We start from the raw sequence: 46,255 nt of genomic DNA, 5'->3' as shown, positions 1-46,255 counted from the left end.
TTCACGTGGACGGCCTTGTCCGCACCCATCGACAGCGCCTTGCGCAGCGCGTCCTTCGCGTCGTCCGGACCCACCGTCAGCACCGTCACCTCGGCGCCGTCGTTCGCCTCGGCGATCCGCAGCGCCTGCTCGACGCCGTACTCGTCCAGCTCCGACAGGAGGCCGTCCACACCCTCCCGGTCGGTGGTGTGGTCGTCCGCGAAACGACGGTCACCCGTCGCGTCCGGCACGTACTTCACACAGACGACGATCCTCAAGCTCATGAGCGGTTTCTCCTGTCACGGGTGCACGGATGCACTGGATCCATGGCCTCGGGTCAGGCCGAGGGTACTGAGTGCCAAGTCCGGCCCGGCCGCGGTCGGCGCGCCGTGAGCGCCACCTGGACCGGCATGCCGTGTCGGCTCTCCCCGACTGGCGTCGGAGGCTCCACCGAGAGAATACGGCACTCAGTACCCCTGGTAAAGGCACTCAGTACCCTACCCGGTGTCCCGACCGCCTGGCGGCAGCCGGAAGCGGACACAAGGTTTCCGCAAGCCCCCGCCAGGTCCCGGCAATGAATCCGCCAGCCCGCCCGGGGAACATCGGCACCGGGCCTCGTCGAGGCCCCGACCTGCGGTCAAGGAGGGGGAAGGGAATGACCTTGGTGCACGGGGAACAGGACATCACGACCACCCACGGGACGCACGGCCACACCGACCGGACGAACGCGAGGGACGGCGCCGCCTGGAGCAACAACGGACCGTGGGAGACCCTGCGGGACCGCAAGCGGGTGCTGGTCGTCGCCCAGACCGTGGTGTACGCCCAGCGGCTGCACGACTTCTACTCGCTGCTCGCCTCCGACCTGCGGATCCACGTGCAGTTCACGGTGGCCCCGCACATGTTCAACCGCGGCGCCGCGGAGGGCCTGCTCGCCCTCGGCGCCACCGTACTGCCCTGGGAGCAGGCCGTCCGGCGCGAGTTCGACCTCGTCCTGGCGGCCGGCTCGCAGGGCATGGAGCAGCTGCGCGGGCCGGTCGTCCGGCTCCCGCACGGCGCCGGCAACATCAAGCTGTCCCGGCGCGGCGGGCCGGACGGCGAGCGGACGGCCATCGGGCTGCGCCCGGACTACCTGTACTGGGAGGGCAGACTCGTCCCGACCTCCTTCGCGCTGGCCCACGCGGAGGAGCTGGAGGAACTGGGCCGCAGCTGCCCGGAGGCGCTGCCGATCGCGGAGGTGGTCGGCGACCCCTGCTACGACCGGATCGCCGCCGCGCTGCCGCACCGGGAGCACTACCGGGCGGCGCTGGGGCTCGGGCCCGAGGAGAAGCTCGTCCTGGTCTCCTCCACCTGGGGGGCCGGCTCGCTGTTCACCCGGCTGGACGCCGTGCTGCCCCGGCTCACCTCGGAGCTGCCCCGGCAGGGCTACCGCGCCGCGCTGCTCGCCCACCCGAACATCGCGGCCGCGCACAGCCCCTGGCAGGTGCGGTCCTGGGCGACGGCCACCGCGCGCGGGGCCGTCTCGGTCGTCCCGCCGGAGGCGGACTGGCGGCCGCTGCTGGTCGCCGCCGACTACGTGATCGGGGACCACGGCTCGGTCACCCTGTACGCGGCGATGACCGGTGCCCCCGTACTCCTCGCGGAGTACCCGCACCACAACGTCAATCCGCGCTCGCCGTCCGCCCAGCTCGCCCGGACGGCACCCGCGCTCAGCCCCGGGCACCCGCTCACCGAGCAGCTCGCGTACGCCGCCGAGCAGTACCGCCCGGAGGAGTACGCCGCCATCGCCGCCCGGATCAGCTCCGAACCCGGCCGCTTCGACCGCAACGCCCGCCGGCTGCTCTACCGGGTGCTCGGGCTCGGCCAGCCCGCGCACGGCCCCGAGCCGACGCCGCTGCCGCTGCCCGGTCCGCTGGACGCGCCCCTGGCACCGGGCTCCCGGCGGGCCGGGTGAGCGCCGTGCTGCACACCGTGCGGCTCGTGCCGCTCGCCGGTCCGCCGTCCGAGGGGTACCCGGGCTCGCTGTTCGACGCCCGGGTGGAGTCCCCGACCGGCGCCCGCCACGGGCTGCTGACCGCGGCCCCGCCCACCGGGCCCGGTCGCGACCGGCCCGGCCCCGGCTTCGTGGACGAGCACCTGGTGCTCGACCTCACCGAACCGGCCGGCCCGCGCCGCCGCCGGCAGGCCGACGTGCTGCACCTCGGGCCGCTGCCGGCGGCGGACTCCGCGGCCCGGCTCGCCGGGGCGCTGTCCGCCCACCCCGGCTGCGCGGTCGCCACCGCCGAGCACCGCAGCGGAGCGGTGCTGCTGCTCGCCCGGACCGGGGCCCGGCTCCTCCTGCGGCCGGACCGCGGGGCGCGCCACCCCGGCGCTCCCGCACTGCCGCTCGCCCTCGGTTCGCTGGCGCACGCCTGGCTGGCCGCCGGGCGGGCGCTCAGCGAACTCGACCGCCTCGACTGCTCCGACCGATCCGACCGGTTCGGCCGATCCGACCGCTTCGACCACTACAACCGCTCCGACCGCTTCGGCGCGGCCGCCTGCCGGGTCAGCGCGGTGGCGGCCGGACGGCTCAGGCGTCCGGGCCGCCGGGTCGGGGGGTGACACCGGGACCGACCCCGTACGCGGCGAGGCGGCCGGCCAGTCTGGCCGCCTCGCCCGCGGCACCCACGTCCCGGTACCGGGCCAGCGACTGCTCGAACCGGGCACGCGCCCGCTCCGGACGGCCGCGCCGCTCCTCGACCTGCCCGGCGAACTCCAGCGTCCGCGCCTCCCAGTGCGCCGACAGCCCGGCCCGGAAGTCCGCGAGGGCCGCCTCCAGGCAGCCGTCGGCGAGTTCGTACGCGCCCAGCAGCCCGTGCGCCAGCCCCAGGAAGGCCGTCGCGCGGGCCGCCTCGTAGTGGTCCCCGATCGAGGACAGCTCCCGGCCCGCCCGCTCCACGGGCTCCACCGCCTCGGCCGCCCGGTCCGCCAGCAGCAGCACCTCGCCGTACGCCAGCCGGGCCAGCGCCGCACCGCGCAGGTAGTCCTGGGCCTCCCGCAGCTCCACCACCCGGTGCAGGCACTCGGCCGCCTCGGCCAGCCGGCCGGCCATCCGGTGGGTCTGGCTGAGCCCGTACAGCGCGTTCGCCTGGGCCAGCGGATGGCCCAGCTCCCGGGCGAGTTCCAGGGCCTCGGTGAACCAGCGGGCCGCCTCCTCCGCCTCGCCCGCGTTGCGCAGCCCGTTCCCGCCGGAGGTCAGCATCCGCAGCTCGCCGCTGCGGTCACCGGCCGTCCGGGCGGCCCGCAGACCGATCCGGTGGGCCTCGACCCACAGCCGCGCCGGGCGCAGCCGCAGGAACAACGGCCACATGGCGTCGGCCAGTTGCCAGGCGGCGGCGGGCCGGTCCAGCTCTTCGCACCAGCGCAGCACGTCGGCGAGGCGGTCACGCTCCTGGTCCAGCCACCTCAGCGCCCGGACCTCGTCCTCGAACTCCCGGGCCGGGTGGCGGGGCCGGGTGAGGTGGTCGCGGGCGAGGGTGCGGTGGCTCGGCGAGACGACCGCCTCGGCGGCCGTGGCCGAGGCCAGGTACCAGTCGACGATCCGGTCCAGCGCGGCCCGGCCGGCCTCGGTGCCCCGCAGCTCGCGGCCGTGCGTCCGGGCGTGCAGGCGCACCAGGTCGTGGAAGCGGAAGCGCTCCGGCCCGCGCTCCTCCAGCAGGTGCACGTCGATCAGACCGTCCAGCAGCCGGTCCGCCGCGGGCAGGTCCACGTCCATCAGGACGGCGGCGTTCTCCAGGGTGAACTCGCCGAAGGGCAGCAGGCCGAGCAGCCCGTAGAGCCGGGCGGCGCCGGGTTCCAGCACCCCGTACGAGGCGTCCAGCAGGTCCTGCACGGTCTCGCCCTCCGCGTTCAGCGCCGCCAGCCGGTCGGTTCCGCGCCCCAGCATCTCGGCGGTGGCCGCGAGCGGCTGGGCCGGCCGGGCGGCGATCCGCGCCGCCGCCAGGCAGATCGCCAACGGCAGTCCGGCGCAGGCGTCCACCACCACGGCCGCGGCGTCACTCTCCCGCGCCACCCGGCGCCCGCCGACCCGCGCGGCGAGGATCTCGGTCGACGCCTCCGCCGCGAGCGGCGCCAGCGGGCGGAACACCGCCCCGTCCATCCCCAGGCCGGTGAGCCTGCGGCGGCTGGTCACCACGACCACCGTGCCGTCCGAGCCCGGCAGCAGCGGCCGGACCTGCGCGGCCGTCGAGGCGTTGTCCAGGAGTACGGCGATCCGCCGCTCCGCCGCCAGGGAGCGCCACAGCGCCGCGCCCTCCGCCAGGCTGCGGGGCACCGGCGAGATCCCGAACGCCCGCAGGAACGCGCCGAGCGCCTCGGCCGGATCGGCGGGCCCGCCCGGGGCGTAGCCGCGCAGGTCCGCGTACAACTGGCCGTCCGGGAAGCGCCCGGACAGCCCGCGCAGCCACTGGGCGGCCAGCGCCGTCTTGCCGACCCCCGCCGGGCCGGTCACCACGACGGTCGCCTCCGCCGGGCCGGCCTCCCCGCTCAACGAACGGTCCAACGCGGCCAGGTCGGCCTCGCGTCCGATCAACCTCCGCGGGGAGGGAGGGAGTTGGCGCGGAACGGGGAGCGGCCGGGCGTGCAGGTGCAGCCCGCCGTTGATCGTTCCCGCCTGCACCACCGAACCACCGACGCCCCCGCCGCCGGTCAGCGAGTTGTGCACCACGCCGAAGGACGGGTCGGCGTCCGTCACCGGCGACCACCGCCCAGGGCCGATCCTGTCACTGGCTCCCCCTGCCGGTCGGCGAACTGCCGGTGTGCAGTTAGCAGATGACTTGTCGTCAAGTCGAGGACATTCCCAAAAGAGCCTCGCCCGAATCCCGTCGTGGTATAGCCGACCGCCCCGGACGCGTGCCATGCTCACCCGCGACACGGCAAGCTGGTAGCCAACCGGCGGGGGACGTCAATGAAGTTCCATCTCCTGGGTTCAGTCGAACTGTCGGTGAACGGAGAGCCATTGGCGCTCCACTCGGACAAACGGCGGCAGCTGCTGGCCGCGCTGGCCCTGGAGGTCGGAAGGCCGCTCTCCCACACGTCGCTCGCGTACCGACTGTGGGACGAGGAACCACCGCCCAGCGCACTGGCCAGCCTCTACAGCCATGTATCCCACCTCCGGGCCCTGCTGAGACGGGCCGCCCGTACCGGTGGGACGGAAAACCCGCGCGAAGTGCCCACGATCGACACCCGATCGCACACGTACACCCTGCGGGCCGACCCCCAACTCATCGACTGGTGGCGATATCTGGACCTGTCCCAACAAGCCGCCCTGCTCGCCGAGAACGGACTGGACCACCAGGCCAGGACCGTCCTCAGCCGCGCCGAGGAACTCTGGGGCGGCGAACCCCTGGCCGGCCTGCCCGGCAGCTGGGCCCGCGCCACCCGCGCCACCATGGCCGACCAGCGTTTCGCCACCACCCTGCAGCGCATCGAGATCGACCTGCGGATCGGCCGCCACCACGAACTCATTCCCGAACTCACCGCCCTGCGCGAGGACCGCCCCACCGACGAACGCCTCGCCGGCCACCTGATGACCGCGCTCCACGCGGCCGGCCGCCAGGCCGACGCCCTGGCCGTCTACCCGGCCGTCGTCCGGCTGCTCCGCGCCCAGCTCGCCACCGAACCCGGCGAAGCCCTCACCCGGCTGCACCGGCGGATGCTCAACGGAGAACCGCTGCCCGGCACGCCCGGACGGGTCGAACTCGCCCCGGCCGCCGGCCCCGAGTCGTCCGGCCCGCCGGAGCCGTCCGGCCCGCCCGGCCGGCATCGGCTGATCGGCCGGCGGGACGACCTCCGGCGTGTGCTGCCCGCCCCCGGGGGCGACCCCACCGGCGCCCGGGGAGGCGTCGTCACCGTCTCGGCGATCCTCGGCATGCCCGGAGTCGGCAAGACCACGCTCGCCCTGCACGCCGCCGACCTGATGCGCGAGCACTTCCCCGACGGCTACGTCTACCTCAACCTGCGCGCCCACGTCGGCAATCAGCCGCCGCTGACCCCGGAGGCCGCCGGCGCCCTGCTGCTGAGACGCCTCGGCGTGCCCGCCATGACCATCCCGCTCGACGCCGACGAGGTGTTCGCGCTGTGCGCCGAGGCCCTCTCCACCCGGCGTGCCGTCGTCGTCCTCGACGACGCCGCCGACGCCGCCCAGATCCGCCCGCTGCTGCCGCCCGCGCCGTCCGCCCTGATCATCGTCACCTCCCGCCAGCGGCTCGCCGAACTCCCGTGCGCCAGACCGGTGTTCCTCGACGTCCTGCCGGTGGACGACGCCGTCGCCCTGTTCAGCAACGTGGTCGGCCCCGACCGCTCGGCCGACCGGGAGCGCGTCGTCGAGATCGTCGACCGCTGCGGCCTCCTCCCGCTCGCCATCGAACTCGCTGCCAGCCGCCTCAAGGCCCGCCCCTCCTGGACCCTCGACCACCTCGCCCGACGCCTCTCCCGCAAGGGGCGGCTGGCCGAGATCCGCAGCGGCTCGTCCAGCATCGCCCGGGCCTTCGAGGTCTCCTACCAGTACCTCCCGTCCGGCCAGCGCTCGGCATTCCGGCTGCTCGGCCTCTACCCCGGCCCGGATTTCGGCGTGCATGCGGCAGCGGCCCTGCTGGGGCTGGCGATCGACGAAACGGACCAGGTGCTGGAGGCATTGCTGAACTGTCACCTGATCATCGAAATTTCGCCCGAAAGGTACCAACTGCACGATCTCCTGCGGGAGTTCGCAGTGGCAATGGGAGTGGAGGACGCACAGCGGGAGTCGGCGATCGAGCGGCTGCTCCGCTTCGCCCTGCACGCGGCCGACCGGGCGGACCGGCTGCTCTATCCGCGCAGGTCGCGGAGCGAAGTCCCGACCGATCATCAATTCGGCGGTGCGGATGATTTGTCGGGAGACATCGGAATCGACTCCCCCGCTTCGGCCAGGGCCTGGCTGGAGGGCGAGCACGCCGCCCTGATCGCCCTCACCACCCACTCGAACCACCCCGGGCTCGCCGAGGCGGGCGCCTGGCTCGCCCACGTCCTGGCCGGTCACCTGGACGCCGAGGCGTACTGGAGCGAAGCCCAGGCGATGCACCGGGCAGCGGCCTCGTACTGGCATTCGCAGGCGAACGACCGGCAGGAGGCGCGGTCGCTGATCGACCTGGGGGCGACACTGGCGAACGCCTCGCGCTACGACGCCGCCGCCGAGGCCCTCGAACGGGGCCTGAGCCTCGCCCGCACGGAGGGCGACCTCGACGCAGCGGCCAACGCCCTGAGCCTGCTCGGGCGGGTGCGGTGGAGCCAGAGCCGACTCGACGAGTCGCTGGCGATCCAGGAGGAGGCACTGGCCATTCGGCAGAAGATCGACGACCAGTGGAACGTCGCCCGATGCCTGGCGAACATCGGCATCGTCCACCGCTCGATGGGGAATTGCGAACTCGCGCTCCACACCTACAACCGAGCCCTGCCGATTTCCCGGAAATTCAATGACGGGGTTTTCGAGCTGCGGATCCTGAACAACATCGGCGACCTCCACCTGATATCGGGAAACACGTCCGAGGCACGCCGCACCTTCGAACAGATCCTGCGCATCGGACGCGACCGGATGTCCCAATTCGACCTCTCCGTCGTGCACGTGAACCTGGCCGCCACCCTGAGAATTCCGGAGGAGCTCGACTACGCCCTCCCGCTCTACCGATCGGCACTGGAGACCTTCCGGTCGATCGGCAGCGTCCGCTACGAGGCGGACGCCGCCAACGGCCTGGGCGCGGCCCTCCTGGCTGCCGGGCGGCACGAGGAAGCGCATGACCAGTACGCCATGGCGCTCGGCCTGGCGCGATCCGTCGGCACCACCCGGGAGGAAGCGGCCGCCCTCCGGGGCCTGGGCCAATGCGAGGCGGCGCTCGGACACGCCGACGAAGCCGTCGAACATTTGACAACAGCCGTCGGTCTCGCCGAATCGGTCGGGATCGCCGACGAGGCGTCCCAGGCCCGCGCGGCACTCGGCAAGCTTCGAGCGCACCCGGCCTGACTTATCGCATTTTGAGTAAAAACTGAAATAGCGCTAGCATCTCCGGGCACCGGCTCAATGAGCCGGTGCCTTCTTGCACCTGCAAGTTACCGTGGAGTACGCATGTCGATAGGTCACGGCCCCACCATCTGGGACATTCCCATCTGGTGTTAACCGTGTAGAGCGACGGCTGCCTCTCCCGTGTACACGCTGAATGTGAGCGACTCCTGTAGGTAAAGCTCTACCGTGTCCGCATCGTGGGAGAGGTAGCCCACCGAGACGTCCTGGCCCAGGCAGAGTTCGAAGTCCCCTCCCCGGGTGGACAACAGGAACGCCCCCTCGATCGCGGGGGCCCAGATGATGTCGCCGTCCAGCAGGCGGGCCAGGTGGTTGTGGACGGGGTAGCCGTGGTCGCTGGTCTCGTTGACGGCGGTGAAGGCCTCGGCTCCGAGCAGGAGTGAGTACGGCCCGCCGACGCCCGCCAGGCGCAGGGCGGTGAGTCCACGGCTCACGGCCTCCGGGTATTCCCTTACGTCCTCCGGGAGTTGGACCGGCGGGTTGGTGGAGCCGGCCCGGATGCCCTCGATCGCGGCGGCCCGGTAGCCCTCGAAGACGGCGCGGTCCTCGGCGCGGGCGAGGGTGCGGGCGGCGTCCTTGACCGGTTGCCAGTCGGAGTCCCGGGAGCCCCGTTCGACGTCGTCGACAGCGTCCCGGCCGACGGTGAAGGGCACCCGCAGTTCGACCACCGGGCGGCTGGCGCGGGCGCGGGCCCGGACGCCGTCGAGGGGCGGTTCGATGCCGGTGAGATGGCCCGTGCCGACGGCGGCGAGGGTGGTGCCCTCGGGGCCGGCGAGATCGACCACCCGGCGGCCGGCGATGTGGAGCTTGAAGGTCTGGCGGGCCTCCTCCTCGATCTCCTCCCAGGCGGCGGCGGAGACGGGGGCGAGTTCGCGGTGCAGGTTGTTCACGGTGCGGATCCTGTTCGGGGTCGGCTTCAGGCGGGCGGCTTCCAGGCGGGCGGCATTCAGGAGGTCGGCTTGAGGCTGCCGATGCCGAGCGAACCGTCCGGGCGCGTCCGAACAGCGGGACCGGCGGCGGGAACCTCAGCGGGAACGACGTCGGCAGCCCGGGCGGCCGGTGGCGGCGAGTCGAGGAAGTCGGCGGTCGGGACGTAGAACAGCGAGCCGGTGACGGCCGTGGAGAAGTCGAGCAACCGGTCGGTGGTGCCGGGCGGGTTGCCGATGAACATGTTGCGCAGCATCTCCTCGGTCACGCCGGGGTCGCGTGCGTAGCCGATGAAGTAGGTGCCGAACTCGCCGCCGCCGTCGAAGGATCCGAAGGCCATGTTGTAGCGGACGATCTTCTGTTCCTCGCCGTCCGGGCCGGTGATCACGGTGAGCGCGACGTGCGAGTCGGCGGGTTTGACGTCGTCGTCCAGTTCGATGTCGGTGAGCTTGGTTCGGCCGACCGCCCCTTCCTGCTGCTCGACGCTCAGCGCGTTCCACTTGTCCAGGTCGTGCAGGTACTTCTGGACGATGACGTAGCTGCCGCCCGCGAAGTCCGCGTCCTCCGCCCCGACCAGGGTGGCCTCGGCGGCGGCCCGGCCCTCGGGGTTCTCGGTGCCGTCGACGAAGCCGAGCAGGTCCCGGTCGTCGAAGTAGCGGAAGCCGTGCACGGCGTCGACCACCGTGGCCGCGCCGGCGAGGCGGGTGGTGAGCTGGCCGGCCAGTTCGAAGCAGAGGTCCATCCGCTCGGCCCGCAGATGCAGCAGCAGGTCGCCCGGGGTGGCCGGGGCGCGGTGGCGGGGGCCGGCCAGTTCCTGGAAGGGGTGGAGGCCGGCGGGCCGGGGGCCGTCGAAGAGGCGGTCCCAGAGCTCGGAGCCGATGCCGGTGACGCAGGTGAGGCCGCCGTCGGGGGCCCGGAAGCCGACGGACCGGCGCAGTCCGGCGAGGTCGGGCAGGAGGTCGCGGACGGTGTCCTCGCCACCGGCTTCGACGGTGAGGACCAGGAAGACCGCCGCGCCGGTCAGCGGCGAGAGGACGGCTTGCGGTTCGGGCTGCATGCCACCGATGACATCGCACAACGGACGCGTCGGCACGGTCGGCATGCCGCCGAACGGCCCCGACGACAGGGCCGGCGGCACATCGGGGATCGCTCCGAGGGGCCGTTCGGATGAGCGGGCCGCAGCGGCCGGACGTGCGCCGCGGGGCGGGTGCGCACCTTCGCGCACCCGCCCCGCGGCCGTCCGGCGTCGGACCCGCCGTCCGGCGTCAGACCCGCAGCGCCGCCAGCTGTTCGGCGAACGGGACCACCTGCTCGGGCACCGCCGCCCCCGCCGCCGGGCCGCGCCCGGCCAGCAGGCCCGCCAGCTCGCCCGCGGCGCGCTCGATCCGGCCCGGCAGGCCGTCGGTCAGCGCGTCCCCGGCCGTGCCCCAGTCGTCGGTGGCCGCGTACACGGCCGTCGGCAGCACGACCGCGCGCAGGTAGCTGAACAGCGGCCGTACGGCGTGCTCCAGGGCGAGCGAGTGCCGGGGCGTCCCGCCGGTGGCGGCGATCAGCACCGGCTTGCCGGTGAGCGCGTCGTGGTCGATCACGTCGAAGAAGGACTTGAACAGGCCGCTGTAGGAGGCGGTGAAGATCGGCGTCACCGCGATCACCGCGTCCGCCTCCGTCACCGCGCCGATCGCCCCGCGCAGCGCGGCGGCCGGGAAGCCGGTGACGAAGTTGTTGGCGATGTCCACCGCGAGGTCGCGCAGCTCGATCACCGTGACCTCGGCCTCCCGGTCCTGCTCGCCGAGCCGGCGCACGGTCGCCTCGGCGAGCCGGTCGGCCAGCAGGCGCGTCGAGGACGGCTTGCTCAGTCCGGCGCTCACCACCGCCAGCTTGAACGCGGTCACTTGGCGACCTCCTCCTTCTCGTGGGCCTCGCGGGCGTCGTGGGCCTCCTGGGCCCGGTGGCCGTCAGCGGCCTCGCGGGCCGCGACCAGCGCGGCGTGGGTCGGCCCCTCCGGCACCCCGGCCGGGCGGCCCTTGGCGAACTCCTCGCGCAGCACCGGCACGACCTCCTCGCCGAGCAGGTCCAGCTGCTCCAGCACGGTCTTCAGCGGCAGGCCGGCGTGGTCCATCAGGAACAGCTGGCGCTGGTAGTCGCCGAAGGTCTCGCGGAAGCCGAGCGTCTTCTCGATGACCTCCTGGGGGCTGCCCACGGTGAGCGGGGTCTGCTCGGTGAACTCCTCCAGCGAGGGCCCGTGCCCGTACACCGGCGCGTTGTCGAAGTACGGACGGAACTCGCGCACCGCGTCCTGGGAGTTCTTCCGCATGAACACCTGGCCGCCGAGGCCGACGATCGCCTGCTCGGGCGTGCCGTGGCCGTAGTGGGCGAAGCGCTCGCGGTAGAGCGCGATCAGCTTCTGGAAGTGCTCCTTGGGCCAGAAGATGTTGTTCGCGAAGAAGCCGTCGCCGTAGTACGCGGCCTGCTCGGCGATCTCCGGGCTGCGGATCGAGCCGTGCCAGACGAACGGCGGGACGTCGTCCAGCGGGCGCGGGGTGGAGGTGAAGGACTGCAGCGGGGTGCGGAAGCGGCCCTGCCAGTCCACGACCTCCTCGCGCCACAGCTGGTGCAGCAGCGCGTAGTTCTCGATCGCCAGCGGGATGCCCTGGCGGATGTCCTTGCCGAACCAGGGGTAGACCGGGCCGGTGTTGCCGCGGCCCATCATGAGGTCCACCCGCCCGTCGGCGAGGTGCTGGAGCATCGCGAAGTCCTCGGCGATCTTCACCGGGTCGTTGGTGGTGATCAGCGTGGTCGAGGTGGAGAGGATGAGCCGGTCGGTCTGCGCGGCTATGTAGCCGAGCATGGTCGTCGGCGAGGACGGGACGAACGGCGGGTTGTGGTGCTCGCCGGTCGCGAAGACGTCCAGGCCGACCTCCTCGGCCTTGCGGGCGATGGCCACCATCGCCTTGATCCGCTCGTGCTCGGTCGGGGTGCGGCCGGTGGTCGGGTCGGGGGTGACGTCGCCGACGCTGAAGATTCCGAACTGCATGCTGCTCACCACACTCCAGGAGGTCCCAGGTAGTCCAACTTTCAACCACCCTAGCAGTCTGCCGCGGATCGTTATTCCCCGGGTTCCCGCCGACAATGGAAGGCGGGCCCCGGCGGCCCCGTCAGCGGGCCCCGACAGCGGCCGGGCCCTCCGGAAGGACGGCGAACCGATGGCGCCGTACATCGCGGTGAGCGCACTGAGCCACGAGGGCCTGGTGCGGGAACACAACGAGGACAGCCTCACGGTCGGCCCCTGGACGCTCTGCGCCACGGTGACCACCAACCCGCAGACCCTGCTCTTCGCGCTCGGTCCGCCCTGCGTGGTCGCGGTGGCCGACGGCCTCGGCGGCCACCCCGGCGGCGAGGTGGCCAGCGCGCTGGTCGCCCGCCGGCTCGCCGCCGCCGGGGGCGGGCTGGACGACGAGGAGGCCGTCCGGGAGGAACTCCAGGAGTGCAACCGGGCGGTCTACGCCGCCACCGCCGGCGACCCCGAGCTGGCCGCGATGGGCACCACCGTCGCCGGACTGGTGCTGCTGCCCGAGCTGGCGATGGTCTTCAACATCGGGGACAGCCGGGTCTACCGGGTCACCGGGGACGGACTGGAGCGGGTGAGCGTGGACGACAGCCCGCCGCTGCCACCCGGCCGGCACACCACCTCGGTCGTCACCCAGACCCTGGGCGGCTCGCTCGGGCTCACCTTCGTCGAACCGCACGTGCGGACCTCGCCGCTGGCCGTCGGCGACCGCTACCTGGTGTGCAGCGACGGACTGACCGACCCGGTGCCCGAGGAGGAGCTGGCCGGACTGCTCACCCGGTCGTACGACACCTCCGAGCGGGCCGACGGGAAGGCCGCCTTCGAACTGTGGAAGGCGGCGATCGAGGCGGGCGGGCCGGACAACATCACCCTGGCCCTGGTGCGGATCGGCGAGTGACACGGCACCCGCCCGCCGCATCCCGGTGCACGCGGGGAACGCGGGGAACGCGGGGAACGCGGGGAACGCGGGGAACGCGGGGAACGCGGGGAACGCGGGGAACGCGCGGAGGCCGTGGCGGCGATCGGCCACCACGGCCTCCGGAACAGCGGGTCGAGCCCCCGCCGTCGGCTTCGGGCTACTTGCGCAGCAGCAGGATCACCCCGGCCGTCGCCAGGCCGACCAGTAGGGCGGCCACGCCGTACGCCAGGCGGTGCGCCTTCAGCACCGGCAGGAAGCGGTCCACCGCGTAGCGGCCGGGGCCGGTCAGCGCGAGGGCGGCGGCGCCCGCCGTCAGCAGCAGCTCGTACTCGTTGCCCTTGGGGGCGAAGAAGCCGCCACCCCAGGTGACGGCGATCGCGTTGACCATCGTGCCGACGACGGCGGCACCCGCCAGCGGGGTCAGCAGGCCGACGGCGAGGCCGAGTCCGCCCAGGACCTCGGTGAGGCCGGCGACCACGGCCATGGCGTTGCCCGCCGGGTAGCCGCTCATGGTGAAGAAGTGACCGGTGCCGTCGATCCCGCCGCCCCCGAACCAGCCGAACAGCTTCTGGCTGCCGTGCGCGGCCATGGTCAGGCCGAGCACCAGGCGCAGGAGCAGGAGTCCGGCGTCGTAGGCGTGCGAGGAGGTGGCCGTGGACCCGGAGCTGTTCCGGGCCGGGCCGGCGGGGCTGGTGGCGGCGGTCGTGCTCGGGCTGTTGCTCGGCATGCGCGTCTCCATCGATCGGGGTCGGTCGTAGGGGGTGTGGATGGTGGTGCGGCCGGGCGGGGTTGTGGCGCCCGCGCCTGTTGTTCAAAATTGAACCGGCCACTTCTTGACCGTACCGTGAAGTTCGAATTTGAACAACTGACGGTCCGTGAGCGACTCGCGCGCCCCGCCGGGACCGGCGCAGGGTGGAGACATGGCTCACAGCAGGCAACACCAGCGGTCCGACCGGCCCGACACGCCGTACTCCGAGGCCCTCGCCGCCTTCGACGAGCGGGTCCGCCTGATCACGCCCGACCGGTGGGACTCCCCCACCCCGTGCGCCGACTGGTCCGTCCGCGACCTGGTCAACCACCTCACCGCCGAGCAGCTCTGGGTGCCCGAACTGCTGATGGGCACCACCACCGGCGAGGTCGGGAGCCGGTTCGACGGCGACGTGCTCGGCGACGACCCGGTCGCCGCCTGGGCGGCCGCCGCCGAGGCCGCCCGGCAGGCCTGGGAGGTGCCCGGCGCCACCGAGCTCACCGTCCACCTCTCCTTCGGCGACGTCTCCGGGCAGGACTACCTGGACCAGCTCACCACCGACCTGGTCATCCACGCCTGGGACCTCGCCGAGGGCATCGGCAAGCGCACCCGGCTCCCGGGCGACCTGGTGGACTTCGCGCTCGGCGAGTTCGCGGGCTACGGCGACCTCTCCGGCAGCGGGATGTTCGACCCGCCGCTGCCCGTGCCCGAGGACGCGAGCCCGCAGACCCGGCTGCTGGCCCTCACCGGACGGCGGGACGGCTGAGGCGCGTCCGGCCGGGGCCGACCGGGGCGGGTCACGGGTTCGGGATTACCGGTTCGGGGTTACCGGTTCGGGGCTACCGGTTCGGTCCGGCTTCGGGATTCCGGGTTCCGTCCGGCGGCGCCGGATACTGGACGGTACGGGGGCAGTCCTGATCCCGGACGAGAGGCGGTCACGCCATGAGCCGCAGGCCGGACATCCTCGGCGAGTTCACCGCCGACCACAAGGCGGTCACCGAACTGCTCGACCGGGCCGAGACGGCACCGGCCGGCTCCACCGAGCGCGCCGAGCTGGTCGCCCGGCTCACCGACCTGCTGTTCACGCACTGCGCCGCCGAGGAGGAACACCTCTTCCCGGTCGTCCAGCACGACGTGCCCGAGGGCGGGGCACTGGTCTTCCGCAGCATCCACGACCACCTGGCGCTCGGGCAGTACCTCTCCGACCTGCAGGGACTCGACCCGGCCGACCCGGCCTTCGACACCCTGCTGCGCGGCCTCGCCGACACCCTCCGGCGGCACCTGGCCGGCGAGGAGGAGGTGCTCTTCCCGGCCGCCCGCAAGGCCCTGCCCGCGGCCGCCCGCGCCGCGCTCGGCGAACGGCTGCGGACGGAACGGGAGGCGCTCGGCGACCCGGAATGAGATCCCGGGCCGAGGCCGGCCCTTGCGGCGGCTCAGCCCTTGCGGCGGCTCAGCCCTTGGGGCTGATCACCGCGAACCGGGCGCCCTCGCGGTCCCGCAGCCGGGCCACCCGCCCGTAGGGGGTGTCGAAGGCCGGCCCGACCACCGAACCGCCCAGCTCCACGGCCAGGGCCAGCGCCCGGTCGGTGTCCTGGACGGCGAAGGAGATCTCCCAGTGCGGCGGCGTGCCCGCCGGGCCGCCCGCCTGCTCCTTGGCCAGCGCCGCGACGCTGTGCCCCTCCGCCCGCAGCACCACCCGGTCGTGCTCCCAGCGGACCTCGAAGCGTTCCGGGTCCCGGCCGTCCCAGCGGAACACCTCGCCGTAGAACAGCGCCGCCGCGAACGGGTCCGGGGTGCGCAGCTCGATCCAGACCGGCGCGCCCGGCAGGTCGAGTTTCCGGGCCCGGCCCAGCGGGCCCTCCCAGATGCCGAACACCGCGCCGGCCGGGTCCGCGGCGAAGGCGACCCGCCCGGCGTCGAAGGCCAGCGGGCCGACCGCCAGGGTGGCGCCGCGCTCGCGCACCGCGTCGGCGACGGCGTCGGCGCTCTCCGTCCCGAAGTAGCTGGTCCAGGCGAGCGGCACCGCCCCGGTCCCCGCGAGTCCCAGCCCGGCCACCGCCTCCCCGCCGGTCACGGCGTGCACGTACGGGCCGAAGCGCTCCGGCCCGGGCTCGAACTCCCAACCGAGCAGTGGGCCGTAGAAGTCCTTGGCACCCTCCAGGTCCTGGGCGATCAGGCTCACCCAGCACGGAACGGCCGCCACACAGCGCACCCTGGCGGTCGACTCCTCGCTGTCCATCGCGAACCTCCTCGCCCACCCGGCCGCCGGGCCCGTCCCGACTCCCACGACCCACCGGCCGCCCGGGACGCCCAGCCTAGGCCGACGGGGCTACCCGCCCCGGGAAGACATGGCCGGGCTCAGCGCACCCAGTTCTTCAGCGGCTCGGTGTCCAGGGAGATGCCGACGGGCTCGGGGATCCGGACGGTCTTGCCGAACGGGAGGGTCCGGACGGTCTCGTAGCGGACGCCGTCGGGCTGGCTGTGCAGGATGACCTCGGCGGAGTCCCGGTCGATCAGCAGGTAGACGGGAATTCCGGTCTCGGCGTAGGCCCGGGGCTTCTCGACTCGGTCGCGGCGGTCCGTGTCGGAGTCGAACGACGTGACCTCGGCGACCATGAGCACCTGGTCGGCAGCAGCCCAGTCACCCTGACCAACGAAGGCATCGGCGTCGGCCAGCGTGCCGTCCGGGCGGGCGAATCCTCCTCGGTAGCCCTGCACCTTGAGGCCTTGGTCATGCAAATACAGCTCCGGCCGAGCCTGGATGCAGATGCGGAGCAGCCACTGGATGATGCGGCCGTGGTCGCCGTCCGGCACGGGCTTGACCCCCAGCTTCCCGTTGATGAACTCCGGCCGCACGCCTTCGGCGGTCGTGGCCAGATGACGAGCGAATTCCTCGAACTGCTCGGGCAGCATCTGCGGGCGGTCGGAGATCGCGGTCATGGGCTTTGCTCCTTCGCCTGGGCACCCGCCGGAAGAACGAGCATGCGGGCGAGTGGTTACGGGGCGTCCGGCTCCTGACGATACCGACCACACCCGACACTCGCCTACATGTGACGCAGGCCACATCGCGGCCGGAAATTACGGGGACAGATTCCCCGTTTACGAGTACGTTGGCAGAAGCGGGGAGAACTTCCCCGGTATCCTGGAGGAGCAGTAGTCATGACCACCGTCGCCGCCGAGCCGGCCGGTTCCACGGGGAGTGTGCGTACGCCGAAGCTGCGTGCGGACGCGAGCCGGAACCGGGAGCGGATCGTGCTGGCGGCCCGGGACGCCTTCGTCGAGCACGGTGCGGACGCGCCGCTGGACGAGATCGCGAAGCGGGCGGGGGTCGGCAACGCCACGCTGTACCGGAACTTCCCGGACCGGGTGGCGTTGATCCGCGAGGTGGCGCTGCTCGTCAAGAGCCGCATCCTGGCGCTCGCCGAGACGGCGACGGCGGAGGCGGACGCACCTGACGGCGGCGGCCCGTTCGACGCCCTGCAGCGGTTCGTGCACGCGACCGTCGCGGAGAAGATCGGTGGCCTCTGCACCCTCTTCAGCAGCCACATCGACCCGCACGACCCAGACCTGACCGAGGTCCGGGAGCGCCTGCGGTCCGCCGTGGGCGGGCTGATGGAGCGCGCCCGGGCCGCGGGCGAACTCCGGCCGGACGTCGACCACGGTGACCTGTTCATCGCGATGAGCCAGCTGACCCGACCGCTGCCGAACACCGCCTGCCGACTGCTCGACGAGTTCGTGCACCGGCACCTGCAGATCTTCCTGGACGGTCTCCGCACGCCCGTCCACTCGGTCCTGCCCGGCCGCGCCGCGACCTTCGAGGACCTCCAGCCCAAGAACTGACCGACCACCAGCACCGACCCGACGCACCACCGACCGGCGCCGCGTCTCCCGACGCGTTCGCGCGCCCTCGCACCCGTACGGCAACCTGCCGTTCCCGTACGGCAGTTGACCGTTCTCGCACACCCACGCACCGTGAAATGGGTACCCCCATGTCTCAGACCGACGCCCGCCCGGCGACGCTCCCCGATCCCAGGCGCTGGAAGGCGCTGATCTTCATCGGCCTCGCCCAGCTGATGGTCGTCCTCGACGCCACCATCGTGAACATCGCCCTGCCGTCCGCCCAGCAGGACCTGGGCATATCCGACGGCAACCGCCAGTGGGTGATCACCGCCTACGCGCTGGCCTTCGGCGGCCTGCTGCTGTTCGGCGGCCGGATCGCGGACCTCTGGGGCCGCAAGCGGACCTTCATCGTCGGCCTGACCGGCTTCGCCCTGGCGTCCGCGCTCGGCGGTGCCGCGGCCAACACCGCGATGCTGCTCGGCTCCCGCGCCCTCCAGGGCGTGTTCGGCGCGCTGCTGGCGCCGGCCGCGCTGTCGCTGCTCGCGGTGACCTTCACCGAGGCCAAGGAGCGCGCCAAGGCCTTCGGCATCTACGGCGCGATCGCCGGTGGCGGTGGCGCCATCGGGCTGATCCTCGGCGGCTTCCTGACCGAGTACATGAACTGGCGCTGGACCTTCTTCGTCAACATCCCGTTCGCCGTGGTGGCCGCCACGGGCGCCGTCATGGTGATCCGCGAGCCGGCCGAGGGCCGCAACCGCAACAAGCTGGACGTCCCCGGCGTGCTGCTGGTGACCACCGGCCTGGTCTCCCTGGTGTACGGCTTCACCCGCGCCGAGTCCAACGGCTGGACGGCCGGCAGCACCCTGGGCCTGTTCGCCGCGGCCGTCGTGCTGCTGACCGCCTTCGCCGTGGTCGAGCGCACCGTCAAGGCCCCGCTGCTGCCGCTGCGCGTGGTCCTGGACCGCAACCGCGGCGGGGTGTACCTGTCGCTGGGCATGGCCGTGATCGGCATGTTCGGTCTGTTCCTCTTCCTGACCTACTACCTGCAGGTCGTGCGCGGCTACAGCCCGGTGCTGACCGGCGTCGCCTTCCTGCCGATGGTGGCGGGCATGATCACCGGCTCGACCCAGATCGGCGCCCGGCTGATGACCCGCGTCCCGGCGCGCTTCCTGATGGCGCCCGGCTTCCTGACCGCCTCGATCGGCATGTTCCTGCTGACCCACATCGGCCTGGACACCTCGTACCCGGCGCTGATCCTGCCCGGCCTGATCCTGATGGGCCTCGGCATGGGCACCGCGTTCATGCCGGCCATGAGCCTGGCCACCCACGGCGTCCAGCCGCGGGACGCGGGCGTGGCCTCGGCCATGGTCAACACCTCGCAGCAGGTCGGCGGCGCCATCGGCACCGCGCTGCTGAACACCATCGCGGCCAGCGCCACCACCACCTGGCTGACCTCGCACGCCCACGCCCTGGCCACCGCCGCCTCGCCCGAGGCCGCCAAGGCCCTGCAGTTCCAGGGCATGGTGCACGGCTTCACCACCGCGATCTGGGTCTCCTTCGGGATCCTGGTGGCGGCCGCCACGGTCGCCTTCACCTTCATCAACGCCGGCCGCCCCGGCGCCACGGGTGCGGGCGCCGGCTCGGACGCGGCGAAGGTCGACGAGGTGCCGGTGCTGGTGCACTGATCCCGCGCCGCCCCTCGGGGCGCCGCCCGTCCCGGTCACGTGGGTGCGTTCGCGGCCCGTCCGGTGTCCTTCCCGACACCGGGCGGGCCGCTCGGCGTTTCCGCCCCGGCCGTTCCGGCGAACGGACCCCGGCTAGAAGTGGGGAACGATCCCCGATTATTGTGGCCCCAGTGCGAATCGGGGAACTATCCCCGTTTCCTTCGGACTGAGGTGCGTGCACATGACCCGGAATCAGAACCCAGGGCGGGGGCGGCGGGCCGCCGACTGGGCGGACGGCCGGCTGGGGATCCACACCCTGGCCAGGGCCAACCTGCGGAAGATCTTCCCGGACCACTGGTCCTTCATGCTGGGCGAGATCTGCCTCTACACCTTCCTGATCATCATCCTGACCGGCGTCTGGCTGACCCTGTTCTTCAAGCCCAGCATGGGCGAGGTGGTCTACAGCGGCTCGTACGTCCCGCTCAAGGGCATCTCGATGTCCGAGGCCTACGCCTCCACCGTGGACATCAGCTTCGAGGTCCGCGGCGGGCTGCTGATCCGGCAGATCCACCACTGGGCCGCCCTGGTCTTCGTGGCCGCGATGCTCGTGCACATGATGCGCGTGTTCTTCACCGGCGCCTTCCGCAAGCCGCGCGAGATCAACTGGGTCTTCGGCTTCCTGCTGCTGGCCCTGGGCATGTTCGACGGTTTCTTCGGCTACTCGCTGCCGGACGACCTGCTGTCGGGCACCGGTATCCGCTTCATGGAAGGCGCGATCCTCGCGGTCCCGCTGGTCGGCACCTACATCCAGATGTTCCTGTTCGGGGGCGAGTTCCCCGGCCACGACATCGTGCCGCGGTTCTTCACCATCCACGTCCTGCTGATCCCGGGCATCATGCTCGGTCTGCTGGTCGCGCACCTGATCCTGGTCTTCTACCACAAGCACACCCAGTGGGCGGGCCCGGGCAAGACCGAGAAGAACGTCGTCGGCATGCCGCTGATGCCGGTCTACATGGCCAAGGCGGGCGGGTTCTTCTTCCTGGTCTTCGGCATCGTCGCGCTGATGTCCGCGGTCGCCACCGTCAACCCGATCTGGGCGTACGGGCCCTACCGTCCGGACCAGGTCTCCACCGACGCCCAGCCGGACTGGTACATGGGCTTCGCCGAGGGCCTGATCAGGGTGATGCCCGGCTGGGAGATCAGCCTGTGGGGGCACACCCTCAACCTCGGGGTGCTGATCCCGTTGACGCTGTTCCCGGTGATCCTCGGCGCCATCGCGGTCCACCCGTTCATCGAGAGCTGGGTGACCGACGACGACCGCGAGCACCACCTGCTCGACCGGCCGCGCAACGCGCCCGTGCGCACCGCCCTCGGCGCGGCCTGGATCAGCGTCTACCTCGTCATGCTCGCGGGCGGCGGCAACGACCTCATCGCCACCCACCTCCACCTGTCGCTCAACGCGATCACCTACGCGGTGCGGATCGGCTTCTTCGTCGTCCCGGTGGCCGTCTTCGTGGTCACCAAGCGCTGGTGCCTGGGCCTGCAGCGGCGGGACCGCGACAAGGTGCTGCACGGGCGGGAGACCGGCATCGTCCGCCGGCTGCCGCACGGCGAGTACACCGAGGTGCACGCCGGGCTCGCGCCCGCAGAACTGCACCGGCTCACCTCCCACGAACAGCCCCGCCCCCTCGAACTGCCGCCCGCGGCGGACGAGAATGGTGTGGCCCGGCCGGCGGGCGCGCTCACCCGCACCCGCGTACGGCTGTCCCGCGGATTCCACGGCGAGCACGCCCGGATCCCCAGGCCCACCGCCGAGGAGTACCGCGAGATCACCGAGGGCCACGGTCACCACTGACCCGCCCCCCGCGAGAGGGAGGAGATCATGCACGACCGAACCGGCCGGCTGGCCGACAGCAGGTACCTGCTGCTGACCACCTTCGGCGACGACGGCAGCCGACAGGACACGCAGCTGTGGGTCGTGCCCGACGGCACGGCGCTCGGCGTCTGGACCCCCGCCCACTCCGGCGAGGCCGAACGGATCCGGCGCCACCCCCGGGTGCTGATCGGCCCCTGCGACGCCCACGGACGCCCGACCGGCCGCCGGCTCCCGGCCCGCGCCCGGCTCTGCGACCCCGACGCGACCGCGCGCTACCGCACCTCGCTGATCAACAAGTACGGCCTGACCGCGCTGGTCGCGCTGGCCCGCAGCCGGTTCCGGGTGGGGCTGGCCGGGACGGTCGGGATCCGGATCACGCTGAACGAGCTGGAGCAGCGACTGGTCGGTCCGGAGTGGCGGCCGCCGGCCACGTACTGCGTCAACTGACCACCGGCGGGAGCCGGTTGACCCGCCGAGTGCCGGGACCCGCGGGGCCGCGGGCCCGGCACTCGGCGTTTCCCCGGACTCAGGTCCCCTCGTCCGGCGCCCGGGCCAGGTCCCCCGGTTCGCAGGCCTCGCGACCGGTCCCCACGTGCACCACCTTGACCGCCCGCTCGGGCCCACCGGGGACGACCTGCTGCTCGTGCCCGCAGCGCGGGCAGATCAGCGGGATGCGCGGGTGCTGCGGATCCCGTGCGGCCCGGTCGCCGGCGGGGTGCGGGACGGTCACGAGAGCGGATGGGTCGGGACCGGGCTGACCTCCTGGATCTCCCCGTGCGCCTTGGAGAGCAGCTGCGAGGCGAGGTCGTTGAGCGCGCGGGCCCCCGCGATCTCCTCGCCGACCCGCAGCTGTTCCGGGTCGGAGGGGTGGCGGCTGCTGTAGCCGTGGGCACGCAGTTCGCTCCCGTCGCCGAGCCGGAGCAGGGCGGCGGCGGTCGTCCGCGGGCCGTCCTCGCGGAACTCCATCTCGATGTGCCAACCGACCAGAGTCTTCATGGCGGATCACCTCCATCGGTTACCCCTCCAGAGTGCGCCGCACCCCACGTGAACACCAGGCCAGCCGGACCGAGGCCGAGTTGAACGCGTTCAACTCGGCGGCGTAGAGTCACCGGCGAGCCTATTTGAACGCGTTCAAGGGGGGGTGCGCCCGCCATGGGCAAGGGCACGACCGAACTGGTGGACCTGCTGGTCCTGCTCGGCATGGGCGCCGTCCTCCCGCTCGGGATGGCCCTGATCGAAGAACCCGGGCTCGCCCGGATCCGGCGGCTCTGGCCGCTCGCGGCCGTCCCCGGGGCGCTCTCGCTCTGGCTGCCGCGCGGCGCCCTGGCCACCGGCAGCGCCACCCTGTACGCCCTGGGCACCCTGCTGGTGGCCCTGCACGCGCCGCTGCGACTGGCCCGGACCCGCTCGCTCGCCCCCGCCGAGGTCGCCGTGCTCACCGCGCTGGCCGCGCCCTCGGTGGCCGGCGTCGCCCTGGTCGCCGAGCGCTCCGGCTACCCGCTGTTCGGCTTCGAACCGCACATCCTGGCGCTGACCGTTCCGCACTTCCACTACGCCGGCTTCACCGCCGCGCTGGTCGCCGGGCTGGTCTGCCGCGCCGACCACCGCTCGCGGCCGGCCCGCTGCGCCGCACTCAGCGTCCCGGCGGGCACCCTGCTGGTGCTCGCCGGGTACTTCCTGGGCAACTGGTGGCAGCTCGCCGGAGCCGTCGTACTGAGCACCGGAATGTGGCTGGTCGGCCTCATCAGCTGGCGCGAACTGCGGCCCCGGGCGGCCGACCGGGCCACCGCCCGGCTGCTCGCCGCCTCCTCCGCCGTCCTCGCCCTCACCATGCTGCTCGCCCTGTGGTGGGCGCTCGGCCGGGCCGCCGGGCTCCCCCACCCCACCCTCGGCTGGATGGCCGCCACCCACGGCCTGGGCAACGCCCTCGGCTTCGCGCTCTGCGCGCTCCTCGCCTGGCGCCGGATCAACCCTACGGAGACCCCCCGATGAACCACCCCGGCCACCCCGGCGACCACCCCGGCCACCCCGGCGACGACTACAGCTACCCCGAGCAGGGCGCCAGCCGCACCGGCGACCGGAGGGGCCGACGGTCAGGCCTTGTGGGCCGGGACGGCGACCAGCAGGGCGTCGGTGCCCTGGACCCGCACCTCGAAGTGGTCGATGTCGCGCGGCTGGAGGGCCGCGCCACCGGTGGTGCGCAGCGTCTCCCGGTTGTCGGTTCGCTCGTAGCCGCCCTCCGGGACGCTCCAGGTGGTGACCGTCTGGCGCTCGCCGTTGTGCGAGACGGCGACCAGGCGGCAGGTCAACGGTCCCTGCACGCCCGACAGTTGGAGATCGACCTCGCTGCCCCAGGCCTTGCCGTCGATGCCGACGGTGGCCTTGGCACCGGTGGCCGGGTCGGCGGCGCTGAACTGTTCCGCAACGGCCACCGCGGCGGGTGTGGTCTGGGCGGTGAGCACCGCGGCCGTGACGGCCGGGCCCGCCGCGACCATCGCGGTCGCGGCCAGGGCGAGGACCAGCCGCCGGATCCGGCCCCGCCGCCGACCGGCCCTGATCTCGGCGATCAGCCGGTCCAGGAGCCGGCCGTCCGGCATCGGCGCCGGCCCGGCCGGGTCCAGTCCGGCGGCCTTCACCGAGGCGCAGTACTGGGCCAACAGGCATTCCACCGTGGCGAGTTGGTCGGCCTGTTCGATGCACTCCGGGCAGCCCGTCAGATGCCCGTCGAACTCGGCTCGCTCGGCGGGCTCCAGCACGCCGAGGACGTAGGCTCCGACGTCCTCGTGCTGGGGGCCGACCGGCAGGCCGGGGACGGGGACGGGCCGATCGGTCACGATGTCACTCCCCGTTCCTCCAGCGCGAGCCTGAGCGAGCGCAGTGCGTAGAACACCCGCGACCGGACGGTCCCGGCCGGGATGCCCAGTTCGGCGGCCGCCTCCTTCGCGGTACGGCCCTTGAGGTAGGTCTCGGCGATGATCTCCCGGTGGGCGGGCGAGAGGTCGGCGAGCGCGTCGGCGATGGTCATCATCCGCAGGGCGCGGTCGATCTCGTCCTCGGCGGGCAGTTGCTCCAGGCCCTCCGTGTCGACCTCGCGCGGCCGGGCGCGGGCGCTGCGGTGGTCGTCGATCACGATCCGGCGGGCGACGGTGACCAGCCAGGGCCGCAGCGAGCCGGCCTGCGGGGCGAGCCGGTCGATGTTGCGCCAGGCCCGGACCAGCGTCTCCTGGACGACGTCCTCGGCACGCTGGCGGTCGCCCGCGACCAGGTGGAGGACGAAGGCGAAGAGCGGACCGGCGTGCTCGCGGTACAGGGCCCGCATCAGTTCCTCGTCGGCGTCCCCCGTGCCGTGCGCGGCGGAACCGCCGGCGGGGTGCTCATCGGTCACGACTTCATCCTTGCGCACCCCGGCCTCCCGGGCGAGGGCGGTGATCGACAGCCGTCAGCGGCCGTCGGTCCTCGCCGGCGGCGGCGATCGGGGTCGGGGGCGGTCAGTGGCCATCGGTCGAGCCCGTCGTCAGTAGCCCGGGGCGCTGGGCATCGGCGTGGGGGTGGCGGGTCCGGGCGCCGGGCTGCCGCTCGGCATCGCCCTGCCGCCGGTCGGGGTCACCGCGAACCAGGTGCCGGCCACGCCCTCGCCGTTGGTCTCGCCGGGCTTGGCGTCCTTCGAGAAGCGGTAGACCGGCGAGCCGTTGACGGTGACCTGCCCGGTGCCGTCGGAGCGGGTGACGGTGCCGAGCAGCTTGCTGTCGACGCCCTTGGCGGTGACGGTGCCGTGGGCTTGCTCGGGCGGCCAGAGCGTCGCGCAGTTACCGTTGCAGTAGGACTCCGGCGGGTTGGTCCCGTCCTGGTCGAAGCGGTAGAGCGTGAAGCCCGCGCTGTCGGTCACGATCGTGCCGAGCCGGGGGTCGTGCGCGACCTGCAGGGTGGCGCCGGCCGGAGCCCCGGAACCGCCCGACGCGCTCGGCGTGCTCGACCTGCCCGAGCCGGACGACCCGCAGCCGGCCACCAGGGCGGCCCCGGCGATGCCGGTGGCGGCGAGTACGGCGGCCCGGCGGGTGCGGGGTCTGCTGCGCATGGGACGCCTCCCGCCTCCGTCAACGGACTGGACAACTTTCTGTACGGACGGTGGCCGTCGCGTGCTCAATCCGGACGGCCCCCGGAATACCCCTGTGGGCATCACGGTTGTCCGGGGCACATGGCCTGTGCCGCCACTTCGGAAGGGAAGGATCCGCGAGATGAGCAACACGGTCGAGCTGACCAAGGAGAACTTCGACGACATCGTCCCGGGCCCGAAGGGCAAGGACTTCGTCTTCATCGACTTCTGGGCCGGGTGGTGCGGGCCGTGCCGGCAGTTCGCCCCGGTGTACGAGAAGGCCGCGGAGCGCCACCCGGACCTGGTCTTCGCCAAGGTCGACACCGAGGCCCAGCAGGAGCTGGCCTCCGCGTTCGGCATCCAGTCGATCCCGACGCTGGCGATCATCCGCGAGGGCGTGCTCGTCTTCTCCCAGGCCGGCGCGCTGCCCGAGCCGGTCTTCGAGGACCTGATCGGCCAGGCCCGCAACCTGGACATGACCGAGGTCAAGCGCAAGGTGGCGGAGGAGCAGGCGGCCGAGGGCCAGGCCTGAGACCCGCCGTGAGCACCTTCGTACTGGTTCCCGGGTTCTGGCTCGGGGCCTGGGCCTGGGACGCGGTGGCCGCGCCGCTGCGCGCGGCCGGGCACCGGGTGCACCCGGTGAGCCTGCCGGGGCTGGCCGAACGGGCGGGCGAGCCGGGCGACTTCGGGCTGGAGGAGCACATCGCCGACCTGTCCGAGCTGCTGGTGCGCGAGGACCTGTGGGACGTGGTGCTCGTCGCGCACAGCGGCGCCTGCGCGCCGGTGGGCGGCGTCGCCGACCGGATGCCGGAGCGGATCCGGCGGGTGGTCTACCTGGACAGCGGCCCGCTGGTCGACGGCGCCTCGGTGTACGACCTCTGGCCGCCCGACTTCCGGGCCGAGGCCGACGCCACGGCGGTGGACGGCCGCTTGCCGATGCCCTCCTGGGAGTACATGGCCGCCCACGGGTCCAGCACCGAGGGCCTGGACGACGCCGCCCTCGCCCGGATCCGCACCCGGCTCACCCCGCACCCGGTCGGGGCCTACCGGGACCGGCTGCGGCTGACCGGCGCCGGGGCCGCACTGCCGCAGGCTCTGATCTCCTGCTCCCTCCCGCTCGAACAGGTGCGGGCGCTGATCGCGAGCGGGCACCCGTGGTTCGCCGGGATGGACCGGCCCAACTGGGAACTGCGCGAACTGCCCACCGGGCACTGGCCGATGTTCTCCCGCCCCGCCGACACGGCCGCCCTGCTGGCGGAGCTCGCGGCAATCTGAGCCCGTCCGCGTGTTCGCCCGCGCGCGGGCCGGTCCGCGTCGCAGGATGGGGCCCACGCCCGGGTGCCGTCCACAGCGGCCACGGCCGGGCGCGACGACGCGAGGCCCGCGAGACCACGGAGGACGCGACATGACCAGCAGCACCGCCGAGGAGTACGACGTCATCGTCCTGGGCGCCGGCCCGACCGGGGAGAACGTGGCGGACCGGACGGTCGCCGCGGGCCTGCGCACGGTGATCGTGGAGGCCGAGCTGGTCGGCGGCGAGTGCTCGTACTGGGCGTGCATGCCGAGCAAGGCACTGCTGCGCCCCGCGGCCGCACTGGACGACGCCCGCGCGGTGGGCGGCGCCCGGGAGGCGGTCGGCGACGGACGACTGGACGCGGCGGCGGTGCTGGCCCGGCGGGACTCCTTCACCTCCCGGTGGAAGGACGACGGCCAGGTGAAGTGGCTCCGGGACACCGGGATCGAGCTGGTCCGCGGCCACGGCCGGCTGGCGGGCGTGCGGACCGTCACGGTGGAGGCCGAGGACGGCAGCGAGCGGGTCCTCACCGCCCGGCACGCGGTCGCGGTGTGCACCGGCAGCCGCCCGGTGCTGCCCTCCGACGTGCCCGGGCTGGCCGAGGCCCACCCGTGGACCAACCGCGAGGCGACCGGCTCGCCGACCGTCCCCGGGCGCCTCGCGGTGGTCGGCGGCGGGGTGGTCGGGGTGGAGATGGCCCGCGCCTGGCGGGCGCTGGGTTCCGAGGTGGTGCTGCTGGTGCGCGGCGACGCGCTGCTGCCGCGGATGGAGCCCTTCGCGGGCGAGCTGGTCGCGGAGGGCCTGCGGGAGGCGGGGGTCGACCTGCGCTTCGGCACGGAGGTGACCTCGCTGGAGCGGGCCGGGGCCGACGGGCCGGTGGTGCTCTCCCTGAACGACGGCGAGCGGCTCACCGAGGGCGAGCGCCTGACCGCCGACGAGGTGCTGTACGCGACCGGACGGGCCCCGCGCACCGCCGACATCGGGCTGGAGCAGGTCGGACTGCGGCCCGGCAGCTGGCTGGAGGTGGACGACAGCTGCACGGTGCTGGGCGTGGACGGCGAGTGGCTGTACGCGGCCGGGGACGTCAACCACCGGGCGCTGCTCACCCACCAGGGCAAGTACCAGGCCCGGATCACCGGTGCGGCGATCGCCGCACGCGCCCAGGGGCGTGCGCTGGACACCTCGCGCTGGGGCGCGCACGCCGCGTCCGCCGACCTGGCCGGTGCGCCGCAGGTGGTGTTCACCCAGCCGGAGGTCGCGGCCGTCGGCCTGACCCTGGCGGCGGCCGAGCGGCTCGGACTGCGGGTCAAGGCCGTCGACCAGGAGATCGGCGACGTCGCCGGGGCCTCGCTCTACGCCGACGACTACCGCGGCCGGGCCCGGGTGGTCTTCGACCTGGACCGGGAGGTGATCGTCGGCGCCTGCCTGGTCGGCCCGGCCGTCGCCGAGCTGCTGCACTCGGCGACCGTCGCGGTGGTCGGCGAGGTGCCGATCGACCGGCTCTGGCACGCCGTCCCCGCCTATCCGACGATCAGCGAGGTGTGGCTGCGGCTGTTGGAGGGCTGCCGGGGGTAGCGGCGCTCCCGGGCCGCCCGCGGCCCTGCCGGGCGCGCTGCGCCGCGCGGAGCGTCACAGCACGGTGCGGCGCGCGGAGCGTCACAGCACGGTGGCGGCACGGCCCCGCGCGGCGAGATGTGCTCGGCGGCGGACGGCGGGACACTGGCGAGGGGCGTGCCGAGGCGCCCCGGGGGGCCGTCCCGGGGGGCCGTGCTCGTGATCAGGTGGTGTGAGGCATGACCGAGGTGCTGTTGGCCGTCGGAACCGAGAAGGGCCTCTTTCTCGGCCGCAGCCGCGACCGGCTGGACTGGGAGTTCAGCGGGCCGCACTTCCCCATGAACGCGATCTACTCCGTCTCGATCGACCGCCGCGAGGGGCGGACCAGACTGCTGGTCGGCGCCGACAGCAGCCACTGGGGCCCGTCGGTGTGGCGCTCCGACGACCTCGGCGCCACCTGGCACGAGCCGTCCCGGCCGGCGATCCGCTTCCCGGAGTCCACCGGCGCCTCGCTGACCCGGGTCTGGCAGCTCCAGCCCGCCGGGCCGGAGGCCCCCGGGGTGGTGTACGCGGGCACCGAACCGGCCGCGCTGTTCCGCTCCACCGACGGCGGCGAGACCTTCTCGCTGGTCGAGTCGCTCTGGAACCACCCCCAGCGGCCCGAGTGGGGCGCCGGCTACGGCGGCCAGGGCCTGCACACCGTCCTGACCGACCCGCGCGACCCCCAGCGGCTGCTGGTCGCCGTCTCCAGCGGTGGCGTCTACCGCAGCAAGGACGGCGGCGACAGCTGGGCCCCCTCCAACACCGGCCTGCGCGCCGAGTTCTTCCCGGAGGAGCGGCAGTACCCCGAGTTCGGCCAGTGCGTCCACAAGATCGCCCCGGATCCGGTCCACCCCGACCGGCTCTACCTGCAGAACCACGGCGGCGTCTACCGCAGCGACGACTGGGGCGCGAGCTGGCGCTCCATCGCGGACGGGCTGCCCGCCGAGTTCGGCTTCGCCGTCGCCGCCCACCCGCGCCGGGGCGACACCGCCTACCTCTTCCCGCTCGGCGGCTCGGACGACCGGATCCCGCCCGGCCGGCGCTGCCGGGTCTTCCGCACCACGGACGCCGGCACCAGCTGGGAGCAGCTGGCCAACGGCCTGCCCGGCGAGGACCACTACGGGATCGTGCTGCGCGACGCCCTGCGCACCGACGACGCCGACCCGGCCGGGATCTACTTCGGCAACCGGACCGGCGACGTGTACGGCAGCCGGGACGAGGGCGAGAACTGGTCGCTGCTGGTCTCCCACCTGCCGGACGTGCTCTGCGTCCGGGCGGCAGTGGTCGGCTGAGCCCGCTCCCCGCCACGGGACGCGCCCGTCGAAAACCCGTTGCCCCGGGCTGCCGTACCGGTGAGCATGGGCCGCCGACGAACGAGCTCGTGAACGGGGTGGGGGCCATGGCCGACGCGGACCGGGTGATCAGGCGGAACGGCGACGGCGCACCGGTCCTGCGGTACCGGCTGGGCGAGCGGGAGGGGCGGCCCTGGGCCGACCTGCTGGAGGTGCTGGACGGCTCGGCGGACGCGGCGGACGCGGCGGAGTACATCTGCGCCGAGCTGCCCGGCTGGGTCGTCTCGGGCCCGCCCGGGCTCGGGCGGCGGCTGCTGGCGCGGGGCGCGACCGCGCTGCGGCACGCCCACACCTACCGGCGCGACCTGCGCGCCGATCCCCCGCCCGCCGACTGGGCCGGGACGCCGCTGCGCGAGGGCCTACGGGCGGCGCCCTGCGACCGCTCGCCCGAGGAGATGCTGGAGTCCTGGCGGGCCGCCTTCGACCCGGCCCACGTGGACCACTTCCCCGGCGACGACGCCCGGGCCCTCGCCGACCGGATCGGCCCGCTGCTGGCCGGGAAGGCCATCGGCCCGGTGCTGCCCTCCAGCGTGCTGGCCGTGGACGCCGAGGACCGGGTGGTCGCCGCCGCCGTGCTGACCGACCGCGACGGCCTGCCCTGGGTCGCCGAGGTCTTCCGCCACCCACGGCGCGGCTACCGCGGCCTCGGCGCCGACCTGCTGCGCCGGGCGGTCGCGGACGCCGCCGGACGCGGGCTGGCCGATGTGCACCTGGTGGTGACCGAGGGCAACCCGGCCCGCCGGGTGTACGAGGCGCTGGGCTTCCGGCGGCAGGAGACCTCGCTGACGGTGATCGTGCCGGACAGGCCCTGACTGGCCCTGTCCGTTCTGTCCCGTGAGATCTGTTCTGTCGCGTGAGGTCTGTTCTGTCCCGTGAGGTCGGGGATGCGGCCCCCGGGTGCCGACGGCTACGAACGCGGGCCGTGCGCGCCCTCGACGTGGGCGCCGCGGACCACGACCATGGTCAGTCCGACCGCGACCAGCAGCTCCGCCCAGAAGAAGGCCGCGTAGTCCAGCAGCGTGCCGATCGGCGGGTTGCCGGGGGCGGCGTTGCGCATGCCGACCAGGGCGAACAGGGTCGCGGCCATCCAGCTCAGCGCGGGCCAGATGATCCCGCGCCGCTGGCGCACGATCAGCCGGGCGGCCAGCAGCACCGCCAGGGCCAGCGCCCACATCGCCGCCATCATGAACCAGGCCAGGATGAAGGTGCTGCGGGAGCGGCTGATCCGCTCGGTGACGGCGACGCCGTCGCCCTCGGCCGGCTTCCCGGTCTGCCGGAAGGCGAAGAAGGGGTCGCCCTCCTCCAGCCCGATCACCAGGGGGACGGAGCGCCCGCCGACGGTGGCCCGGAAGCCGATGATCGCGTTGTAGTGGTCGAAGGGGTAGTCCGAGACCCGGCCGTCGAACAGGCTGAAGGTCACCGTGCTGGAGCCGATCTGCTGGCCGGCCGGGTACTTGAGGGTGGTCTGCTCCAGCGAGGTGGTCTCCATCACCACGTCCCCGGACGGCACCAGCGGGTTGTCCGCCAGTTCGAGGGTGCCGTGCGGCTGCACCACGACCTTCGCGGTGACCGTCTGCGCGGCCGCGTCCACCCGCTGGAGCACCACGTCGACCTCCAGGTGGTCCGGGCCGGACGCGGTGGTGCCCGCCACCTGGGCGTGGCCGCGGCTGGAGCGCTCGTCGAAGTAGAGCAGCAGCCCGGCGGCCACCAGCAGCACGATCACCACCACCACGGCGTACGCCCGCCAGGGCCGGACGGTCCGCCGGACGGCGCTCACCGTGGTGGCACGCGCCCGCGCGTGGATCCGGACCCGGGCGCGGGCCGTCGGGCGCGGCGGACGGACCGTCCGGCGCTGCTGCGGCGCCCGGCGCTGCGGTGGCGTGCTCATCGACCCGCTCCCACGGTCGGCGGCGGCATCCGCTGCCGCCCGTCCTGCCAGCCTCGGGACGCCGACGCCGGCCCCGCAACCGGGGCGGGCCGATCGGGACTCCCCCCGGACGCGGAAAACACGCTGGTCGGAGGGGCTGTGTAGGCTCACTGGTCATGGCGAGGGTGACACGGGACGATGTGGCGCGGTTGGCGGGGACGTCCACAGCGGTCGTGAGTTATGTGATCAACGACGGACCGCGGCCGGTGGCGGCGGCCACCCGGGCCAAGGTCCTCGCGGCCGTGGAGGAGCTCGGCTACCGGCCCAACCGGGTCGCCCAGGCGATGGCGCGGCGGCGGACCAACCTGCTCGGGATGGTCGTGCCGGACGCCCGCCAGCCCTTCTTCGCCGGGCTGGCGCACGCCGTGGAGCAGGCCGCGACCGAGCACGGCCGACTGCTGTTGATCGGCAACTCCGACTACGCCGACGAGCGCGAGGCCCACTACATCCGGGCCTTCCTCGGGATGCAGGTGGACGGCCTGATCCTGGTCACCCAGGACCCGGCCACCCCCGGGCTGACCGGCTTCGACTCGGCCGACGGCACCCCGGTCGTCCTGCTGCACCACCGTGCCGAGAGCACCGACGGCGTGGCCGTGGTGGCGGACGACGAGGGCGGCGCCCGCGAGGTGGTCCGCCACCTGCTCGGCCACGGCCACGCGGAGGTGCACTGCTTCGGCGGCACCCTGGCGCTCAGCCCGCTCGACCCGGTCACCGGTCGGACGGCCGGCTGGGCCGAGGCGCTGGCCGAGGCCGGGCTGTCCACCGAGGGGCGGCTCACCCCGGCGCCCTTCGACCGGGTCCGGGCGCACGCCGAGGCGCTCGCCCTGCTCAGCCGGCCGGACCGGCCGTCCGCCGTCTTCTGCGCGACGGACGACCAGGCGATCGGCCTGCTGCGGGCCGCCGACGACCTGGGCATCCGGGTGCCGGAGGAGCTCGCGGTGGCCGGTTTCGACGACATCGCCGAGGCGGTGATCGCCGGACCGGCGCTGACCACCGTGACCGCCGCGCAGGACGAGATGGCCCGGGCCGCGCTGGACCTCGTGCTCGGCGGGCCCGAGCGCCGCGCCGCCGGGGCCCGAACCTTCCCGGCCAAGCTGGTGGTGCGGCGCTCCTGCGGCTGCCCGGCCGCTGCTACGCGCTGAGCAACGGCCCTGCGCGGCCGGTCAGTTCAGCTGGAAGACGGCCTCGACCGGGTAGTGGTCGCTGGGCGCTGCGGTGTCCGGCCGGCCCGGCGTCCAGCCGGCCTGCGGGTCGAAGTCGATCTTCACGTTGGACATCGAGGTCGGCACCGGACGGCCCGGGGCGTTGAGGTAGCCGATGTAGTCGAGGTCGTCCCGGTAGTCGGTCGGGAAGGTCTCGACGCCCGCCATGTACTGGCACCAGGAGGAGACCGGGCAGTCCATGGTGGTGCGGGTCTGGGTCGGGTCGGTGGCCGGGGTGCCGAGCACGCCGTTGACCGCGTTCTGGGCGTTGGCGTAGTCGCCGCGGCTCCGGCCGTGGAAGTACTCGACGTTGAGGTCGCCGCCGATCAGCACCGGCGCCCCGCTACCGACGATGCCGTCGACCCAGGCGCGGATCTCGGCGAGCTGACCGAGCCGGGTGGACTGGGTGGTGTCGGTGGAGATATCGGACTCGTCGGCCTGCAGGTGGGTGCCGACCACCCAGGCGGTGCTGCCGTTCTTGTTCACCTGCACCAGCGCCGCGCCCTTGTTGGCGTGGTAGTCCCAGGTGCCGTAGGTGGAGTTGCTGAAGACGTGGGCGTACTGGGCGGTGATCGGGTACTTGGAGAGGATCATCGTGCCGCCGTTGATGACGAACAGCGAGCTGGAGCAGTTGCCGCTGACGCCGGTCCAGCCGCCGCCGGAGCAGACCCCGCCGACCACCGGGGTGCGGTACGGGTAGAGGTCGGCGAGTTCGGCGTTGATGTCGGCGGTCGAGCTGTTGTTGAACTGCTCGTCCAGGACGACCACGTCGGCGTTGTGCCGGCGGACGATCTGCTCGATCACCGGGGTGCGGCGGGCGGCCTGCTCGTTCTGGGTGCTGTCGACGATCGCGGTCCCGAGGTCGACGTTGAACGCGAAGACGGACAGCGTGGTGGGGCTCGCCGCGGTGGCGGCGGAGGCCGTCGGCGCGGTGCCGCCGAACAGCAGTGCGGCGGCGGCCGCCGAGGTGAGGGCGGTGGCCGTGCGACGCGAGAGCATGGGCGTTCTCCTGGGTCCGTCAATCCGATGGGGCCCGGTCGGGCCGGGGTGGCCGGCCGCCGGGGATTGGCGGGGGAACGCTAGCTACTGCCCGGTACTTCGGGAAGAACGGCAGGCGATCAGTTTCGATCGCCCCTGTGGCGAGGAGGTGTATGTACAGGTCAGACCGGTTGGCTGACAAGATGTCTGTACACCCTTGCACCGGGCACCGAGGGCCCGGTGAACGCCCGTCAGCCGTCCGACAGTTCGTCCGCGAGCAGATCCATCAGCAGGTTGTCGTGCCAACTGCCGTCCAGGCCGCGCTCGTACTGGCGCATGGTGCCGACCGGGCGGAAGCCCACCTTGGTGTAGCAGCGGATCGCGGCGGCGTTGTCCGCGGCCGGGTCGATCACCAGCCGGTGGTAGTGGTGGTCGTGCACCAGGTGCCGGGCCATGGTGCGCACGGCGTCGGTGCCCAGACCCAGGCCGTGCACCGACGGGTCCAGGTAGAGGTCCATTCCGGCGTGCCGGTAGTCGTCGTCGTTGTTGGCGTACCACTGGACGGCGCCGACCACCCGGCCGCCCAGGTCGATCGCGAAGGTCTCGGTGTCGGGCGCTTCCAGGTCCTCGGCGACCTCGTCGACCAGGTCGTCACGACCGCGCCAGCGGGCGAACACCTCGGGCGTGCTGCGGATCGCGACCAGCGCCGGGATGTCGTCGGCGGTGGCCGGGCGGAGGGTGACCAGGGTGCCGTGCAGAATCGTCCCCATATGGGGCATGTTGACACGGAACGCCGCCCCGGGCGAGCGATTTGCGCGCGGGGGACGCGGGTTCCGGCCAGGCCCCCGCCGGCGCGAGCCAGCCGCGACGAATCGTCGGCCGCCTCGTTCGCATCCGCGCCCCTCATCACGGGGCGCGGATGAGGAGAAGGCCCGGCGCGCCCCGCACACCGGATGCAAGCAACCCGGCAATCGGGTGGACGACTGGTTCCGGACACCAGCCGCGGGCGCTCGCGCTGGACGATCCGCCAAGAAGATTCGCGACTGCCTCACTGGCATTTACGATGCGATTGCGCCACCAGCCCTCTCATCTGCGAGTCGAGCGGGAGGCGACGCACCAACGCGACACCCGGGGGAGAGCGAGCGAGAGATGATCGTCGGCGACCTGCTGAACCTCGACGACCTGGCCATCCGACTGGCCTGGGGCACCCCGGACCTGCTCGACCGCCCGGTCACCGGCGTCAGCTCCACCGACCTCCAGGACCCGGCGCGCTACCTCCAGTCCGGCGAACTCGTGCTCACCGGTCTGGTCTGGTGGCAGCCCGCCGACGACTCCGGCGCGCTGCGCTTCGCCACCGCGCTGCGCAGCGCGGGCGTGGCCGCCCTGCTGGCCGGCGAGGGAACCCACGGCAGCATCCCGGACGGCCTGGCCGAGGCCTGCCGCACCCACGGCATCCCGCTGCTCGCGGTGCCCGCCGGAGTGAGCTTCCGGGCCGTCACCGATCGGGTGTACCTACGGCTCTGGGGCGACCTGCGGGCCGGGGCGCGGGACACCGCGGCGGTCCCGGAGGCCGTCCGGAGCGAACTGCTCGACCTGGTCCGCACCGGGGCCGGGCCCGCTGAGGTGCTGGCCCACGCGGTCGGCCGGCTCGGGCTGCCGGACTGCTCGATCAGCACCGCCGGGGGCCGCCCGCTCGCCGGCGGGCCACCGCCCGCGCCGACCGCCGGACGGGCCGGCCGCGGCGGGGCCGGGCTGCCGGTCGGCCCCCAGGACGGCTCGCCGTTCGACGGCTGGCGGCTGCGGGCCCACCCCTGCGCCCCCGCCGTGGAGCCCGCGCTGCAGTGCCTGGCCGAGCTACTCGCCCCGCTCGCCGTCCGCAGCCGGGCCGCGGCGGGCGCCCGGCGGCTGGCCGCGGGAAGGTTGCTGGACGCGCTGGCCGACGACGGCGGCCTCGCCGAGCCACTGGCGGCCTGCGGGCTGGGCGAGGCCGGGTCACTGGTCGCGGTCACCGCGCGGATCGAGCCCGGCCGGCCCGGCGAGGAGCCGCCGGCCGACTGGGCGGCGCACGCGCTGACCGAGGCGCTGCACCCGCTGGGCGTGCCGTACGCGGCGGGCACCGACCGCACCGGGGCCGGCACCGCGCTGGTGGCCGCGCCCGCCGACCGGGTCGCCGGGCGGCTGCGCCGGGCCCGGCCCGCCCTCCAGGCCGCGCTGACCGGCCGGCACACCCTGCGGATCGGCGTCGGCCCGGCCGCGCCGCCCGTCCCCCGGGCGCTGCGCGCCGCACTGGTGCAGGCTCGGTACGCGCTCGCGGGCGCGGCCGGGCCGGTCGGCAGCGCGACCGAACTGGACTCCCTGGACGGGCTGTTGCGCGGCATCCCGCCCGAGGTCACGGCCGCCTTCCACGCCCGGCTGCTGGCCCCGCTGACCGCCCACGACGCGGAGAACGGCGTCTCGCTGCTGGGCACCCTGGCGGTGTTCCTGGACCACGACGGCTCCTGGGCGCGGACGGCGGCGTCGCTGCACATCCACGTCAACACCGTCCACTACCGGATCCGCCGGATCGAGGAGCTGACCGGCCGCAACCTGGCCCGGCTGCGCGACCGGCTGGACCTGCGGACGGCGCTGCTGTGCGCGCCGGGGGCGGCGGAGGTCGCGCGTCGGACCGCGTCGGGCTGAAGCGCCCGGCGCGCACCCACCGGGTGCGGAACAGCTCGAAGCGGAAGAATTCTTCGCGGCGGGTGTCGATCCGGCGCCGGCCCGATCGACGCAGGGGTGAGCGGCGGGGAGAGGCCCCGCCCATCCGACCGAGGAGTCACCATGCCGCGCTTCATGACGCTGGTCCGCATCGACGAGAACGCCCGTGACGGGTGGGAGCCCGACCCCGGGTTCGAGCAGCGGATGGGGGCGCTGTTCGAGGAGATCACCAGGGCCGGGGTGATGCTGGAGACCGCCGGGCTGACCCCGACCGCCCAGGGCACCCGGGTGACCTGGAACGACGGGAAGGTCGGCTACACCGACGGCCCGTTCACCGAGACCAAGGAGGTCGTCGGCGGCTACGCCATCCTGCAGTGCAAGGACAAGGCGGAGGCGCTGGAGTGGACCCGGCGCTTCCTGCAGACCCACCCGGCGCACTGGCAGGTCGAGGCGGAGGTCCGGCAGATCGACGAGATGCCGCAGCCTCCGCGGTGACCACCGCCGTGGCGTCGTTTGCCTCCCTCCCCGCCGGCTGCTCTGATGGGTGGCCGTGACGGAGAGGGATGCATCGGCGGCCGTCGAGGCGGTGTTCCGGATCGAGTCCGCCCGGATCATCGCCGCGGTCGCCCGGATCGTGCGGGACGTCGGGATCGCCGAGGAGCTGGCGCAGGACGCGCTGGTGGCCGCGCTGGAGCAGTGGCCGCGCGACGGCGTCCCGGACAACCCGGGCGCCTGGCTGACCACCACCGCCAAGCGGCGGGCGATCGACCTGGTGCGCCGCCGGGAGGTGTACGCCCGCAAGCTCGCCGAGGTGGGTCGGTCGCTGGAGGACGTACCGCCGTCCGAACCGGTGGAGCCGTCCGGGCCGGAGTCCATCGACGACGACCTGCTGCGGCTGATCTTCACCGCCTGCCACCCGGTGCTGTCGGCGCGGGCCCGGATCGCACTCACCCTGCGGCTGCTCGGTGGGCTGACCACCGCGGAGATCGCCCGGGCCTTCCTGGTCCCGGAGCCGACGGTGGCGCAGCGGATCGTCCGGGCGAAGCGCACCCTGGCCGAGGCGCGGGTGCCGTTCGAGGTGCCGTACGGCGCGGACCGGGCACAGCGGCTGTCCTCGGTGCTGGAGGTCATCTACCTGATCTTCAACGAGGGTTACTCGGCCACCGCCGGGGACGACCTGCTCCGCCCACAGCTGTGCGAGGACGCGCTGCGGCTCGCCCGGGTGCTGGCCGCGCTGGCGCCCGCCGAGCCGGAGGTGCACGGGCTGGCCGCGCTGCTGGAGTTCCAGGCCTCGCGGACGGCGGCCCGCACCGGGCCGGACGGGCGGCCGGTGCTGCTGGCCGAGCAGAACCGGGCACGCTGGGACGGGCTGCTGATCCGGCGCGGCTTCGAGGCGTTCCGGCGGGCGGGCACCGGGCCGTACTCCGTGCAGGCCGCGATCGCCGCCTGCCATGCCGGGGCGCGGCGGTACGAGGACACCGACTGGGCGACGATCGCCGCGCTGTACGGGCGCTTGCTGGCGCTCGCGCCCTCCCCGGTGGTGGCGCTGAACCGGGCGGTGGCCGTCTCGATGGTCCAGGGCCCGGCCGCGGCCCTGGAGCTGGTGGACGCCCTGGCGGCGGAGCCGGCCCTGCGCGACTACCACCTGCTGCCGAGCGTGCGGGGTGATCTGCTGGCCCGGCTAGGGCGGACGGCGGAGGCGCGGGCGGAGTTCGAGCGGGCGGCGGAGCTGACCCGCAACGAGCGGGAGCGGGAGCTGCTGCGGGAACGGGCGGCGTCCCTCCGGGACTAAGGAGTCTCGTCCTGGCGCAGCCGGGCGCTGACCGCGCCGAGGCCCTCGGCGAGGACGGCGAGCTGTTCGCGGGTGAGCACGTCGATCAGCAGCTCGCGCACCAGGGCGACGTGGCCGGGTGCGGCCTGGCGGATCATCTCCCGCCCCTGGTCGGTGAGTTCGGCGATGACGCCGCGCACGTCGCTGGGGCAGGAGCGGCGGGCGACCAGGCCCATCCGCTCCAGCTGGGTGACCTGGTAGGTCAGTCCGCTCTTGGAGGTGACCAGCTTGTCGGCGAGTTCGGTCATCCGCAGCGAGTCGCCCGGGGCGGCGGACAGGTGGACCAGGATCTCGTACTGCTGGTGGGAGAGGCCGGAGTCCTCCTTGAGCTGGCGCTCCAGCCGCCGGTTCAGCAGGTTGCTCGCGACGACGAAGCCCCGCCAGGCGGCCATCTCATCCCGGTCGAGCCAGCGGGGTTCGTTCAGTTCGGACATGGGTGAAGCCTACTCCTGTTGTTCAAATTCGAACGAAGGTGTACCGTCGGAAGCATAGGTTCAAATTTGAACTACTCGATCCCCCAGGCCCCCGACCCGCCCCCGACCCGCCCCCGAGGAGGACGCCATGAGCGCCGCGGCCCCCGAGCGCATGCCCGCCCTGTACCTGTCGCACGGCGCGCCGCCGCTCGCCGACGACCCGATCTGGCCGGGCGAGCTCGCCGCCTGGTCCGCCGGGCTGCCGCGCCCCAAGGCCGTCCTGATGGTGTCCGCGCACTGGGAGGAGGCCCCGCTGGCCGTCGGCGCCGTCACCACCGTCCCGCTGGTGTACGACTTCTGGGGCTTCCCCGAGCACTACTACCGGGTCCGGTACGCCGCCCCCGGCGCGCCGGAGCTCGCCGAGCGCGTGCGCAAACTGCTGCGCGCCCCCGGCACGCCCGTCCAGGACATCCCCGACCGCGGGCTCGACCACGGCGCGTACGTGCCGCTGGTGGAGATGTTCCCGGAGGCCGACATCCCGGTGCTGCAGATCTCCATGCCCACCCTGGACCCCCAGCGGCTGCTGGAGATCGGCCGCCGGCTCGCACCGCTGCGGGACGAGGGCGTGCTGATCATCGGCAGCGGCTTCTTCACCCACAACCTGCGGGCGCTCAGCAGGGACGGCCGGATCAGCTCGGTGATGGCCGAGTTCGACGACTGGGGCAGGCGCGCCCTGGACGCCCACGACCTGGACGCGCTGCTCGACTTCGAGCACAAGGCTCCGGCCGGGCGCCTGGCCCACCCGCGCACCGAGCACTTCGCCCCGCTGTTCGTCACCCTCGGTGCCGGCGAGGCCGACCTGGGCAGCCAGCGCAGCGTGATCGACGGGTTCTGGATGGGGCTGGCCAAGCGGTCGATCCAGCTCGGCTGACCGGTTCGGAGCGAACGGCCAGGGCGAACGGCCGGAGCGAAGGGCCAGGGCGAACGGCCGCGAACGGCCACGGTGAGCGGCCACGGCGAGCGGTCAGAGCGAACAGCAGGTGAAGCGCTCGCCGATGTGCTCGGGCTGCTCGATCTCGTCGACCAGCGCGACCGCGTAGTCCGGCACCGAGATCCAGCTGCGGCCCTCGCCGTCGGTGAGCAGCTGCTCCAGGCCGGTCCGGTAGCGGCCGGTCCGCTCCCCCGGGCCGATCTCGGCGGCCGGGCTGAGCACCGTCCAGCGGATGTCGGAGACCGTCCGGTAGTAGTCCAGCGCCTCGCCGTGGGCGTGCATGATCTGCAGGATCGGCTGCGGCAGGCCCGGGGCGTCCCAGACCCGCACCCCCGGCGCGGTCTCCAGGCTGCCCGCGCCGCCGACCGCGATCAGCCGGGGCGCGCCGTCGGCGAGCGAGCGCAGGCCCTCGACCAGCGAGCGGGCGGCGGGTTCGATCAGCGCCAGGTGGCCCGGGCCGTCGCCGCCGCCCACGGCGCTGACCAGGACGTCCCGGCCGGCCGCCACCCGGGCCACGTCGGCCGGGTCCAGCACGTCGCCGCGCTCCACCGAGGCGGCGTCGCCCCGGTAGCGGTCCGGCTCGCGGACCACCGCGGTGACCTCGTGCCCGCGCGCCACCGCCTCCGCGACGACGGCGCTGCCGATGGTGCCGTTGGCGCCGATCACGGCGATTCTGGCCATGGGTACCTGCCCTGGTTGCCGGGGGTGGACGCGATGGCGTCGGACAGGGTCGATTATCGGCCGGTCCCCCGGCGACGGCCCGGGGGCTCGGCCTCTCGTGTGACGGCCCTTCGGGGCTCAGGCGGCGCCGGTGGCGACCCGCTCGGCCCGGCTGCGCTCGACGCACAGCTCGTTGCCCTCCGGGTCGGCCATGGTGACCCAGCCGGTGCCGTCCGGGCGGCGGAGGTCCGCCACCACCGTGGCGCCCAGGGCGACCAGGCGCTCCACCTCCTCGTCCCGGCTGCGGTCCTGCGGCTGGAGGTCGAGGTGGACCCGGTTCTTCACCGACTTGCCCTCGGGCACCCGGATGAAGAGCAGCGAGGCGCCCTCGGAGTTCACCACCGCCTCTCCGTCGCCCGGGTTGTCGTCCTCGCCCAGGGTGCCGTCCAGCGCCTGGGCCCAGAAGGCCGCGAGGGCGTGCGGGTCGGCGCAGTCGATCGTCACGTGTCGTACCAGAGAAGCCATGCGATCACTCTCACCTGTGCCGTTCGGTCACGTCCAGCGCTTTCCGGGAGTGCCGGTGGCCGTCCAGCGGGAACTCCGGCGGAAGGGCGGTCAACAGTTCCTGGAACACGTAGCCGCTCTTCTCCGCCACCCGGCAGGAGGCGGGGTTGTCGACCTGGTGCAGCAGGTCGATCCGGCGCAGGCCGTCCTCGGCGAGGGCGGCGAACGCCCAGGTGGTGAGCGCCTCCACCGCGCGCGGGGCCACGCCGCGGCCGCGGGCCGGGGCCGCCGTCCAGTAGCCCACCTCGGCCGCCTCCCCGCCCGGGGTCGGGCGCTTGAGCGCCACGTTCGCGACCAGTTCACCGGCTTCCAGGACGGCGAAGGAGTAGCGGGTGCCCGCGGCCCGGCCCTCGTACTGGGCGCCCAGCCAGCGCGCGGCCTGCTCGGCGTCGGTCACCGGGACGCGGGTGAAGCGGCGCAGCGTCTCGTCCCGGTAGGCCTCGATCAGCGCCGGTGCGTCGGCGTCCTCGAAGGGGCGCAGCAGCAGGCCCTCGGCCGTCGGGTGGGTGGTCACGGTGATGGTCATCGGTGGTCTCCCCCTGGGTTCTGAACCGCGCACGGTGATCTCCCTGATGGACGGGCGGCGGCCGCCGCCCGGTTGCGGGCCGGGCTTGACCCTGACGCCGGCGGCAGGGTCGGAGGCTTCTCCGCATGAACGAGGAGAACGTGGTGGAGCAGCGGGTCGTGGTGGTCACCGGGGCCGGGACGGGCATCGGGCGGGAGACCGCGCGCGCCTTCGCGGCCGAGGGGGCCCGGGTGGTGGCGGTCGGCCGGCGGGCCGAGCCGCTGGCGGGGACGGCGGCCGCGTACCCGGGGCTGATCGAGCCGCTGGTCACGGACGTCACCGGACCGGACGCCCCGGAGACGATCGTCGGGACGGCCCTGGAGCGGTACGGGCGGCTCGACGTGCTGGTCAACAACGCCGGCGTCGTGCAGAGCGGCCAGACCGTCGGCGGCTACCGGCGGGCGGGCGTCGAGACGCTGCTGGCCACCAACCTGGTCGCCCCGGTGCTGCTCGGACAGGCCGCGGTGCCGGCGCTGGCCGAGAGCCGCGGGGTGGTGGTCAACGTCAGCACGGCCGTGGGGCAGCGCGGCTGGCCGAACAACGCGGTGTACGCGGCGGGCAAGGCGGCGCTGGAGACGATCACCCGCAGCTGGGCGGTGGAGCTGGCCCCGCGCGGCATCCGGGTGGTGGCGGTGGCGCCCGGGGCGATCGACACCCCGATCGGCGAGCACGCCGGATACGGCCCCGAGCAGTCCGCGGCGGTCCGCGCCTGGCAGCTCCGGCACACCCCGCTCGGCCGGATCGGCCGGCCCGCCGAGGTGGCCTGGGCGATCACCCAACTCGCCTCGCCGCAGGCCTCGTTCGTGACCGGCGTAGTGTTGCCGGTGGACGGGGGCGCACTGGTGGGCTGAGGGAACGGGGGCGGGCAGGGGTGCTGATCGGTGAACTGGCACGGCGGACGGGCAGCACGGCCCGGGCGCTGCGGCACTACGAGCAGGCCGGGCTGATCGAGTCCGAACGGGCGGCCAACGGCTACCGGGAGTACGGGGAGCCGGCGGTCGTGCGGGTGCGCAACATCCGCGCCCTGGTGGCCGCCGGGCTCACCCTGGAGGACCTGCGGCCGCTGCTGGGCTGCCTGGACGGGGACGTCCTCTCCCGGCCGCCGTCCGAACGGGTGCTGGAGATCGCCCGGGAACGGCTGGCGGTGCTGGAGCGCCGGATCGCCGCCCAGACCGAGTCCAGGGACCGGCTGGTCGCGGCGCTGGCGGCGGCCGGAAGCGGGCTGCGGGAAGGCCCGGGGGAACAGGCGGACGAGTGACACCCCCGATCGGGGGTGTGCAGGGGACCGGCCAGGGAGGACAGTGGGCGCATGCAGATTCCACTCTCCGTCATGGACTTCCTCGACCGGGCCGAGCTGGTCTACGGCGACCGGGTCGGCATCGTCGACGAGCCGGTGCAGCCGGCCGAATCCTGGGGTGAGCTGAGCTACCGGCGGGTCGCCGAACTCGCCCGGGCCCAGGCCGCCGGGCTGGACCGGCTCGGTATCGGGCCGGGCGAGCGGGTCGCGGTCGTCTCGCACAACTCCGCCCGGCTGCTCACCTCCTTCTTCGGGGTGAGCGGGTACGGCCGGGTGCTGGTGCCGGTCAACTTCCGGCTGCGGGCCGAGGAGGTCGCGTACATCGTCGAGCAGAGCGGCGCCTCCGTCCTGCTGGTCGACCCCGAACTCGCCGACGCGCTGGACGGGGTGGTGGCCAAGCACAAGTTCGTGCTCGGCGCGGACAGCGACGCCCTGCTGTACGACTTCGACAACGCGCCCCGCCGGTACGCGGTCTCCGAGAACGACACCGCCACCATCAACTACACCAGCGGAACCACCGCCCGCCCCAAGGGCGTTCAGGTCACCCACCGCAACGCCTGGCTGAACGCGACGCTGATGGGCCTGCACTACGGCGCGAGCGACAGGGACGTGTACCTGCACACCCTGCCGATGTTCCACGCCAACGGCTGGGGCCTGCCGTTCACGATCACCGGGCTCGGCGGCCGGCACGTCGTGCTGCGCAAGGTGGACGGCGCGGAGATCCTGCGCCGGGTCGAGCGGCACGGGGTGACCTTGCTGTCCGGCGCGCCCGCCGTGGTGCAGATGGTGCTGGACGCGGCCGCCGACTGGGACGGCCCGGTGCCCGGCCGGGACCGGGTGCGGATGATCGTGGCCGGCGCGCCGCCGCCCACCTCGGTGGTGCAGCAGGTCGAGGAGCAGCTGGGCTGGGAGTTCATGCAGCTCTACGGCCTGACCGAGACCGCCCCGATCGTCACGGTCAACCGTTCGCGCGCCGAGTGGGACGCCCTGCCGGCCGCCGAACGGGCCGAGAAGCTGGTGCAGGCCGGCGCCCCGGCGCTGGGCACCCAGCTGCGGGTCGACGCGACCGGCGAGGTGCTGGTGCGCTCCAACACCGTGCTGGACGGCTACTGGCGCCAGCCGGAGGCCACCGCCGAGGCGCTGCGGGACGAGTGGTTCCACACCGGCGACGGCGGCACCCTCACCGACGGCCAACTGACCATCTCGGACCGGAAGAAGGACGTCATCATCAGCGGCGGGGAGAACGTCTCCTCGATCGAGGTGGAGGACTGCCTGTACGGCCACCCGGCGGTGGCCGAGGTGGCGGTGATCGGCGTTCCGCACGAGAGGTGGGGCGAGACGGTCAAGGCGCTGGTGGTGCTCCGGGAGGACCAGGCGCCCGTCACCGAGGCGGAGTTGATCGCCCACTGCAAGCAGCGGCTGGCCGGCTACAAGTCGCCGACCTCGGTGGAGTTCCGGGAGGCGCTGCCGCGGACGGCCACCGGGAAGCTGCAGAAGTTCCGGCTGCGCGAGCCGTACTGGAGCGGGCGGGAGCGCCAGGTCAACTAGGGCGTGGCCGGGGGCCGGCGGGTGGGGTGTCAGCGGAACTCCGCCCTGCCGGGCCCGGCCTCCAGGTAGCTCCGCATGCCGATCTCCCGGTCCTCGGTGGCGAACAGCCCGGTGAACAGCCGCCGTTCGATGGCCAGGCCGGTCGTGAGGTCCGCCTCCAGCCCCTGGTCCACGGCCGCCTTGGCCGCGCGCAGGGCGTGGGCCGGGCCGGCGGCGAGCCGGGCGGCCCAGGCGTGCGCCGTCGGGTAGACGTCCCCGGTCGGCACCACCTCGTTCACCAGACCGATCCGCAGGGCCTCCTCGGCGGACACCTGCCGGCCGGTGAAGATCAGCTCCTTGGCACGGGACGGCCCGATCAGCCGGGCCAGCCGCTGGGTGCCCCCCGCGCCCGGGATCACGCCGAGGAGGATCTCCGGCTGGCCGATCCGGGCGCTCACCGAGGCGATGCGCACGTCCGCGCAGAGGGCCAGCTCGCAGCCCCCGCCCAGGGCGTAGCCGACCACCGCCGCCACCACCGGCTGGGGGATGCGCGCGACCGCCGTGAACGCGCCCTGGAGGGCGTCGACCCGTTCCGCCATGTCGCGGTGCGACATCGGCAGCATCTCCGCCACGTCGGCCCCGGCCGCGAACACCCGCTCGCCGCCCCAGAGCACCACGGAACGGACGTCGTCGCGGGCGGCGGCCTCCTCCGCGACGGCCCTCAGCTCGTCCTGCATCGCGATGTCCAGCGCGTTCACCGGCGGCCGGTCCAGGCGGATCACCCCGACCCCGCCCTCGACCTCCAGGGTGACCAGTGGTGCCACGGAAGCCTCCTCCTGCCCTGTGGTACACGGGAGTTGATCGATGCTAACCCGTCGCGGAGGCGGGCAGAAGGCCGCCGGCTCCCGGCAGACAGCGGCGGAGGTCCGGTCCTAGACTCACGGCCGTGGAGTCACAGATCCCGAAGGCCCAGGTGCCGACCGTCGATCGCGATTCGCAGCCCCGGTCGTCGGGGCGCAGTTCCCCGGCCTTCGCCGCCATCGCCTACATGCTGTTCGTGCTCACCGTCGGCACGAACATCCCGACCCCGCTGTACGCCCGCTACCAGCAGGACTTCGGCTTCTCCCCGCTCTTCGTCACGCTGATCTTCGCCGCCTACGCCTTCGCCCTCGTGGCGACCCTGCTGACCTGCGGCGCCCTGGCGGACCACCTGGGGTTCCGGCCGCTCGTCGTGCCCGCCCTCGTCCTGGGCGCCTGCGCGGCCGGCATGTTCGCCCTGGCGGACGGCGTCGCCTGGCTGTTCGCCGCCCGGGCCGTCCAGGGGGTCTCGGTCGGCGCGGCGTCGGGCGCGCTGACCGCCGCGCTGGTGGAGACCGAGCCGTCCGGGAGCAGGGAGCGGGCGTCCCGGCTCGCGTCCATGATGATCGTCGGCGGTGGGGGGCTGGGGCCCGCCCTGTCCGGGGTGCTGGCCGAGTACGCGCCCGCGCCGCTGGTCCTCAGCTTCCTGACCGAACTCGGCCTGCTGGTCGTGGCTCTGGCCCTGACCGGCCTGCTGCCCGCCCGGCCGAGGCGGCGCGGCCGGCTGCCGCTGCGCCGGCCGATGGTTCCGTCGGCCGTGCGCCGGCCGTTCGCCGTGGCCGCGGCGGTCAGCTTCCTCGGCTGGGCCGTGGTCGCCCTCTTCCTGGCCATGATCCCCTCGTACACCTCGGAGCTGCTGCACAGCCACAACCTCACGCTGCTGGGCACGGCGGCCGCGCTGTTCCTGCTCTGCGCGGCCGCCGCCCAGTACGTGCTGGCCCGGACGGCCGCGCCCCGGGCCCAACTGCTGGGGCTGCTGGCACTGCTGACCGGGCTGGTGGCCCTGGTGGCGGCGGGCTCGACCCGCTCGCTCCCGGTGCTGGTCGCGGCAGCGGTCTGCGGCGGGGCGGGGCAGGGGCTGTCCTTCATGGGTGCCGTCCGGCGGGTCAACGAGATCTCCCCCTCGCAGTGCCGGGCCGAGGTGCTCTCGGCGTTCTACGTGGTCTCCTACCTCGGGGTCGGAATCCCCGTCATCGCGGTGGGCCTGCTCACCGGGGCCACCGGCCTGCTCCCGGCGGTGACCGCGTTCGCCTCGGTCGCGGCCGCCGGCTGTCTGGCCCTCGCCGCGGTCGTCCGCCGGGAGT

Annotated in this window: 47 protein-coding genes (1 of these 47 running past the window's edge); 25 read left to right on the top strand and 22 right to left on the bottom strand. The window is 73.7% G+C overall.

The features are described 5' to 3' along the window. The coding region (locus ACZ6Z8_RS33540) for an electron transfer flavoprotein subunit beta/FixA family protein (protein WP_465613811.1) at positions 1-263 on the bottom strand (263 nt) is incomplete at its 3' end. 371 nt (positions 264-634) lie between these two features. On the opposite strand from ACZ6Z8_RS33540, the gene ACZ6Z8_RS33535 reads away from it, so the two are divergent. Together ACZ6Z8_RS33535 and ACZ6Z8_RS33530 are read left to right on the top strand one after the other, a co-directional pair. Continuing rightward, positions 635-1,930, top strand: coding sequence for a hypothetical protein (locus ACZ6Z8_RS33535; RefSeq protein ID WP_465613810.1), 1,296 nt, complete (start codon positions 635-637; stop codon positions 1,928-1,930). A gap of 5 nt (positions 1,931-1,935) precedes the next feature. Continuing rightward, positions 1,936-2,577, top strand: coding sequence for a hypothetical protein (locus tag ACZ6Z8_RS33530; protein ID WP_465613809.1), 642 nt, complete (start codon positions 1,936-1,938; stop codon positions 2,575-2,577). On the opposite strand, the gene ACZ6Z8_RS33525 is transcribed toward ACZ6Z8_RS33530, so the two are convergent. Continuing rightward, entirely contained in the window at positions 2,546-4,708 is a 2,163-nt protein-coding gene (locus ACZ6Z8_RS33525; RefSeq protein WP_465613808.1) for a tetratricopeptide repeat protein, read from the bottom strand. The two genes, ACZ6Z8_RS33530 and ACZ6Z8_RS33525, sit on opposite strands and share 32 nt — an antisense overlap. A gap of 264 nt (positions 4,709-4,972) precedes the next feature. Here ACZ6Z8_RS33525 and ACZ6Z8_RS33520 point away from each other — a divergent pair, with 264 nt between their 5' ends. Then, positions 4,973-8,008 carry an AfsR/SARP family transcriptional regulator gene (locus ACZ6Z8_RS33520; RefSeq protein WP_465613807.1) on the top strand — a complete coding sequence of 1,012 codons (3,036 nt, stop codon included), beginning with the start codon at positions 4,973-4,975 and terminating at the stop codon, positions 8,006-8,008. A 149-nt stretch (positions 8,009-8,157) separates the two neighbouring features. Here the strand turns inward: ACZ6Z8_RS33520 and ACZ6Z8_RS33515 are convergent, their stop codons facing one another. The 4 genes from ACZ6Z8_RS33515 to ACZ6Z8_RS33500 form a co-directional block, all read right to left on the bottom strand. Continuing rightward, positions 8,158-8,955, bottom strand: a complete 798-nt coding sequence (locus ACZ6Z8_RS33515) for a family 1 encapsulin nanocompartment shell protein (protein WP_465613806.1) — start codon at positions 8,953-8,955, stop codon at positions 8,158-8,160. Between the two features lie 56 nt (positions 8,956-9,011). After that, positions 9,012-10,049: a Dyp-type peroxidase gene (locus tag ACZ6Z8_RS33510; RefSeq protein WP_465613805.1), complete on the bottom strand. Its 1,038-nt coding sequence runs from the start codon at positions 10,047-10,049 to the stop codon at positions 9,012-9,014. Positions 10,050-10,257: 208 nt separating this feature from the next. Beyond that, entirely contained in the window at positions 10,258-10,884 is a 627-nt protein-coding gene (locus ACZ6Z8_RS33505; RefSeq protein ID WP_465613804.1) for an FMN reductase, read from the bottom strand. After that, positions 10,881-12,026: an LLM class flavin-dependent oxidoreductase gene (locus ACZ6Z8_RS33500; protein ID WP_465613803.1), complete on the bottom strand. Its 1,146-nt coding sequence runs from the start codon at positions 12,024-12,026 to the stop codon at positions 10,881-10,883. Before ACZ6Z8_RS33500 ends, ACZ6Z8_RS33505 begins: the two co-directional genes overlap by 4 nt. Positions 12,027-12,195: 169 nt before the next feature. On the opposite strand from ACZ6Z8_RS33500, the gene ACZ6Z8_RS33495 reads away from it, so the two are divergent. Beyond that, complete coding sequence (locus tag ACZ6Z8_RS33495; RefSeq protein ID WP_465613802.1) at positions 12,196-12,957, top strand: PP2C family protein-serine/threonine phosphatase; 762 nt, start codon at positions 12,196-12,198, stop codon at positions 12,955-12,957. 178 nt (positions 12,958-13,135) lie between these two features. Here ACZ6Z8_RS33495 and ACZ6Z8_RS33490 read toward each other — a convergent pair whose 3' ends face one another. Then, positions 13,136-13,705 (bottom strand): DoxX family protein, encoded by a 570-nt coding sequence (locus ACZ6Z8_RS33490; protein WP_465613801.1) that lies wholly within the window; start codon positions 13,703-13,705, stop codon positions 13,136-13,138. 193 nt (positions 13,706-13,898) lie between these two features. Between ACZ6Z8_RS33490 and ACZ6Z8_RS33485 the strand changes: the two genes are divergently transcribed. Beyond that, a complete protein-coding gene (locus ACZ6Z8_RS33485; protein WP_465613800.1) occupies positions 13,899-14,492 on the top strand; it encodes a TIGR03086 family metal-binding protein in 594 nt (197 codons plus the stop codon). Between the two features lie 176 nt (positions 14,493-14,668). Next, positions 14,669-15,127, top strand: coding sequence for a hemerythrin domain-containing protein (locus ACZ6Z8_RS33480; protein WP_465613799.1), 459 nt, complete (start codon positions 14,669-14,671; stop codon positions 15,125-15,127). Between the two features lie 49 nt (positions 15,128-15,176). Here the strand turns inward: ACZ6Z8_RS33480 and ACZ6Z8_RS33475 are convergent, their stop codons facing one another. Then, on the bottom strand, positions 15,177-15,965 hold the full coding sequence (locus tag ACZ6Z8_RS33475; RefSeq protein WP_465613798.1) for a VOC family protein: 789 nt from the start codon (positions 15,963-15,965) through the stop codon (positions 15,177-15,179). Between the two features lie 119 nt (positions 15,966-16,084). Next, entirely contained in the window at positions 16,085-16,666 is a 582-nt protein-coding gene (locus tag ACZ6Z8_RS33470; protein ID WP_465613797.1) for a Uma2 family endonuclease, read from the bottom strand. 219 nt (positions 16,667-16,885) lie between these two features. Here ACZ6Z8_RS33470 and ACZ6Z8_RS33465 point away from each other — a divergent pair, with 219 nt between their 5' ends. From ACZ6Z8_RS33465 to ACZ6Z8_RS33450, 4 genes are all read left to right on the top strand, one after another. Beyond that, positions 16,886-17,566: a TetR/AcrR family transcriptional regulator gene (locus tag ACZ6Z8_RS33465; RefSeq protein WP_465613796.1), complete on the top strand. Its 681-nt coding sequence runs from the start codon at positions 16,886-16,888 to the stop codon at positions 17,564-17,566. A 149-nt stretch (positions 17,567-17,715) separates the two neighbouring features. Next, positions 17,716-19,251 (top strand): MFS transporter, encoded by a 1,536-nt coding sequence (locus ACZ6Z8_RS33460; RefSeq protein ID WP_465613795.1) that lies wholly within the window; start codon positions 17,716-17,718, stop codon positions 19,249-19,251. Positions 19,252-19,471: 220 nt separating this feature from the next. Further along, entirely contained in the window at positions 19,472-21,085 is a 1,614-nt protein-coding gene (gene qcrB, locus ACZ6Z8_RS33455; RefSeq protein WP_465613794.1) for a cytochrome bc1 complex cytochrome b subunit, read from the top strand. Positions 21,086-21,112: 27 nt separating this feature from the next. Beyond that, positions 21,113-21,553, top strand: coding sequence for a PPOX class F420-dependent oxidoreductase (locus tag ACZ6Z8_RS33450; protein WP_465613793.1), 441 nt, complete (start codon positions 21,113-21,115; stop codon positions 21,551-21,553). Positions 21,554-21,632: 79 nt separating this feature from the next. Here the strand turns inward: ACZ6Z8_RS33450 and ACZ6Z8_RS33445 are convergent, their stop codons facing one another. Continuing rightward, positions 21,633-21,836, bottom strand: a complete 204-nt coding sequence (locus ACZ6Z8_RS33445; RefSeq protein ID WP_465613792.1) for a hypothetical protein — start codon at positions 21,834-21,836, stop codon at positions 21,633-21,635. Further along, on the bottom strand, positions 21,833-22,102 hold the full coding sequence (locus ACZ6Z8_RS33440; RefSeq protein WP_465613791.1) for a DUF1876 domain-containing protein: 270 nt from the start codon (positions 22,100-22,102) through the stop codon (positions 21,833-21,835). Before ACZ6Z8_RS33440 ends, ACZ6Z8_RS33445 begins: the two co-directional genes overlap by 4 nt. Before the next feature lie 156 nt (positions 22,103-22,258). Here ACZ6Z8_RS33440 and ACZ6Z8_RS33435 point away from each other — a divergent pair, with 156 nt between their 5' ends. After that, positions 22,259-23,098 carry a YndJ family protein gene (locus ACZ6Z8_RS33435; RefSeq protein ID WP_465613790.1) on the top strand — a complete coding sequence of 280 codons (840 nt, stop codon included), beginning with the start codon at positions 22,259-22,261 and terminating at the stop codon, positions 23,096-23,098. A 101-nt stretch (positions 23,099-23,199) separates the two neighbouring features. Here the strand turns inward: ACZ6Z8_RS33435 and ACZ6Z8_RS33430 are convergent, their stop codons facing one another. The 3 genes from ACZ6Z8_RS33430 to ACZ6Z8_RS33420 form a co-directional block, all read right to left on the bottom strand. Then, positions 23,200-23,940: an anti-sigma factor family protein gene (locus ACZ6Z8_RS33430; RefSeq protein ID WP_465613789.1), complete on the bottom strand. Its 741-nt coding sequence runs from the start codon at positions 23,938-23,940 to the stop codon at positions 23,200-23,202. Beyond that, on the bottom strand, positions 23,937-24,491 hold the full coding sequence (locus tag ACZ6Z8_RS33425) for a sigma-70 family RNA polymerase sigma factor (RefSeq protein ID WP_465613788.1): 555 nt from the start codon (positions 24,489-24,491) through the stop codon (positions 23,937-23,939). The genes ACZ6Z8_RS33430 and ACZ6Z8_RS33425 overlap by 4 nt, the downstream gene beginning before the upstream one ends. Positions 24,492-24,620: 129 nt before the next feature. Next, the gene (locus ACZ6Z8_RS33420; RefSeq protein ID WP_465613787.1) at positions 24,621-25,181 is read right to left on the bottom strand and encodes a hypothetical protein; all 561 of its coding nucleotides are present in this window, start codon (positions 25,179-25,181) and stop codon (positions 24,621-24,623) included. Between ACZ6Z8_RS33420 and ACZ6Z8_RS33415 the strand changes: the two genes are divergently transcribed. From ACZ6Z8_RS33415 to ACZ6Z8_RS33395, 5 genes are all read left to right on the top strand, one after another. Continuing rightward, on the top strand, positions 25,129-25,731 hold the full coding sequence (locus ACZ6Z8_RS33415) for a thioredoxin family protein (protein ID WP_465613786.1): 603 nt from the start codon (positions 25,129-25,131) through the stop codon (positions 25,729-25,731). The two genes, ACZ6Z8_RS33420 and ACZ6Z8_RS33415, sit on opposite strands and share 53 nt — an antisense overlap. Positions 25,732-25,739: 8 nt before the next feature. Then, entirely contained in the window at positions 25,740-26,474 is a 735-nt protein-coding gene (locus ACZ6Z8_RS33410; RefSeq protein WP_465613785.1) for an alpha/beta fold hydrolase, read from the top strand. 130 nt (positions 26,475-26,604) lie between these two features. Next, positions 26,605-28,068: a dihydrolipoyl dehydrogenase family protein gene (locus ACZ6Z8_RS33405; protein WP_465613784.1), complete on the top strand. Its 1,464-nt coding sequence runs from the start codon at positions 26,605-26,607 to the stop codon at positions 28,066-28,068. 218 nt (positions 28,069-28,286) lie between these two features. Then, entirely contained in the window at positions 28,287-29,381 is a 1,095-nt protein-coding gene (locus ACZ6Z8_RS33400; RefSeq protein WP_465613783.1) for a WD40/YVTN/BNR-like repeat-containing protein, read from the top strand. A 107-nt stretch (positions 29,382-29,488) separates the two neighbouring features. Beyond that, on the top strand, positions 29,489-30,253 hold the full coding sequence (locus ACZ6Z8_RS33395) for a GNAT family N-acetyltransferase (RefSeq protein WP_465613782.1): 765 nt from the start codon (positions 29,489-29,491) through the stop codon (positions 30,251-30,253). 95 nt (positions 30,254-30,348) lie between these two features. Here the strand turns inward: ACZ6Z8_RS33395 and ACZ6Z8_RS33390 are convergent, their stop codons facing one another. Then, on the bottom strand, positions 30,349-31,329 hold the full coding sequence (locus ACZ6Z8_RS33390; RefSeq protein ID WP_465613781.1) for a DUF4436 family protein: 981 nt from the start codon (positions 31,327-31,329) through the stop codon (positions 30,349-30,351). Between the two features lie 155 nt (positions 31,330-31,484). On the opposite strand from ACZ6Z8_RS33390, the gene ACZ6Z8_RS33385 reads away from it, so the two are divergent. Continuing rightward, positions 31,485-32,510: a LacI family DNA-binding transcriptional regulator gene (locus ACZ6Z8_RS33385; protein ID WP_465613780.1), complete on the top strand. Its 1,026-nt coding sequence runs from the start codon at positions 31,485-31,487 to the stop codon at positions 32,508-32,510. Positions 32,511-32,531: 21 nt separating this feature from the next. Here ACZ6Z8_RS33385 and ACZ6Z8_RS33380 read toward each other — a convergent pair whose 3' ends face one another. Continuing rightward, positions 32,532-33,569, bottom strand: a complete 1,038-nt coding sequence (locus tag ACZ6Z8_RS33380) for a sphingomyelin phosphodiesterase (RefSeq protein ID WP_465613779.1) — start codon at positions 33,567-33,569, stop codon at positions 32,532-32,534. Between the two features lie 230 nt (positions 33,570-33,799). After that, a complete protein-coding gene (locus ACZ6Z8_RS33375; protein WP_465613778.1) occupies positions 33,800-34,318 on the bottom strand; it encodes a GNAT family N-acetyltransferase in 519 nt (172 codons plus the stop codon). 379 nt (positions 34,319-34,697) lie between these two features. Between ACZ6Z8_RS33375 and ACZ6Z8_RS33370 the strand changes: the two genes are divergently transcribed. The 3 genes from ACZ6Z8_RS33370 (at position 34,698) to ACZ6Z8_RS33360 (ending at position 38,037) form a co-directional block, all read left to right on the top strand. Beyond that, a complete protein-coding gene (locus ACZ6Z8_RS33370; protein ID WP_465613777.1) occupies positions 34,698-36,227 on the top strand; it encodes a PucR family transcriptional regulator in 1,530 nt (509 codons plus the stop codon). Between the two features lie 141 nt (positions 36,228-36,368). Then, the gene (locus ACZ6Z8_RS33365) at positions 36,369-36,740 is read left to right on the top strand and encodes a YciI family protein (protein WP_465613776.1); all 372 of its coding nucleotides are present in this window, start codon (positions 36,369-36,371) and stop codon (positions 36,738-36,740) included. 55 nt (positions 36,741-36,795) lie between these two features. Continuing rightward, a complete protein-coding gene (locus ACZ6Z8_RS33360; protein ID WP_465613775.1) occupies positions 36,796-38,037 on the top strand; it encodes an RNA polymerase sigma factor in 1,242 nt (413 codons plus the stop codon). Here the strand turns inward: ACZ6Z8_RS33360 and ACZ6Z8_RS33355 are convergent. Continuing rightward, on the bottom strand, positions 38,034-38,501 hold the full coding sequence (locus ACZ6Z8_RS33355; protein ID WP_465613815.1) for a MarR family winged helix-turn-helix transcriptional regulator: 468 nt from the start codon (positions 38,499-38,501) through the stop codon (positions 38,034-38,036). The genes ACZ6Z8_RS33360 and ACZ6Z8_RS33355 overlap by 4 nt on opposite strands. 136 nt (positions 38,502-38,637) lie before the next feature. Between ACZ6Z8_RS33355 and ACZ6Z8_RS33350 the strand changes: the two genes are divergently transcribed. Then, positions 38,638-39,420, top strand: a complete 783-nt coding sequence (locus ACZ6Z8_RS33350) for a dioxygenase family protein (protein WP_465613774.1) — start codon at positions 38,638-38,640, stop codon at positions 39,418-39,420. A gap of 93 nt (positions 39,421-39,513) precedes the next feature. On the opposite strand, the gene ACZ6Z8_RS33345 is transcribed toward ACZ6Z8_RS33350, so the two are convergent. The 3 genes from ACZ6Z8_RS33345 to ACZ6Z8_RS33335 form a co-directional block, all read right to left on the bottom strand. After that, entirely contained in the window at positions 39,514-40,161 is a 648-nt protein-coding gene (locus tag ACZ6Z8_RS33345; protein ID WP_465613773.1) for an NAD(P)-dependent oxidoreductase, read from the bottom strand. Positions 40,162-40,278: 117 nt separating this feature from the next. Next, on the bottom strand, positions 40,279-40,665 hold the full coding sequence (locus ACZ6Z8_RS33340) for a VOC family protein (RefSeq protein ID WP_465613772.1): 387 nt from the start codon (positions 40,663-40,665) through the stop codon (positions 40,279-40,281). A gap of 10 nt (positions 40,666-40,675) precedes the next feature. Then, positions 40,676-41,230 (bottom strand): GNAT family N-acetyltransferase, encoded by a 555-nt coding sequence (locus ACZ6Z8_RS33335; protein WP_465613771.1) that lies wholly within the window; start codon positions 41,228-41,230, stop codon positions 40,676-40,678. A gap of 125 nt (positions 41,231-41,355) precedes the next feature. On the opposite strand from ACZ6Z8_RS33335, the gene ACZ6Z8_RS33330 reads away from it, so the two are divergent. Genes ACZ6Z8_RS33330 through ACZ6Z8_RS33320 form a run of 3 tightly spaced genes read left to right on the top strand, consistent with a single transcriptional unit; the run spans position 41,356 to position 44,114 of the window. Beyond that, positions 41,356-42,120, top strand: a complete 765-nt coding sequence (locus ACZ6Z8_RS33330) for an SDR family NAD(P)-dependent oxidoreductase (protein WP_465613770.1) — start codon at positions 41,356-41,358, stop codon at positions 42,118-42,120. Positions 42,121-42,140: 20 nt separating this feature from the next. Continuing rightward, positions 42,141-42,527: a MerR family transcriptional regulator gene (locus tag ACZ6Z8_RS33325; protein ID WP_465613769.1), complete on the top strand. Its 387-nt coding sequence runs from the start codon at positions 42,141-42,143 to the stop codon at positions 42,525-42,527. Between the two features lie 51 nt (positions 42,528-42,578). Next, on the top strand, positions 42,579-44,114 hold the full coding sequence (locus ACZ6Z8_RS33320; RefSeq protein ID WP_465613768.1) for an AMP-binding protein: 1,536 nt from the start codon (positions 42,579-42,581) through the stop codon (positions 44,112-44,114). Between the two features lie 29 nt (positions 44,115-44,143). Here the strand turns inward: ACZ6Z8_RS33320 and ACZ6Z8_RS33315 are convergent, their stop codons facing one another. Next, positions 44,144-44,917 carry an enoyl-CoA hydratase/isomerase family protein gene (locus ACZ6Z8_RS33315; protein WP_465613767.1) on the bottom strand — a complete coding sequence of 258 codons (774 nt, stop codon included), beginning with the start codon at positions 44,915-44,917 and terminating at the stop codon, positions 44,144-44,146. 122 nt (positions 44,918-45,039) lie between these two features. Here ACZ6Z8_RS33315 and ACZ6Z8_RS33310 point away from each other — a divergent pair, with 122 nt between their 5' ends. Then, positions 45,040-46,255, top strand: partial view of an MFS transporter gene (locus tag ACZ6Z8_RS33310; protein WP_465613766.1) — the 5' portion only. 29 nt of this gene lie beyond the right edge of the window; 1,216 of the gene's 1,245 nt are visible here — the first part of the coding sequence; the start codon lies at positions 45,040-45,042; the stop codon falls past the right edge of the window.

It is taken from the genome of Kitasatospora sp. NPDC101108, assembly GCF_055584725.1.
Note: the sequence above shows the minus strand (reverse complement) of the source record. Positions and strands in the feature narration are given on the sequence as shown.

Bases quoted from the DNA above. Each gene is read 5' to 3' on its own strand.
- ACZ6Z8_RS33535 (WP_465613810.1), top strand. From the start codon at position 635: ATGACCTTGGTGCACGGGGAACAGGACATCACGACCACCCACGGGACG.
- ACZ6Z8_RS33510 (WP_465613805.1), bottom strand. From the start codon at position 10,049: ATGCAGCCCGAACCGCAAGCCGTCCTCTCGCCGCTGACCGGCGCGGCG.
- ACZ6Z8_RS33500 (WP_465613803.1), bottom strand. From the start codon at position 12,026: ATGCAGTTCGGAATCTTCAGCGTCGGCGACGTCACCCCCGACCCGACC.
- ACZ6Z8_RS33495 (WP_465613802.1), top strand. From the start codon at position 12,196: ATGGCGCCGTACATCGCGGTGAGCGCACTGAGCCACGAGGGCCTGGTG.
- ACZ6Z8_RS33490 (WP_465613801.1), bottom strand. From the start codon at position 13,705: ATGCCGAGCAACAGCCCGAGCACGACCGCCGCCACCAGCCCCGCCGGC.
- ACZ6Z8_RS33485 (WP_465613800.1), top strand. From the start codon at position 13,899: ATGGCTCACAGCAGGCAACACCAGCGGTCCGACCGGCCCGACACGCCG.
- ACZ6Z8_RS33480 (WP_465613799.1), top strand. From the start codon at position 14,669: ATGAGCCGCAGGCCGGACATCCTCGGCGAGTTCACCGCCGACCACAAG.
- ACZ6Z8_RS33475 (WP_465613798.1), bottom strand. From the start codon at position 15,965: ATGGACAGCGAGGAGTCGACCGCCAGGGTGCGCTGTGTGGCGGCCGTT.
- ACZ6Z8_RS33470 (WP_465613797.1), bottom strand. From the start codon at position 16,666: ATGACCGCGATCTCCGACCGCCCGCAGATGCTGCCCGAGCAGTTCGAG.
- ACZ6Z8_RS33465 (WP_465613796.1), top strand. From the start codon at position 16,886: ATGACCACCGTCGCCGCCGAGCCGGCCGGTTCCACGGGGAGTGTGCGT.
- ACZ6Z8_RS33460 (WP_465613795.1), top strand. From the start codon at position 17,716: ATGTCTCAGACCGACGCCCGCCCGGCGACGCTCCCCGATCCCAGGCGC.
- qcrB (WP_465613794.1), top strand. From the start codon at position 19,472: ATGACCCGGAATCAGAACCCAGGGCGGGGGCGGCGGGCCGCCGACTGG.
- ACZ6Z8_RS33450 (WP_465613793.1), top strand. From the start codon at position 21,113: ATGCACGACCGAACCGGCCGGCTGGCCGACAGCAGGTACCTGCTGCTG.
- ACZ6Z8_RS33440 (WP_465613791.1), bottom strand. From the start codon at position 22,102: ATGAAGACTCTGGTCGGTTGGCACATCGAGATGGAGTTCCGCGAGGAC.
- ACZ6Z8_RS33435 (WP_465613790.1), top strand. From the start codon at position 22,259: ATGGGCAAGGGCACGACCGAACTGGTGGACCTGCTGGTCCTGCTCGGC.
- ACZ6Z8_RS33415 (WP_465613786.1), top strand. From the start codon at position 25,129: ATGCCGGTGGCGGCGAGTACGGCGGCCCGGCGGGTGCGGGGTCTGCTG.
- ACZ6Z8_RS33420 (WP_465613787.1), bottom strand. From the start codon at position 25,181: ATGCGCAGCAGACCCCGCACCCGCCGGGCCGCCGTACTCGCCGCCACC.
- ACZ6Z8_RS33405 (WP_465613784.1), top strand. From the start codon at position 26,605: ATGACCAGCAGCACCGCCGAGGAGTACGACGTCATCGTCCTGGGCGCC.
- ACZ6Z8_RS33400 (WP_465613783.1), top strand. From the start codon at position 28,287: ATGACCGAGGTGCTGTTGGCCGTCGGAACCGAGAAGGGCCTCTTTCTC.
- ACZ6Z8_RS33395 (WP_465613782.1), top strand. From the start codon at position 29,489: ATGGCCGACGCGGACCGGGTGATCAGGCGGAACGGCGACGGCGCACCG.
- ACZ6Z8_RS33390 (WP_465613781.1), bottom strand. From the start codon at position 31,329: ATGAGCACGCCACCGCAGCGCCGGGCGCCGCAGCAGCGCCGGACGGTC.
- ACZ6Z8_RS33385 (WP_465613780.1), top strand. From the start codon at position 31,485: ATGGCGAGGGTGACACGGGACGATGTGGCGCGGTTGGCGGGGACGTCC.
- ACZ6Z8_RS33380 (WP_465613779.1), bottom strand. From the start codon at position 33,569: ATGCTCTCGCGTCGCACGGCCACCGCCCTCACCTCGGCGGCCGCCGCC.
- ACZ6Z8_RS33375 (WP_465613778.1), bottom strand. From the start codon at position 34,318: ATGGGGACGATTCTGCACGGCACCCTGGTCACCCTCCGCCCGGCCACC.
- ACZ6Z8_RS33370 (WP_465613777.1), top strand. From the start codon at position 34,698: ATGATCGTCGGCGACCTGCTGAACCTCGACGACCTGGCCATCCGACTG.
- ACZ6Z8_RS33365 (WP_465613776.1), top strand. From the start codon at position 36,369: ATGCCGCGCTTCATGACGCTGGTCCGCATCGACGAGAACGCCCGTGAC.
- ACZ6Z8_RS33350 (WP_465613774.1), top strand. From the start codon at position 38,638: ATGAGCGCCGCGGCCCCCGAGCGCATGCCCGCCCTGTACCTGTCGCAC.
- ACZ6Z8_RS33345 (WP_465613773.1), bottom strand. From the start codon at position 40,161: ATGGCCAGAATCGCCGTGATCGGCGCCAACGGCACCATCGGCAGCGCC.
- ACZ6Z8_RS33340 (WP_465613772.1), bottom strand. From the start codon at position 40,665: ATGGCTTCTCTGGTACGACACGTGACGATCGACTGCGCCGACCCGCAC.
- ACZ6Z8_RS33335 (WP_465613771.1), bottom strand. From the start codon at position 41,230: ATGACCATCACCGTGACCACCCACCCGACGGCCGAGGGCCTGCTGCTG.
- ACZ6Z8_RS33330 (WP_465613770.1), top strand. From the start codon at position 41,356: ATGAACGAGGAGAACGTGGTGGAGCAGCGGGTCGTGGTGGTCACCGGG.
- ACZ6Z8_RS33320 (WP_465613768.1), top strand. From the start codon at position 42,579: ATGCAGATTCCACTCTCCGTCATGGACTTCCTCGACCGGGCCGAGCTG.